Source organism: Pseudomonas sp., from assembly GCF_051660785.1.
GTDB lineage: Bacteria > Pseudomonadota > Gammaproteobacteria > Pseudomonadales > Pseudomonadaceae > Aquipseudomonas.
This window is the reverse complement of record NZ_JBOFQE010000022.1, coordinates 1-56,777: the sequence shown is the minus strand read 5'-3', so window position 1 is coordinate 56,777 and position 56,777 is coordinate 1. Positions and strand designations below refer to the sequence as shown.

Genomic DNA, 56,777 nt, shown 5'->3' with positions numbered 1-56,777 from the left:
TGACGTCTCGGCCTTCGGCGTAGAACGCGTGTTGAATCAGCCCGAGCAGTTTCCACGCGCAATCCGGCGCCAGGTTGCGTGCAGTGACCAGCGCCCGGCACGCAGGCTCGGTGTCGTAGACAAAACCGTCAGGCAACGCGCCTTCGATTTTGAACGGTTGACCGGTAGCCTCGGTGACCGCCTGCCAATGCTCAAGGATGTAGCGCCGCGTAGTCGGTTCCAGCGCCGCACCACTGCCGGTGCGCAAGCCGCCCACCACCAGATGCACGTCCACCCCTGCCGCTTGCGCCTGCTCGACCAGCGCGTTGGCGACGGGCGCAAAGCCCCAGCACCAGGAACACATCGGGTCCATCACATAGAGCAGGCGCTGTGCAGACATGATTCAAGCCTCTGAAGGAGTTTGCTTGTAGTTGTAGCCGATCGGGTGAGGCAAGTTGCGCGCCTTGGCCAGTTCGATCTGCTTCTGCCGATCAATGGCACTGCGACGGGTTTTCTCGCTCAGCGTATCCCAGCAATGCGGGCAGCTGATGCCGGCCACGTAATGCTCGGACGCGCGGTCTTCGACGCTGATCGGCGTACGACAGGCATGACATTGATCGTAGTCGCCTTCGCTGAGGTCATGGCGCACGGTCACGCGGTTGTCGAACACGAAGCAGTCGCCCTGCCACTTGGTTTCTTCCTGCGGCACCTCTTCGAGGTACTTCAGAATGCCGCCCTTGAGGTGATAAACCTCGTCGAACCCCTGGCTGAGCATGTAGCTCGACGCCTTCTCACAACGAATGCCGCCGGTGCAGAACATTGCGACTTTCTTGTGCACGGCCGGGTCGAAGTGGGCTTTGATGTAGTCGGGAAATTCGCGAAAACTGGTGGTTTTCGGGTCGATGGCGCCTTCGAAGGTGCCGATCGAGACTTCGTAATCGTTGCGGGTGTCGATCAGCAGCATTTCAGGATCGCTGATCAGCGCATTCCAGTTCTGTGGATCGACGTAGGTGCCGACCGTTTTGTTCGGGTCGACGCCTTCGACGCCGAGGGTGACGATTTCTTTCTTGAGTTTGACCTTGGTGCGGTAGAACGGCTGGTCGTCGCAGTACGACTCTTTGTGGTCGATGTCGTCCATGCGCGGGTCGTTCTTGAGCCAGGCCATCAGCCCGTCGATGCCTTCGCGGCTGCCGGACACGGTGCCATTGATGCCTTCTTCGGCGATCAGCAGCGTGCCTTTGATGCCGTTGTCGACCATTGCTTGCAGCAGCGGCTCGCGCAGGGCGACGTAATCTTCCAGGGTGACGAACTTATACAGTGCCGCCACGACAATCTGTTGTGTCATGGGTGATTCTCCAGGTGGCTACCCTCGTAAGGGGTGAACCGGATTCAAAAAAAAACGCGCCGGCTGAGCGGCGCGTTGCGGATTCTAGCAAAAAAGGTGTGGTTTTAGGACTGTCATCAATCTCAGTGGTGAGGGGATTTATCCCCGTTCGGCTGCGAAGCAGTCGCACAATCACTGAATTCAGGGCTGCTTCGCAGCCCAACGGGGATAAATCCCCTCGCCACAACAGCCCTCATCCTTCACATCAATGTTTGCTGCCGCCAGCACAGGTCGGTGAGGCCGGGGCCGCGTCGATCTGTGCCCATTCTTCGGGCGTGTAGGTATGCAGCGCCAACGCATGGAACTCGCCCATCAGCTCGCCGAGCGTGCCGTAGACTTTCTGGTGACGCTTGACGCGGTTGAGCCCTTCGAACTGCTGGCTGACCACCACGGCCTTGAAGTGGGTCTGCAACCCACGGCTGTGCATGTGGCTTTCATCCAGCACTTGCAGATGCTGCGGCTGCAACAGGCCCAGCGTCGATTCAATGCGTTGTTGCATGGTCATACCCGGCTCCGCTTAAGGCTTTTTCTTGACAGCAGGAGCAGCAGCGCCGGCTTTAGGATCCAGCTCGTTGGTCATGTCAGCCAGCAATTTGTTGACCACAGGCACCGCGCTTTCCAGCTTGGCTTGAGTCATCTGGGCCGATTGCTGAGTCAGCTGCGGCATTTTTTCCAGGACTTTCTTGCCCAGTGGCGACTGGTAGAACGCGACCAGATCTTTGAGCTCGGATTCGCTGAAGTTGGTGGTGTAGAGCTTGACCATGTCCGGCTTCAGCTTGTTCCAGCCAATGGCTTGGTCCAGCGCGGCGTTGGCTTTGGCCTGGTAAGTTTCCAGCAAGGCTTTTTTCGATTCAGGGGCTTTGGTCTGTGCGAAGCGCTGAGCGAACATTTGCTGCACTTGCATGTACACCGGAGTGCCCAATTTGTCAGCGTGCGCCAGGGTCAGGAAAGCTTCGGCACTGGCGTTGTGGCTGGCGGTATCGGCAAAAACAGGGCCGCTGGCGCAAACCAGTGCAACCGCGGTACAGATGGCACGAAGACGAGTCATCGAGTTTCCTTTTCTAGCAGGCGAGGTAAAACCCCAAGGGCGTCCATTCTGCGCCTAAAAAAGTGTGTCACTCAACCCCAAGCCTTGTCCGGCCTGAATTAGAGGGGTTGAACGGTCAAAATCCAGACTGATGGAACCACGGCCGGCGATCACGGCCTAAACTGCGCTATCGACCTACAGGAGTGTGCAAGATGAGCCGTATCGAAACCGACAGCCTTGGCCAGGTGGAAGTCCCGGATGAAGCCTACTGGGGCGCTCAGACGCAACGCTCACTGATTAACTTCGCCATTGGCAATGAACGCATGCCGCTGGCCGTGCTGCACGCACTGGCCCTGATCAAGAAAGCCGCGGCGCGGGTCAATGACCGCAACGGCGACCTGCCCGCCGACATCGCCCGCCTGATCGAACAGGCCGCCGACGAAGTGCTCGACGGCAGCCACGACGACCAGTTCCCGCTGGTGGTCTGGCAGACCGGCAGCGGCACGCAGAGCAATATGAACGTCAACGAAGTGATCGCCGGCCGCGCCAACGAGCTTGCCGGCAATCCGCGTGGCGGCAAAACCCCGGTTCACCCCAACGATCACGTGAACCGCTCCCAGAGCTCCAATGACTGCTTCCCGACCGCCATGCACATTGCCGCCGCCCAGGCGGTGCAGCAGCATTTGCTGCCGGCGATCAGTGAACTGTCTGGCGGGCTGGCCGAGTTGTCGGCGCGGCACATGAAACTGGTCAAGACCGGCCGGACCCACATGATGGACGCCACGCCGATCACCTTTGGCCAGGAACTCTCGGCGTTCATCGCGCAACTGGATTACGCCGAACGGGCGATCCGCAGCGCGCTGCCGGCGGTCTGTGAACTGGCCCAGGGCGGCACAGCCGTAGGCACCGGGCTGAACTCACCCCACGGTTTTGGTGAAGCGATCGCCGCAGAATTGGCCGCCCTTTCCGGCCTGCCATTCGTCACCGCGCCGAACAAGTTCGCCGCGCTGGCCGGCCATGAGCCGCTGACCACGTTGTCGGGCGCGCTGAAAACCCTCGCCGTGACCCTGATGAAAATCGCCAACGACCTGCGTCTGCTGGGTTCCGGGCCGCGCGCCGGTTTTGCCGAAGTGAAATTGCCGGCCAACGAACCGGGCAGCTCGATCATGCCGGGCAAGGTCAATCCGACTCAGTGCGAAGCGCTGTCGATGCTGGCGTGTCAGGTGCTGGGCAACGACGTCGCCATTGGTTTTGCGGCGAGTCAGGGCCACTTGCAGCTGAACGTGTTCAAACCGGTGATCATCCACAACCTGCTGCAATCGATCCGTCTGCTGGGCGATGGTTGCAGCAACTTCCAGCAGCATTGCATCGCCGGGCTTGAACCGGACGCGGCGAAAATGGCTGAACACCTGGAGCGCGGGTTGATGCTGGTGACGGCGCTGAACCCGCATATCGGCTACGACAAATCGGCGGAGATTGCCAAAAAGGCCTACAGCGAAGGGCTGACGTTGCGTGAGGCGGCGTTGCAGCTGGGGTATCTGACGGATGAACAGTTTGATGCCTGGGTCAGGCCGGAGAATATGCTGGAAGCCGGTGCCAAGGGCTGAATCGATAAGTGACTGTTAGTCCGCCATCGCAGGCAAGCCAGCTCCCACAGATTTTGTGTCGTTCATTAAAATTGTGACCGGTGCAAACCCTGTGGGAGCTGGCTTGCCTGCGATGAACGATGACACGGTCTAACTGGCCGCCATCCGCACCTTGCGCGCCCTGAGCCCGGCAATCAGCGAAGGGCCCAACGCCACCAACGCCGACCCCACCACCACCAGCACCGCGCCGCCATACCCCAGGCCATTGATCGTCTCGGCGTGCACATACTCCGGCCACGCCCATGCCGCCACGGCCACCGCGGCAAACGTCACCAACGGCGTAATCGCCAGCGTCGCACTCACCCGCGAAGCTTCCCAATGGGCCAGCGCTTCGGCAAATGCACCGTAGGCGATCAAGGTGTTCATGCAGCACGCCAGCAGCAACCAGCCTTGCAAGGGATTCAATTGCAGTGCCTCCAGCGGATGCACCCATGGCGTCAGCAACAGTGCGCAGAACAGGTAGATCACCATCATCACCTGTAACGAATTCCACACCGTCAGCAGTTGTTTCTGACCCAGCGCATAAAAGGTCCAGACCGTCGACGCCAGCAAGACCAGCAACACGCCTGCGGTGTAATCGGTCAACGAGGTCAACAACTCGGCCAGGCGTTGATTAAAGAAGAGCGCGAAGCCAATCAGCAGCACCAGCAGACCCATCCCCTGCCCCACACTGAACCGCTCCTTGAACACAAACAGACTGGCGATCAGCAACATGATCGGGCCCATCTGCACCACCAGTTGCGCAGTGCCCGGGCTCAGCAGGTTCAGGCCCATCAGGTACAACACGTAGTTGCCGACCAGACCGAGCACCGCCATCAGCACCAGCCAGCCGCCGCGCGGGCCGAGGACTTTGCGGCTCGGCAGGCGTTTGGTCGCCGCCAGATAGATGAACAGGCAGCCACCGGACACCGTCAGGCGAAACCAGGTCACCGTCACCGGGTCCATCACCAGCAGGACTTGTTTGAGTTTGATCGGCAGGATTCCCCACAGAACCGCGGTCAACAAGGCCAGGAACAGACCGTAAACCCAGCGACCGGATGAAATGTGCATGCGTACCCCAAAGCCAGATGGCAAGAAACACCATTCTAGGCGCAGACCCGGGCGCGACACAGGGACAGTTGGCGACCCGCCGCGAATGAAACTGTGCAGGTCGCACCATTAATCTGGCGATGTGCCGTCGATCGGTTGGTCAGGCGCCGCAAGTGGTTCATGCATAAGCTCATTGGATCCGCCAACAGGAACATCCTCAGGAGATCGCCATGTACGGCAAGCGCGCCCAGGACAACGCCCCCGCTACGCATTTTCGCTGCGACCGGGTGTGCCGTGTGAATGGGGAACTGTTTTTCAGCACCCGGGAAAACACGCTGGAGGGGCCGTTTGAAAATCCGCAGGCGGTGGAGCGGGAGATTCAGGCTTATATTGCGCGGTTGCAGGATTTGGGTGCCAAGCATTAGACCGAGGCGCAGCCATCGCCAGCAGGCTGGCTCCCACATTGGATCTGTGTAACGCATCAGATTCCTGTGGGAGCGAGCCTGCTCGCGATAGCGGTTAATCAGGCAACACAAATATTCCGGGCTTATCGCACCGCCTCAAACAACCCGGTCGCCCCCATCCCGCCACCCACGCACATGGTGACGACGCCGTACCGCACATTGCGTCGCTGCAGCTCTCGCACAATGTGCCCGACCTGACGCGAGCCGGTCATGCCGAACGGGTGGCCAATGGAAATCGAGCCGCCATTGACGTTGTACTTCTCGTTATCGATCTCCAGGCGGTTGCGGCTGTACAGGCACTGCGAAGCGAACGCTTCGTTGAGTTCCCACAGGTCAATGTCGGCCACCTGCAACCCCCTGGCCTTGAGCAATTTCGGCACCGAGAACACCGGACCGATGCCCATCTCGTCCGGTTCGCACCCGGCCACCGCGAAACCACGGAAGAACGCCTTTGGCTTGAGCCCCAATGCCAAGGCTTTTTCAAGGCTCATGACCAGCGTCATCGAAGCGCCATCGGACAGTTGCGACGAATTACCCGCCGTCACCGAACCGTCCTCGGCGAACACCGGTTTCAACCCGGCCAGGCTTTCCAGCGTAGTGTCCGGGCGGTTGCAGTCGTCGCGATCGACGATGCCGTCGAGGATCTGGATCTGACCGGTGGCCTTGTCTTCAACCCGATACTTCACCGACATCGGCACGATTTCATCATCGAACAATCCAGCGGCCTGAGCCTGAGCCGTACGTTGCTGACTTTGCAGTGCGTAAAGGTCTTGCTCCTGACGGCTGACGTTGTAACGACGTGCGACGATTTCGGCGGTCTGGCCCATGGGGAAATAGATGCCAGGTACCTGCTCTTTCAGGAGCGGGTTGATCAGGTTGTCGGTGTTGACGCTTTTCATGGTCAGGCTGATGGATTCAACACCGCCGGCAACAATGATGTCGCTGCAACCCGAAGCGATCTGGTTGGCGGCGATGGCGATGGCTTGCAAGCCCGACGAACAGAAGCGGTTGAGGGTCATGCCGGCGGTGCCAATGCCCAGACGCGACAACACCGCGACATTGCGGCCAATGTTGTAACCCTGGGCGCCTTCATTGGAGCCTGCACCGACGATGCAATCCTCAACGCTGGCCGGGTCGATGCCGGTGCGCGCAAACAAGGCATCGACACAATGCGCCGCCATGTCATCCGGACGGGTCTGGTTGAACTTGCCGCGAAAGGATTTGGCCAGGCCGGTCCGCACGCTGTCGACGATCACCACTTCACGCATGGCATACCTCATTGTTGTTGTCGGTTGAGAGTGGACCGAGCATAAGTCCACCTCATAACCGACCGCGACAATCATTCACCCCGCGTATGCGTGACCATCGGCTCACGACTTGTGTTTTTTGGCCTTCTTGTCGTGCCTGTCTGATTTCTCGAACGCTTCTTCCAGGGCATGGTTGATTGTGCGCAGGACCTTGACCCGGGCCCAGCGCTTGTCATTGGCTTCTACCAGGGTCCACGGCGAAATTTCGGTGCTGGTGCGGTCAACCATGTCGCCGACGGCCGCACGATAAGCATCCCACTTGTCCCGGTTGCGCCAGTCGTCTTCGGTGATCTTGAAACGCTTGAAGGGGATTTCCTTGCGCGCCTGGAAGCGCTCCAGTTGCGTCTGTTTGTCGATGGCCAGCCAGAACTTGACCACAATGAGACCCGACTCGGAAATCTGCTCTTCAAAATCGTTGATTTCGCTGTAGGCCCTTAACCAGTCCGCAGGCGGGCAGAAGCCTTCAATGCGCTCGACCAACACCCGACCATACCAAGAGCGATCGAACACCGTGAACTTGCCCTTGGCCGGAATGTGCCGCCAGAAGCGCCACAAATACGGCTGCGCGCGTTCCTCCTCAGTGGGCGCGGCGATTGGCACAATGCTGTACTGGCGTGGATCGAGCGCCGCAGCGACTCGACGAATCGCCCCGCCCTTGCCCGCCGCATCATTGCCTTCGAACACCGCGACCAACGCGTGTCGCCGCATGCGTTTGTCACGCATCAGGCCCGAAAATCGCGCCTGCTCGGTAATCAGCTGTTCTTCGTAATCGTCCTTGTCCAGGCGTTGGCTCAAGTCCAGGCTGTCGAGCAGGTTCAACTGATCGACATGGATCGGCAGCGGCGCAGCGTTGACCTTGACGGGATGGATCCTGGATCGCTTCAAGGCATTTTGCATACCTTCGAGCAGGATTTTGCCCACCGCCAGGCTGCGGTAATGCGCATCCACCCCTTCAATCACATGCCAGGGCGCGTAGTCGCGGCTGGTGCGGCGCAACACACGCTCGCCGTACTTGACGAATTTGTCGTAGGTCCGCGACTGTTGCCAGTCCAGCGGGCTGATGCGCCAACTGTGCAAGGGATCGTCGGCGAGTGCCTTGAGCCGCGCTTTCATTTGCTTTTTGGAAAGGTGAAACCAGAATTTGAAAATCAGCGCGCCTTCGTCGCAGAGCATTTTTTCAAAACGCTCGGACTGATTGATCGACTGATCCAGCACTGCGTCCTTGAACACCCCATGCACCCGGCCCTGAAGCATCTGGCTGTACCAGTTGCCGAAGAAAATCCCCATGCGCCCCTTGGCCGGGAGCATCCGCCAGTAGCGCCAGGCCGGTGGTCGCGCCAGCTCTTCATCGGTCTGCTGATCGAAGGTGCGGACTTCGATCAGGCGCGGGTCCATCCACTCGTTGAGCAACTTGACCGTCTCGCCCTTGCCGGCGCCTTCGATGCCGTTGATCAGGACGATTACTGGAAAGCGCTTTTGCTGCTGAAGTTCGAACTGCACTTCGAGCAACGCTTCACGCAGCGCCGGCACTTCAGCTTCGTAGGTTTCTTTGTCGATGGCGTGACCGATTTCAGCAGATTCGAACATGGACAACTCCCTTCCCGGATTGAGCAAGACTAGCGGATTGACCTCATCCGCGTGGGAGAAATCCATTTTTGCGGCTGATATGAAATCTGTGGCGAGGGAGCTTGCTCCCGCTGGACGGCAAAGCCGTCCCATCATCAGTAAACTCGAATTCTGGTGATACACAGACAACTCGTCGGCGGCTGCTTCGCACCCGAGCGGGAGCAAGCTCCCTCGCCACAAAACAGGTGATTGTCCCTGCAACACCAGCCCGACACTTGCCATGGATCAAGCACCGCCACGGCGATCAGCTAGAATGCCCGCCTTGCCGTTGCCGAGCCTGCCATGAAACCTGTATTGCCTCACGCCCAACTCGACTGGGACGACCAGGGTCGCCCGTATTCACGAGTGTTCGACGACGTCTATTTTTCGGACAAGTCAGGCCTTGAAGAAACCCGTTACGTTTTCCTCGAACAGAATGGTTTGGGTGAACGCTTCGCCGCGTTGCCGGACGGCGGTCGATTGGTCATTGGCGAAACCGGTTTCGGCACCGGACTCAACTTCCTCTGCGCCTGGCAACTGTTCGAGCAGCACGCAGTGGCCGGTGCACGACTGCATTTTGTCAGCGTCGAAAAGTACCCGCTGAGCCAGCCGGACTTGCAGCGGGCGCTGGCGTTGTGGCCGGAACTCAAGCCGTTTGCCGATCAATTGCTGGCGCACTACGTGGCGATCCATCAAGGCTTCCAGCGACTGGTTCTGGACAACGGCCGCGTCACCCTGACGCTGCTGATCGGCGACGCACTGGAGCAATTGCCACAACTGGATGCACAGATTGACGCGTGGTTTCTCGACGGTTTTGCCCCGGCAAAAAACCCCGACATGTGGACCGCCGAACTGTTTGCCGAACTGGCGCGTCTGGCCGCGCCCGGTTCGACCATCAGTACTTTCACCAGTACCGGTTGGGTACGCCGTCTGCTGAACGCGGCGGGTTTCAAGATGAAGCGCACGCCCGGGATCGGCCACAAATGGGAGATCCTGCGCGGCGTGTTTCTCGGTTGGCCGGACGACGCTCCGAAAGCCGCCGGTCCCAAACCCTGGTTTGCGCGCCCGGCTCCTTTGACCGGCGAACGTCACGCGCTGGTGATCGGCGCAGGGCTGGCCGGTTGCGCCACCGCCGCCAGTCTGGCGGCGCGAGGTTGGCATGTCAGTTTGCTGGAGCGGCATGATGCGCTTGCCCGGGAAGCTTCGGGCAATCCACAGGGCGTGCTGTACCTCAAGCTTTCGGCCCATGGCACGGCATTGTCACAGTTGATTGTCAGCGGTTTCGGCTACACCCGGCGCCTGCTGGAGCATTTGCAGCGCAGCGTCGACTGGGACAATTGCGGCGTGCTGCAACTGGCCTTCAGCGCAAAGGAAGCAGAGCGTCAGGCGCAATTGGCGCATGCGTTTCCTGAAGATTTGCTGCACACACTCGATCGGGAACACGCCGAGATTCGCGCGGGTATCGCGTTGCAATCGGGCGGACTGTTTTACCCCGAAGGCGGCTGGGTGCATCCGCCAGCCCTGTGCGCATGGCAAGCGGCGCATCCGGGTATCCAGCTCCTGACCCATCACGACGTTTTGGAACTGCGTCGTGTGGAGGGGCAATGGCAAGCGTGGGATGGCGACCGTTTGCTGGCCAACGCGCCTGTGGTGGTGCTGGCCGGTGCTGCCGACATCAAGCGTTTCGACTTCAGCAGCGATTTGCCGCTCAAACGTATTCGCGGACAGATCACTCGCCTGCCTGAGACACCTGCAAGTCATAGCCTGGGCACCGTGGTGTGCGCTGAAGGTTATGTCGCGCCTTCCCGTCTGGGTGAACACACCCTGGGCGCAAGTTTCGATTTCAACAACGACGACCTGACGCCTACCACCGCCGAGCACCTCGGCAACCTGCAACTGCTCGAAGAAATCTCGGTGGACCTGGTCACCCGGCTCGGTGCAGACGCCTTGCAACCCGATGCACTTGAAGGTCGCGCAGCGTTTCGTTGCACCAGCCCGGATTACCTGCCGATTGTCGGCCCGCTGGCTGACAGTCAGACCTTCGCCGACGCCTACGCCGTTCTGGGCAAGGATGCCCGGCAAACGCCGGACATCCCTTGCCCGTGGCTGGATGGTGTATACGTCAACAGTGGCCACGGTTCACGAGGCCTGATCACCGCGCCATTGTCAGGCGAGTTGCTGGCGGCCTGGCTCGACGATGAACCGCTGCCATTGCCCAGAGCCGTGGCCGAGGCCTGTCATCCGAACCGCTTCGCGTTGCGTCGCTTGATTCGAGGCAAGGCCTGAGGCGGTCAATCGAGCGCAAAGCAAGTCTTTGCCTCGTCAGCCTGCATGGCCTCCTCGGTCAGACGCTTCAACAGGGTCGTCTCGGCCCTCTTCAGTTCATCGGCGATGCCGTCGACCGTTTTGCGGTAGTCCACGCCAAGCGTCGCCTCGTTGTCATAGGCCGCCTCCATCCGCACGTGAAAGGGCGCAAGCAGGTCGCTGAACAGTTGGCCATGATGCTCTCGCAAAAAGTTACTCCAGAACGTGCGGCCAATGATGTAAGTCGACAGTTCAGGGGAGGCTTCTGCGGCGAGGATCTTGGTGTAGGCCCTCTCCAGGTCATCCGGTTTTACGCCGGCCAGAGATGCGTAACGCATATGCCGGGGCTGACCGATCAGGTCGAGTCTGTCGGCCAGGCCGGTTCGATAGGCCAGCTCCACTTCCGCTGGATCAAGTTTGGAATCGGCCAGGGCATGTTCCCGAGCGAGGCTGGTGAGGGAATCAAGACGGAACAGGCGTCGGCCAAGACCTAACAGCCGAGCGGCCTGATCGTGGGCATTCGCGGACAGCCGAACCACCGTATCAATGGCCACGGCCACTTCAAGGTTACTGAAAATGATGGCCGCGGAATCAGCGCAATTGGCTTTCACCGCCATCGACAGCAATTGAGCACGTAACGCCGGGCCCGTCTGAGTCGCCTCAATGACACTCCAGACCCGCCGGGTCATGTCTTCGCGCACATAGCGGCTGTCGGCCGTGCTTCCCACTTCTGCCAGCAATTCAAAGAATCCATTCGAATCAGGCTCGTTTTTCAGCGCCAGCCATGCTCGATTGCGCCTGACATAGGTGTCCTCTACCGGTTTGGGCATCCACAGGTCTCGAGCCCGTTGCTCGCTGAGCACCGCAATATTGTTGTCCAGCAACCCCATTCCGACACCCGTAGTGGCATGGTAGCGTTCCAGCTTCGCACGGCTCACCGCGGAGATGGAGTTGGAGCGCAGGTTGATCACGCGAGCGAATCTCGCAGGGACGCGAAACAGCCAGTCCGGCAACTCTTGAATCTGGTTATCTCGCAGGTCGACCATGTTCAGATAGGGCAGGCGGGAAAGCCCCACTGGCAGTTCCGTTGCATGGGTACTGCTCAGAAACAGCGATTGCAGATCAAGCATTTTGCTGACATCAATCGTGGCGCCCAGATGATTATCACTGAGTTCCAGCGTGCGCAAATTGCGCATGTCAGCCAGTTTTGGCAGTGTGTGTTCGGTCAGTTTTATCTGATTGCCCTTCAGACTCAAGTGCTCAAGGTCGGGCATGTGCGACAGAATTTCTGGCAATCGTGTGAGTTGATTGCGGTCCAGTTCCAGAGTGACAAGCCCTTTGAACGGCTTGAGGAAATACGCCAGTTCGTCCCCCGCCTGCATGTCCTTGATTGAAAGGCTGCGCACATGTTCGACGTCCTGCTCGGTCAGTGTCGGTAATGGGCCCACCGGGTTGCGCTCCAGCGTGAGCGTTGTAAAAGACTGATTTCCCGGCCAGCGCCCAGGTGATATCCGGCGCCAGCAGTTTTCGATGGCATTGGCCACCTGACGACGGTTGACCCGCATATCGCTGAGTGCCCCCGGCAGCTTTTTCATTGCCACTTCATCGTCACGCCAGGTGTGCAACACGCCGAGCAGTTTTTTCAGTTGCTGGCGCAGCTCCTTGATTCGATTCACCCGCTGCAGCGAGGTCGTACCGGCATTATCGAGAAACGTCGAAACCTGGGCATCCGTGAACAGCGGATAGAGCTTTCTGACTTTACGAATCAAGCCCCTTGCGTAAGAGCTCGCGGCGGGAGGATCCGCCAAAACGCAGGCAACAAGGTATTTCGGAGCTTCACTGCGCTCACCCCGAAGTACCCGGCCAGTACGCGCCGGATCGCCAGCGGCGGCTCTCGACAGGCGTGACCGAAGCGTCGGGACATCCAGCGCGTCGTTGCCAGTGAAACCCATGCGAGTGCGCTGGGTGGAAGGTAACGCATCCAGTATCGACTGAAGCAGCGTTTCGCTCGTCACCGTGGAAGACACATTGCCATTGGCTTGGGTGACCTGGTAGCCGGTGGACGTCTTGACAATGACCCCGCTCGACTGCGCATCAGTTGCGCCCACGCTGTCCAGCAAGGTACCAGCCACTGAACCCTGTCGCACTTCAAGTCGATAGCCGTCATCCCAGCCTTGCACTCGATCCATCAGCCCGAGCGTCAGTTTGTCGGTGTCGGCGTTGGCGAGTTGCGGGAGATACAGCCCTGTGAGCGCACGATCCTGTCTGATCACCGCCTGCGCGTCACTGACCTTCCGGGCGAGATCCATTCCGAGGACCTTGTGGTCACGCAGAAAACTGCGATCCCTGCCCGATGCGTTATCCAGCAATTCCTGACACACACGGGCGGGAAGATCCTCGGCCTGTTCGCGCAGTGTTGCCACATCACCGGTAGCAGTGCCGTCATAAGTCTTGTAAAGCCACTCACGCAAGGGTCGGCGATTGCTCTTGAGGCTGGTCGCGATCTTCTTTGCCAACAGCTGCGATTTCGATTCGGTTGCCGTGCGACCGAGGATTCCCTCCACTTCGCTCGGATAGAGGCCACTGATGACATCATCGAGCAGTTTCCCCGAATCCAGATCCGTCTGATAAACGTGCACGCTGTTGCCATCATCATCGTGTGGCGCTGTCTCGGGGAAGCGGGACACGACCACGTCATCTTCGTCGCGCACTTCAATGAAACGCTCCGACGGCCAGCCGGGCAGCCTTGGCAGTGTATGCAGTTGTTCCTGAACGAAGTCCTTGTTCGCAGTCTCGCCCCGCTCCATTGCCGCGACCAATGCACTGATGCGCCGGTCAATCCTGAAGTGCTCGGTACAATCGTTCAGCCGCTGCGGCAATTCGAGGTTGCTTTCATGGAGCTGGTGCAACTTGTCGGGCGTGATGTCGGTGATGTCGGCGATCGCTTCCAGATCACTGCCGAGATCGCCCAGGCGCGGGTCCGTTCGCCTCAACGAATAAGCACCGTCGCGCCACTCATGCGCATGCTCATGGGCATGCCGCCAGCCACCTTCCACATTTCGCTCCACGGCAGGCTGGAAGGCGTCAGAGCGCACAGGATGATTGAGGGTCCATGCCGATCCCGCGGCGTTGCGGGTGACTCGATAGGAGGCTCCTTCCATGACGATCGACGTCTGTCCGGCGTGCCGGTAAAGCCCTTGCGCATCAGGTTGCACGTCAGCTGGCAGGTTCGTGGTCTGCTTATAGGGTTCGAGGTCGGGTTTCCACAATCTGGCCTTGCCATCCGGGCGGGTGACCGCCTCGAAACCGTCGAAGAATGCCGCCTGCTCTTTCACACCTCTGCCGACAGCTCCCGCGATAAACTTGCCCCCCGCCGCAAAAGCCGCCATTTGCGCGAGGTTTTCGACAACACTCAGCAAATGCGACAACGCCTCGGCCCGCTCGCCGTGCGTCCAGTCAACCACACCTTCATACACCTCGCTGACGATGTCGACGACGGCCGACACCAGCATCAACTGGCCAATCACAGGTACGAAAAAAGCAGCTGCGTTCAATAGAAGAAGACCGCCATCCACCAATGTCTGAAGGATTTTTTCCCGTTGTTGCTCATCGACGTCTTCAGTCGGCACGGCAAGCATTCGCGCATCTTTTTGAGTGGTGCTGACAAAAGCGCTGAAGAAAAAATCGGCAAGACAAGTATCGACGGGAGCGGCAGCTAGCGTGCCCAAGGTCTTGCCCTTGTCAAACTCAGCAAAGAACCCGGTTTTTTCGTGGCCGTGCAGGTACTGCCCGGCGAAATATTTTCGGTAGCTTTTGCTTTGCAAATGAAGGGCAAGGTAAACCTTGAATTCATCCAGCGAGGCGTATTCATACAGCGGTCGTCGGGGTTCATTCGGCATGTAAACCACACACCGGGCGTTCGGATCGGTATCGATGGAGACTTTGGTAAATACCAGCGCGCCACAGATACAGGTGTCATGAATCATCAAGCCCTGCCACAACACCGGCCCGCCATCAAACACTGCGTCCCTGGTTTGGGCCGCAGGGAGGTCCTGATCGATCACACTCAACAGCATCGCGTAGACAGCGGGAGTGATTGTGTTTTTCAGGGAGGCCATGTGGAGCGCGACTCGCATGTCCAGCATCTTCAATCGACGGATGTCAGCAGCAGAGGCCCGATCATCGATCGGCGCAACGTTGGCGGGTTCGGCCGGCAACGCCAACGCATCTTCGATATGGCGCTGATAGCGGATACCGAGGTCGAGTTCACGACAGAGGGTGGCGAATTTTTCAGGGGTTGCTTCAGCACCTGATTGGGCCTGTGCGTTGATTCGTATCACCGAATCCGCTGAGATTCCCCCGCTCCGCGCCTCTGCGGCAGTAAAGTTTTCCATGGCCGCCTGCAGCAGGCTGCGCGAGGTGGTGATGACTTCAGCCGCGGAACCGAAGACCGGGAGCGCACCTGTTGACGAGTAGGTTTTTGTTGTGATGTCCAGCGTGTCTCGCTCGACGTCGAAATCGACCTTCCATTTGCTTTTGAGGAAGCCGGTCAGTTGCTCCTTGCAGAACTCGTCCAGCGGCTTGAGCTTTTCAAGCGCCCTTGTCGCCTTGCCTTGAGCAAGAAAAGACTGTTCGAACGCGGACTTCAAAGCCTGCACCACATTCAGATCTGCAGTCGCCAACCATTGCGGAATAGACGCTTGCAGGACGCCTGCCTTGTCCAGATCGCCTGTGTGCTCCAACAACGCCTCGAGTTGTTGTGCAGGCGTTATTGGCACTGTCGCAGGGGGGGCCTTGGGTGTTGAGGTCAGCATCGGCAATATCCTTATTGCGTTGAGAGGCCCTCAGTTTATGAAGCGCTGCCGGCATTTGATAATTCGAATACCGGATCGAACGGGCACTTATCCAAGCAGCTATTCCTATGCATCACATCATTAATTACCGCCATGGCAATGATCATTTCTGCATGGGCTGCCGTTCGTCCAGCAACCGCTGCTTATAACTCATCGATCTAAAACTCCCACAACCGAGGCGGGTCAGTTTCTGAGTACCCGCCGTTTTTGGCCGGGTATCGATTGACCCTCCCCAACGGAAAAACCGGTAAGGACTTTATGTGCGGATTAGCTGGCGAGTTACGCTTTGACCAACAACCTGCGGACCTCGCGGCCGTTGAACGAATCACCCATCACCTGGCCCCTCGCGGCCCGGATGCATGGGGCTTTCACAGCCAGGGGCCGATTGCTCTGGGCCACCGTCGCCTGAAAATCATGGACCTGTCGGACGGCTCGGCGCAGCCGATGGTCGACAATCAGTTGGGCTTGTCCTTGGCCTTCAACGGCGCGATCTATAACTTCCCGGAACTGCGTACCGAGCTTGAAAGCCTCGGCTATGCCTTCTATTCCGGTGGTGACACCGAAGTGCTGCTCAAGGGCTATCACGCCTGGGGCGAAGCGCTGTTGCCGAAACTCAATGGCATGTTCGCCTTCGCCATTTGGGAGCGCGACGCCAAGCGCCTGTTCATCGCCCGCGACCGTCTCGGCGTGAAGCCTTTGTACCTGTCGCGTACCGGCCAGCGCCTGCGCTTTGCCTCGGCGTTGCCGGCGTTGCTCAAGGGCGGTGATATCAACCCGATCCTCGATCCAGTGGCGCTCAATCACTACCTGAATTTCCATGCGGTGGTTCCCGCCCCGCGCACCTTGCTGGCCGGCATCGAAAAACTGCCGCCCGCGACCTGGATGCGCGTTGAAGCAGATGGCACCACCGAGCAGAAAACCTGGTGGACCCTGCCCTACGGCCCCCACGCCGACGAGATGAATCTGACACTCGAAGACTGGCGCGACCGTGTACTCGACAGCACCCGCGATGCGGTGGCGATTCGTCAACGGGCGGCGGTAGACGTCGGCGTACTGCTTTCGGGCGGTGTCGATTCGAGCATGCTCGTGGGCTTGTTGCGTGAAGTCGGCGTGGAAAACCTGTCCACCTTTTCCATCGGTTTTCAGGATGCTGGCGGCGAGCGTGGCGACGAATTTCAGTATTCGGATTTGATCGCCAGGCACTACAACACCCAGCACCACCAACTGCGCATCAATGAGAGCGAGATCATCGAGCAACTGCCGGCGGCGTTCCGCGCCATGAGCGAGCCGATGGTCAGCCATGACTGCATCGCCTTCTACTTGCTGTCACGGGAAGTGGCCAAGCATTGCAAAGTGGTGCAGAGCGGCCAGGGTGCGGACGAATTGTTCGCCGGTTATCACTGGTATCCGCAAGTCGATGGCGCCGCCGATCCCTACACGGCCTATCGCGATGCGTTCTTCGACCGCAGCTATGAGGATTACGCAGCCACCGTGCAACCGAAATGGCTGACGGCCAATGACGCTGCCGGTGACTTCGTGAAGGAACATTTCGCACAGCCCGGCGCAGACGCGGCGGTGGACAAAGCCCTGCGGCTGGACAGCACGGTCATGCTGGTGGACGACCCGGTCAAACGCGTCGACAACATGACCATGGCCTGGGGCCTGGAAGCACGTACGCCGTTTCTTGACTATCGCCTGGTGGAATTGTCAGCCCGGGTGCCAGGCAAATTCAAACTGCCGGATGGCGGCAAGCAAGTGTTGAAAGAAGCCGCGCGACTCGTGATTCCGAGTGAAGTGATCGATCGCAAGAAAGGCTACTTCCCGGTCCCGGGCCTGAAGCATTTGCAAGGCGACACATTGAACTGGGTGCGCGAACTGCTGCTCGATCCAAGTCAGGATCGCGGCCTGTTCAACCCGGCCATGCTCGACCGCCTGCTGACCGATCCGCAAGGCCAATTGACCCCGCTGCGCGGCTCCAAGCTGTGGCAATTGGCGGCTCTGAACCTGTGGCTCAGTGAACAAGGAATCTGATCGATGAAACCTCACGCCACGGCGTATAGCCAACGCTTGTTGCGCGGTCAGGCGCCCTCTTATGAACGCTTGCAGGCGCGCCTGGCCGAAGACGGCAGCGAACTGGGTGCGGCGCCGATTGCCGTGCATTGCGGCTGGGGCCGGTTGCTGATCGGCCATACCTTTCCCGATCCGGCGAGCCTGGCCCGGGAGCTGCTCAACGAACAGACCGGTGAGCGCGACATCGCCTTGTACGTTGCGGCCCCCCAGCAAGTGTTGGGGCTGGAACCGGCGCAACTGTTCCTCGATCCTTCCGACACCTTGCGTCTGTGGTTCAGCGATTACCGTCAGTCGACCCGGGTATTTCGCGGCTTTCGTATTCGCCGCGCGCAAAGCGAGACGGATTGGCAGGCGATCAATCAGCTGTACCAGGCGCGCGGCATGCTGCCGATAGATGCGAATCTGCTGACTCCGCGACATCAGGGCGGACCGGTGTATTGGCTGGCCGAAGATGAAGACAGCGGCGCAATCATCGGCAGCGTCATGGGCCTCAATCATCACAAGGCGTTCAACGATCCGGAGAACGGCAGCAGCCTGTGGTGCCTGGCGGTGGATCCGCACTGTTCGCGACCCGGCGTCGGTGAAGTGCTGGTGCGGCATTTGATCGAGCACTTCATGAGCCGTGGGCTGAGTTACCTGGACTTGTCGGTTCTGCACGACAACCGACAGGCGAAAAATCTTTACGCCAAACTGGGCTTTCGCAACCTGTCGACTTTCGCCATCAAGCGCAAGAACGGCATCAATCAGCCGCTGTTCCTGGGCCCTGGTCCCGAAGCCGAGTTCAACCCGTATGCACGGATCATTGTCGAGGAAGCCCATCGTCGCGGGATTGATGTGCACGTCGATGACGCCGACGCCGGCATGTTCACCCTCAGCCATGGCGGGCGCCGGGTGCGTTGCCGCGAATCCCTGAGCGACCTGACCAGCGCCATCAGCATGACCCTGTGCCAGGACAAAAGCCTGACCCACAAAGTGCTCAAGGCCGCCGGCTTGAATCTGCCTTCGCAGCAACTGGCCGGCAACGCCGATGACAATCTGGCGTTTCTCGACGAGCACGAGCGGGTGGTGGTCAAGCCACTGGATGGCGAACAGGGTCAAGGCGTCGCGGTGGATTTGCGGACCATCGAAGAGGTCCAGCAAGCCATCGAAGCCGCCCGCCAGTTCGACAGCCGTGTGCTGCTGGAAAGCTTTCACGAAGGTCTCGACCTGCGCATTGTGGTGATCGGTTTCGAGGTGGTCGCCGCGGCCATTCGCCGGCCCGCCGAAGTGGTGGGTGATGGTCAGCATTCCATCGGCGCGCTGATCGAAGCGCAGAGCCGGCGCCGGCAAGCCGCCACCAGCGGTGAAAGCAAAATCCCGCTGGACCATGAGACCGAACGCACGCTGCAGGCGGCGGGTTACGACTACAACAGCATTCTGCCGGCCGGCGAGCGTCTGTTTGTACGGCGTACGGCTAATCTGCATACCGGCGGCGTTCTGGAGGATGTCACGGCGATTTTGCATCCGACCCTGGTCGATGCCGCCGTTCGGGCTGCGCGGGCGCTGGATATTCCCATGGTCGGGCTCGACCTGATGGTGCCTGCCGCCGATCAACCGGAGTACGTGTTTATCGAAGCCAACGAACGTGCCGGGTTGGCCAACCATGAACCGCAGCCGACGGCGGAGCGTTTTGTGGATTTGTTGTTTCCGCATAGTCAGCCGGCTGTTTCCTAGTCATGTGTCGTCTGGGCTGACACCCTCGCTAGCAGGCAGGCTCCCACATTTGACCGCGTTCCAACTGTGGGAGCTAGCCTGCTAGCGATGGCGGCCTGACAGGCAACAAAAATTCTTCCTCATCGAAACCATCGATGCGCTCAACTCATCAGGAGTTTCCATGACCAGCAAAATCCCCGAACCAGATCTCAACTACCTGCAAAAAGTCCTGCTGGAAATGCTCGCCATTCCCAGCCCGACCGGCTTCACCGACACCATCGTGCGCTACGTCGCCGAACGCCTCGAAGAGCTGGGCATTCCCTTTGAAATGACCCGGCGCGGCACCATTCGCGCCACGCTCAAGGGCAAGAAAAACAGCCCGGACCGTGCGGTCTCCGCTCACCTCGACACCATCGGCGCAGCGGTTCGCGCGGTGAAAGACAACGGACGCCTGACCCTCGCCCCGGTCGGTTGCTGGTCCAGCCGTTTTGCCGAGGGCAGCCGCGTCAGCCTGTTCACCGACAACGGTGTGATTCGCGGCAGCGTATTGCCGCTGATGGCTTCCGGGCACGCGTTCAACACCGCCGTGGATGAAATGCCGATCAGCTGGGATCACGTCGAATTGCGTCTGGACGCCTACTGCGCCACCCGCGCCGACTGCGACTCCCTGGGGATCAGCGTGGGCGATTTCGTCGCCTTCGACCCTTTGCCGGAGTTCACTGAAAGCGGTCACATCAGCGCCCGTCACCTTGACGACAAGGCCGGCGTTGCAGCGCTGCTGGCGGCGATGAAAGCGATCGTCGACAGCGGTGAAGAGTTGATGATCGATTGTCATCCGCTGTTCACCATTACCGAGGAAATCGGCAGCGGCGCAGCGGCAGCCTTACCCTGGGACGTCAGCGAATTCGTCGGCATCGACATCGCCCCGGTTGCGCCGGGCCAGCATTCCAGCGAACACGCGGTGAGCGTGGCCATGCAGGATTCCGGCGGGCCTTACGACTATCACCTGTCGCGGCATCTGCTGCGACTGGCGAGCGAAAACGAGTTGCCGGTGCGCCGTGACCTGTTTCGTTATTACTTCAGCGATGCGCATTCGGCGGTCACCGCCGGGCACGACATCCGCACCGCCCTGCTCGCCTTCGGCTGCGACGCCACTCATGGCTACGAACGTACGCACATCGACAGCCTGGCTGCGCTGAGTCGGTTGCTCGGTGCCTACATTCTTAGTCCACCGGTATTTGCCAGTGATGCGCAGCCTGCCAAGGGCTCGCTGGACCGGTTCAGTCACCAGATCGAGCATGACACGCAGATGGAAAGCGATACGCGGGTGCCGTCGGTGGATAGCCTGGTTGGGCAACGTTCTGAAAGCTGAGTTTTGTATAGAGATTTTTGGTGACTGAAAGATTGCCATCGCGAGCAGGCACTCCATCAGGCCTGGACTAGCCGCGATCCTTCATTCGCCGTAGCATCGCGACATTGTTTAGCCGAGGTGCCTATGCTGATTCCCTACGACCAACTTGAAGTCGACACCCTTACCCGCCTGATCGAGGATTTCGTGACCCGCGACGGCACGGACAATGGAGATGACACGCCGCTGGAAACCCGTGTATTGCGTGTTCGCCAGGCATTGACCAAGGGGCAGGCGCTGATTGTTTTCGATCCGGACAGCGAGCAATGCCAGTTGATGCTCAAGCACGATGTGCCCAAGCACCTGTTCGACTGAGGGCTCAGCGACCTTTGATCTTGGCCAGTTTGACCTGGATGCGATCATAGACTTCGGCCCGATGCACATTGACGTTTTGTGGCGCCTCGACGCCGAAGCGCACACTGCCTCCGTTGACGGCGATGATGCGCACTGAAATGTTGTCACCGATGGAAATCATCTCGCCTACAACGCGACTGAGTACAAGCATGGCATTCATCCTTCAGGGTTACCGGCCCCTGAAGATGCCCGTCGCACAGCAGGTCTTCAATGCGATGACGGCAATTCAGTCTTGCCCTACAGCGCAGGACGATCCCCCCTTACGGAAACGTCTGACAAACCATTGAATACCGTTTCAGGAAGCGGAGAAACGCGGGCCGAACAGAATGACGCTGGCCCCGATCACACACAGTGCCACGCCCAGCCAGTCCGAACCCAGGGGACGAATCCGCTCGACCACCACCAGCCAGCCGATGGAAGCGACGATATAAATGCCACCGTAGGCGGCATAGGCGCGACCGGCGTAAGTCGCCTCGACACGGGTCAGCAACAGCGCGAACAACGTCAGGCTGAGCAACGCCGGAACCACCCACCAGATGCTTTTACCCTGGCGCAGCCACATCCAGAACGCGAAGCAGCCGGCGATTTCGAACAGCGCCGCGAGGAAAAACCACAGGTAATTGAGCATGCAGGCGTCTCGTGAGGATGACCGGTTGCGGCCACCCTAACGACGGTGTTGCGCACGGGCAAGTTCAGCCTGCGTTTTGTTTGGCCTTGGCGCGCATTTTGTCGGCCATGGTGGTCATTTCGTTGTAGAGCAGTTGCGGGTTTTTCTGCTTGAGCGCCCAGGCCATGCGACCCTGTTCGTGGGGCAGAATCATGAATTCACCGGCGGCGACGTGCTCATAGATGTAATCGGCAATGTCGGTTGCGGTAATCGGCGAGCTTTCCAGCAACTTGCCGACCTGGGCTTTCATGGCCGGGGTCGGGCCGCGGAAGGAGTCCAGCAAGTTGGTCTGGAAGAACGATGGGCAAACCACGTGCACGCCCACTTCCTGCTGCGCCAGTTCGACCAGCAGGCTTTCGGACAAGGCCACCACGCCGGCCTTGGCCACGTTGTAGTTGCTCATGGCCGGGCCTTGCATCAGGGCGGCCATCGACGCGATGTTGATGATCTTGCCTTTGCTTTTTTCCAGCAGCGGCAGGAAGGCCTTGCAGCCCTTGACCACGCCCATCAGGTTGATTGCGATCTGCCAGTCCCAGTCTTCCAGGGACAGTTCACTGAAGAACCCGCCCGAGGCCACGCCGGCGTTATTGACGATGACATCGATGCCGCCAAGCTTCTCTTCGCACGCTTGGGCGAACGCCGTCAGTTGACTGTAATCACGTACATCGCAACGCTGAACAAAACCGTCACCGCCCGCCTCACGAACCAGTTTCAAGGTTTCCTGCAAACCGGGCTCGCTGACATCCGACAAGGCCAGTTGCCAGCCTTCACGCGCCCAGCGCAGCGCGATTTCGCGACCCAGGCCCGAGCCCGCACCAGTGATCATCATGCGATTTTGCATAGCAAACAGCCTTGTTGTTCCGGGGAAGATGCGCTGAGTGTAGCGAAGGACATTGCGAGACCCACGCTCCATCAGATTGCTGAATGGCCCGAGCAAACCGTGGGAGCGTCGGGATCAACTAAAGCTGGAGAAAACGAAATAAGGCTTTCTTCGAAAAACATTAAAAAAACTTGGAATTTTCTGACACTCGCGAGAGTCGGATTTTGTAAGCAGCTCGGGTTTATTGCATTCCAGCTGACAGTTAAAAGCTAGGTCATTCCAGAACACTTCCAACAAGGAAATAGACATGGGCACAATTCTTATCGTAATTCTGATTCTCCTGCTGGTAGGTGGTTTGCCGGTCTTTCCACACTCAAGAAGTTGGGGTTATGGCCCGTCGGGTATCATCGGCGTGGTGTTGGTGGTGCTGTTGATTCTGCTGTTACTTGGCAAGATATAAAGATTTAACAGGCAAAAAAAAGAGGCCCTTGAAGGGCCTCTTTTTTATTGCGCCAAAACTTTAGTCCGGCTTGCCGTCAACCACACCGGCGGTGTTGTCGATCAGGCTCTTGGTGGCCGTCTGAATGAACGACTCGAGTTTCTGCTTGAGAGCCGCTTCGTCAGCCGACGCCGGGATCACTTCACCTTTCGGATTGGCGCCCAGTTCGTACTGATACAGCTTGGGCGGCATTTCTTTCGGCAACACCAGCACGCGATCCGCGGTCAGCAACGCCACGGTCTGATCGCTGCCCGAAGGCTTGATCACGCCAAAGCCCTTGTCGCCTTCCGGCAGGTTCAGCAAGTCACGACCCCAGCACTGGTGAATCACGTCGCCACCGATACGGCCCATGATGGTCGGCACGATGTCGATCTGAGTGCCCACGGTGTGGTCAACCTGACCGAACTTGTCCTGCACGCCCGGCCCGATCAGCAGCATCGGGACGTTGAACCGGCCCAGGTCCATTTCGGTAATCTGTTGCTCGTTGCCGAAACCATGGTCGCCGACCACCACGAACAGGGTTTCCTTGAAGTAAGGCTCTTTACGCGCCTTCTCGAAGAACTGACCCAACGCCCAGTCAGAGTAGCGCATGGCGGTCAAATGTTCGTTGAGGCTGCCACGGTCGGTCACGCGCTCGACCGGCAAAGGCGTCGGCAAGGCGTACGGCGTGTGGTTGGACAGGGTTTGCAGCAAGGCATAGAACGGTTTTTTGTCCTTGCCATCGCGGGCTTTCAACTCTTCCAGGCCACGGTTGAACATGTCCTGATCGGACACGCCCCAGGTCGGGTCGGAGAACACCGGATTAACGAAGTCGTTGCGGCCGATGAAGTTGGTCATGCCCTGGTTGCTGAAGAAGCCCGACTGGTTATCCCAGGCGAAGTCACCGTTGTAGACGTATACATCGTCGTAGTCACGGGCGCTGAGCAACTGCGGCAGACCGGACAGTTTGTGGCTGCCTTCCGGAGTCTGCATCAGGTATTCGAAGCCTGGCAGGTTCGGGAAGCAGGCCATGGTGGCGAACATACCCTGGTGGGTGTGGGTACCGTTGGAGAAGAAGCGGTCGAACAACAGGCCTTCTTTCGACAGCTTGTCGAAGTACGGCGTGACGTTACCCGGACGACCCAGCGCGCCCACCGAATGACCGGCGAAGCTTTCCATCAGGATCACGACGACGTTCTTGATCGGCAGGGTCTTGTCGGCGGCCGGAGAATAGTTGCGGCGCACGGCAGCGGTTTCGCCATCTACCAGCTTGTCGCTTGGGGTCAGCAACATATCGCGGACGGTCTGCTGAGCCAATGGCTGATCCAGTGTGGCTTTCCAGATGTTGTCGCGTTCTTCGGACATCCGGCTCTTGGCCGCTGCGATCAGCGACAGTGTGCCGTTCAGGCCCAGCTGGTTGGCGAAGTTCGAGTCGGTGGTGTAGACGTCCCCCCAACGCAGCGGCGGCCCCTGACGCAGGGTGCCACGAGCGGCAACCACACAGACCAGCAGGCAGACCACGAACACCATGCCTCGCGCATACCACGGGGCGATCTGGCGCGTGCCGATGCTGCCGCCGCTGAACGGACCGCGTGGACGGGTCGCACGGTCGGCTCCCTTGAATGCGAGGGTCAGGATCAACGTGCCGAACGCCCAGGCCAGCAGGTAGCGAACCACCGGGAAACCGTACCAGAGCATGCTCATCACGGTTTTCGGGTCTTCCTTCACGTACTGGAAGACCAGGCCGTTGAGGCGCTGGTGGAATTCGCGGTAGAAGTCCATCTCCATCAGGCCGAGAAACAGCGCGATGCTCGAGGCGATGGTCAGCCAGAAGCGGAAGAACCCGCGAGCGGCCATGGCCCGGGCGCTGAACAGTGCCAGTATCAGCGGAATGCAGAGGTACACCACCAGGCGCAGGTCGAAACGCAGGCCATTGGCGAACGCCTCGAAAAAGGTCGAGGCCGGTGAATCCTGGATCATTTCGCGGTTGTAGACCAGCAGCGCGACGCGCAGCAGGCTGAACATGACCATCATGACCAAGGCGCACAGCAGCGTGTAGGCCAGATGCGATTTGACGGTCGGTTGCAGCAGGCGACTAGAAGCTCGCTGCTGACTCAGGGCGTCCGGGTTTGCCATGTCGTTTTAGGACCCATTGGAAGTTGAAGTTTCAAAAGTAAAGCGGCGCCCTGCCCTCTGTTGGCCAGTTCTCGGCCCCGGGGCTTGCGCGGTGCGCAAATGTTGCACGATCAACCGCAGCATTGCCATTGATTACTGTTCGGCATGCTGGAGCGGGCGAATTGTCTTGGAGGCATTGTGAAAATTTCGTGCAACGTATATCTGGAAACAAAATAATGGCAAAAACAAACGCCCCGAAAGGTCGGGGCGTTTGATAAAACAGCGCGCGATTACTTCTCCGCGCGTTCCTTCAAGGCCTTGAGCGTGTTGAACGGCGCATCGACCACGAACTTGTTGGCAACCATCGAAGGGATGCTGCCGCCTGGCTCGGTGTGCACCTGGTAGGTCACTTCGATCTGGTCACCCTTGGGAACGAACTTCCAGAAACCGTCGACCTTGGTGACCCGCACAAAGCCTTTTTCTTCGGGCATGTACTTCGGCACGCCTTCGAGCTTGCGGGTCAGGCTGCCATCGGCGCCTTCGGTGGTGGTGATATGCAGCACCGAATCACGCGGGGTGACCGGCCATGGGGTATTGAACTGAGTGTACGTCCAGCTCTGATCGCCTTCGTGCTTGAGCAGCTTTTGGGTTTTGCATTCGTGAATCCAGGCGCAGGCGCCTGACACGTCTTCCTGCAGCGCGCGCAGTTTGGCCATGGTGGTCTTCATCAAGGTAACGCCCTGGTAGGCCTTGTAATCAGAGCCGGCCACTTCACTCAGGGACACCTTGATGCCGTCTTCATTCTTGGCAACTTTCCAGTCCTCGGCCTGTGCAGCCGTGGTGGCCAGCACAACCGTCAAACCACACAGCACAGCCATACGATGCAGCGAACCCATAGTCTTATTCCTTATTGTTGAAGTTCCGTTCGTAGAACACATCACGCAGCCGTCATTTGCTCCCACCAGCCCAATAGCTTAATCGCTTCGTCACTGCTGCTTCCGCAGACTTCGACGTCGGCTTCAAATGCCGAACACACGGCGGGACGTTTCGGATCGCCGAAAATGTTGCACAGGTTATCGACAGACAGTTGTACGCAACGTTCTCCCGCAGCTTTGCCATTGGGCATGCCGGGAATCGGTGAACTGATGGAAGGGGCAATGCAACAGGCGCCACAGCCTTCACGGCATTTCATGACGACAAGCTCCTCGCGACGGGCGATGTGTTAATGGACGGGGCACAGAGTAACCGCTAAAACAGTTGTTTAAAATTCCCCGGACCGAGGTTTTTGCGCTCAAACGGATGTGACTGACCAGTCTCCGACAAAGTGTCTGGCCAGCAGATCACAGATGGGAAGGAATTACCGCTTGAACTCGAATTCCAGCGCCGCGCCTTCGACTTCACGGCGTTCTTCATTTCGCAGTTGCAACTGCATTTCGTTGCTGATCAGCCTTCCGTTGAGCTGAAACGGAGCGCTTTTGTCACCGAACATTTGTGGCAACACAGCGTCGCGCTTGGGCAATGGGACCGTACCGAGCGGTTTTAGCTCCTCAGCCATTTCCTGGGGCAGGCTCAAATCCAGGTCGACCGAAGGAAGTCTGGTTTTCACGACCTCACTGGCGGGTTTGGACTTGGAGGCAACAGGCGGTCGTTTTTTCACCACTGCCGCTTTCTTTTTTACCGGTGTGGTGTTCTTTTTGACCGCAGCGGTTTTCTTGACGGGCGCTGGTTTTTTCGCGGTTTCGCTGCTGGCTGCCGGTTTTTCCTGAGACGAAGCCGCCATGACGCCTTGGGCATGAACGGTCATCAAGAGACAGATCGAAAGGCAGACGACAGGAAAAATCGGTTTCATGGACCCAACGACGCTAACGGCAGAGGGCCATATGCTCGCCTGTTGTACGCAACATAACAAGCACGTGTACGAAACGACCCGCCGTTCTGTCAGAAACCGCCGGCCATCTCCTGACAGAGCTGCGTTGCCAACATCCCCAGCGTCATCAATGCGCGCTCGGCTTCACGGTTCCAGGGCGTGCCGCAGTTCAGGCGGATGCAGTGATTGAACTGCTCGGTGTTACTGAAAATCAGCCCTGGCGCGATACTGATGCCCTGCTGCAACGCACGTACGTGCAACTCCTGAGTGTTGACCCTTCCCGGCAGACTGACCCACAGAATGAAGCCGCCCGTAGGCCGGGTCATCTGCGTGCCTTCCGGGAAATACTGCTGCACGGCCAACTGGAAGGCGCTGAGGTTCTTGCGGTATTCCTGACGGATGTAGCGCAAATGACGGTCGTAACCGCCGTTCTCCAGGTAAGCGGCGATGCCCATTTGCGTGACGCTGCACGCCGAATGCGTGCTGAACGTCTGCAAACGCTGAATTTCCTGCTGATATTTGCCGGCGATCATCCAGCCAATCCGCACGCCCGGGGACAAGGTTTTGGAGAAGCTCGAGCAATAAATCACTCGATCCAGCCGGTCGTAGGCTTTAAGCGATTTGGTCCGGCCCTGTTCGAACATCAATTCGCCGTAGATATCGTCTTCAACAATCTGGATATCGAAATCCGAGGCCAGGCGCAGCAGTTGTTTCTGCCGCTCTTCGGGCATGGTGCCGCCCAGTGGATTACTCAGACGAGTGGTCAGTACCAGCGCCTTGATCGACCACTGGTTGGCCGCCAATTGCAGGGCTTCGAGGCTCATGCCGGTCGCCGGGTCGCTCGGGATCTCGATGACTTTGAGGCCCAGCAGGTCGGCCAGTTGCAACAAACCATAATAAGTCGGTGACTCGGCGGCGATCAGGTCGCCCGGGCGGGTCAACACACGAAGCGACATCTGCAACGCATCGACGCAACCGTGGGTGATCACCACTTCGGATGGATCAACCACCACGCCGGCATCACGCATGCGGATCGCCACTTGTCGGCGCAACGGCTCAAAACCGGGGCTGAACATGTAGCTGAAGGCACGCGGACTGTGGAAACGAGTGACCTTGGCCAATTGCTGATGCAGGGCGCGCACCGGCAGATAGTCAACGCTTGGCACCGCCGCGCCCAAGGGGAAAACGCCCTCGCGACGGGATTCGACCAGCACTTGCTGAATAATGCTGCTGCGAGTGACCAAGCCGGGCCGTTCGACCCGGGCGATGTCCGGCGTCGGCGCCGTCAGGGCCGGGGTCTGGTGCACGTAGTAGCCCGACTGCGGCCGGGCGCGGATCAGCCCTTGATCCTCGAGATTGGCGTAGGCCTGCAAAACGGTCGCGTGGCTGACGTTGAGCTGCGAGCTCATCTTGCGCACCGAGGGCACACGTTCTCCCGGTTGATAGACACCACGGCGGATGTCTTCGGCCAGTTGCTGAGCAATACGTTGGTAGAGCAAGAGATTGGTCATGACGCAGCACTCGATATCACGGGCATTTTATTCTTGTGTGAAACAATACCGGAACAGTTTAGAAGTGTACTGGGACAGTTGCCACAATAGTCGACCGTACAGTGCAGTGTCAGCAAAAACTGTACTGTTTTGAGAGGCAATTGGCAGGCATAAAAAAACCCGGCACTGTCAGGCAGGCCGGGTTGTAGCAGCTGTCGAGTGAAACGAGGCTGCGATATTACAGTTCCACCTGAGTCATGAGCGCAAGAAGAACGCAGCCTCGTTTCACTCGACAGCTGCTACAGGACCTCAAGAGCTTCCGAAACGCAGCCCTTAGCGGGCGGCGCCGAGCTGGCCTTTTTCGTCGGAGAACACAATTTCCACCCGACGGTTCTGCGCGCGACCGCGTTCGGAAGCGTTCACGTCTACCGGGTATTCATCGCCGTAGCCTTCGACCTTGATGCGTTTGTCGTCAATGCCCAGGTCCATCAATACATCCGCCACCGATTGCGCGCGGTCACGGGACAGCTTGAGGTTGTCCTGCTTGCCACCGGTGCTATCGGTATAGCCCTCGATGCGGACCACGCGCTTGGGATTGAGCTGCAGGAACTGCACGATCTTCAGCACCACGCGGTTCGCCGAACTCTTCAGCTCTGCTTCGCCGGTGTCGAACAGCACATCGCCCAGGGTCATCACCAGACCACGGTCGGTCTGCGTGGTGGCCAGTGCAAGGATCTGTTCTTCAAGCCATTTGCCCTGCTGCTGCACGCTGAGCAACTTGGACTCGCGCAGGGCCAGCTGCAGGCGCTGACGTTCCAGTTCGAGCTTCGCGGCGCGTTCTTCGTTGAGCACCTGATTAGTGTGTTCACGGGCGATTTCGCTGTAGCGCTGGCTCAGGTAGGCGTAATGCACCACGTCCGAGCCGCTGCCCCAATAGGTGGAAAGACGGTCAGCGCGGGCAAGCGATTCACCGGCACGAATCACGTCCTTTGGCGCGATTCGCAGCACGTTGGAATCTTCCTTGACCTTCTGAAAGTCGGTTCCGGCCTGCTGCAAAACGGCCTCGCTGTGTTGGCCGGCGCAACCGTAAAGGCTCGCGCAACCCGCCAGGATCAAACCACCGAGTGCTTTGGACTTGAGGCTCATTGGGCATCTCCCAGTTGCTTGCGCAGACGAGTGATGCGGGTATTGAGCACGTTCAACTGCTCCTCACTCTTGAGCGTCAGCACTTTGGCTTCTGCCAGGCGTGCGTCCAGTTCGGCTTGTTCGGCACGCATGCGCGCATGCCTGTAGGACTGATCCGTCATGTCGCCCTGGGCACGGGAAAACTTGTCTTCGGCCAGTTTCATTTCCGGCACGTCGTCGGCGGTGGCACCCACGGCTTTGGCTTGCACGAGGGCCTGCTCGGTCAAGCGTATCTGTTCATTCGGCGCCGGATCGGCTGCACAACCCGCCAGAGCCAGAACGGCCAGGGCAGCGAAAAGAGGTCGAATACTCACTAAAAATTCCTACTGTTTTGGGGCACTGACGGGCTGTTGCTGCGGTTGTTGCTGCTGCGCTTTCCAACGCTCAATATTGCGTTGTAGCGCGATCTCCGTCAGTCCGGACGCGGGCAATTCTGTCATCTTTTTGGCCAGCTGTCCGCGCAACCACGGATCGTTGCAGGCGGAGTTATGGGATAACGCGAGGAAAAGGCCAGGTTTGTCGACTGGTTGGGGTCGAGCGACCAGGTCGTTGGCCATACTCAGGGTTTGCGCGGCGGCCATGCCTGAGTAGCGTCCGGCGAGGACAAATTCCACCTCGCCCAGCAGCAATTTCTGCAAGGCCTGGGTCAGGTTCGGCGTACGCACGAGGGTCAATTGCTGCTCGGCGAAAGTGCCGAATGCCTGGGTCATTCGAGACTTTTCCGACACGGCACCGGGATGGCCGTGAAGGTCTTTCGCTTCGTTGTAGAGCAATGCCGAGTCTTTTCGAGTCCAGACCAGATAGTCGTTTTCCAGCAGCGGCGGATGGATGTAATCCAGGGTGTCCAGCTCGTTGACCGTCAACGGCGCATCGGCCAGCATGTCCATGCGCCCGCTGCGCACTTCGTCCAGGGCCTGGGCGCGCTTGCCGGCGTAAAGCAATTCGACCTTGATGCCCAACTCCCCTGCCACGTGTTGCAACAGGTCAGCACTCGCCCCGATCAAATGCTTGGGGTTTTGCGGGTCTTGCCACAGGTACGGCGGCGCGTCGGGACTGCCGGTCACCACCAGGCGTTCGCACTTGCTGGCGGCCACGGCCAACGCCGGCAGCACCGTCAGCCCGAGCAATAATGACCAGCCACATACGCGGCGCAAATCCATGGCGACACTCTCCCATCCAAATCCGGAACAAAAAAAAGCCCGACCAAAAGGTCGGGCTCTTTATAAGTCAAGCGACTGGATTAGACCAGCTTCTCGAACTCGGGGATGGCTTCGAACAGGTCTGCCACCAGGCCGTAATCGGCCACCTGGAAGATCGGCGCTTCTTCGTCCTTGTTGATCGCAACGATCACTTTGGAGTCTTTCATGCCGGCCAGGTGCTGGATCGCGCCGGAGATACCGACGGCGATGTACAGCTGTGGAGCAACGATCTTGCCGGTCTGACCGACCTGCATGTCGTTAGGTACAAAACCTGCGTCGACCGCGGCGCGGGAAGCACCGACGGCAGCGCCCAGCTTGTCGGCCAGGGCGTACAGGTGTTTGAAGTTGTCGCCGTTCTGCATGCCGCGGCCGCCGGAAACGACGATCTTGGCAGCGGTCAGTTCCGGACGATCGGACTTGGCCAGTTCTTCGCCAACGAAGCTAGAAGTGCCAGCGTCGTGAGCAGCAGCAACGGCTTCAACAGCAGCGGAACCACCTTCAGCGGCAACCGGGTCGAAACCAGTGGCACGCACGGTGATCACTTTGACTGCAGCGTTCGATTGAACGGTTGCAATGGCGTTACCGGCGTAGATCGGGCGCTTGAAGGTATCAGCGCTTTCGACCGAGATGATCTCGGAGATCTGATCAACGTCCAGCTGTGCGGCAACGCGCGGCAGGATGTTTTTGCCGTTGGAAGTGGCGGCAGCCAGGATGTGGCTGTAGCCCTTGCCCAATTCGGCCACCAGCGGCGCGACGTTTTCCGGCAGTTGGTGAGCGTAGGCGGCGTTGTCGGCCACCAGCACTTTCGCCACGCCAGCGATTTTCGCAGCGGCTTCAGCCACGGCGCCAACGCCCTGGCCTGCGACCAGAACGTGGATGTCACCGCCGATTTTGGCAGCGGCAGCCACAGTGTTCAGGGTGGCCGGAGCCACTACCTTGTTGTCGTGTTCAGCGATTACCAAGATAGTCATGATTAGATTACCTTCGCTTCGTTTTTCAGTTTCTCGACCAGTTCAGCCACCGACTTGACCTTGATACCCGCGCTGCGTGCAGCAGGCGCTTCGACTTTTACGGTCTTGTTGGTGGAGGCGGTGGAAACGCCCAAAGCGTCCGGAGTCAGCACTTCGAGAGGCTTCTTCTTGGCTTTCATGATGTTTGGCAGGGACGCGTAGCGCGGCTCGTTCAAACGCAGGTCGGTGGTGACGATGGCCGGCAGTTTCAGGGAAACTGTCTGCGCGCCGCCGTCGATTTCGCGGGTCACAGCAACGCTGTCGCCGCTGATTTCGACTTTCGAAGCGAAGGTGCCCTGACCGTAGCCGCTCAGTGCAGCGAGCATCTGGCCAGTCTGGTTGTTGTCGCTGTCGATGGCTTGTTTGCCAAGGATCACCAGCTGCGGCTGTTCCTTGTCGACAACAGCCTTGAGCAGCTTGGCAACGGCCAGGGAAGTCAGATCTTCGGCAGATTCGACGAGGATGGCGCGGTCAGCACCCAGAGCCAGCGCGGTGCGCAGTTGCTCTTGAGCGGTGGTCGGGCCGATGGAGACGACGACGATTTCAGTCGCAACGCCTTTCTCTTTCAGGCGTACGGCTTCTTCCACTGCGATTTCGCAGAACGGGTTCATCGACATCTTGACGTTGGCGAGGTCGACGCCGGAATTGTCCGCCTTGACGCGAACCTTGACGTTGTAATCCACAACGCGTTTGACAGCTACAAGAACCTTCATGGATTCCTCGTTACTCTCCGGTGAAAAGAAAGTCGCCTAGGCGAACCTGGCGGTTTGATGCTCATCGGCGCAAGGGCACCTCTAAAAACGCCGGCATTCGTGTCAGGTGACCATCGCTCAGGATGTTGATGACCGTTCGTCAGTGGTGACCAACAAGTCATTCAATATCGCGGCGTGTAAACTGCGTGTCTAACCTGCGCAGCGCATCACCTGGTACTGCCATCGCCCTGTCTTTAGAGGTGCTCTTGAAACCTGCAGTCAGCCTACGGCGAGCGCAAAACCGACCGTATCTTGACCGGAACGCCTATTCCGGTCAATACGGCAAAATAGCCGTTCATAAGCCGCGTGACTTTGATTTCTCTGGCTTTGAGCCAATTCAAACAAACGTTTGTATTGGACGCTAGGAGTGGTGTAGATATAATGCGCCACCCAGAGAGAAAGGTGGTCTATCGATTGTCCTGTTCCGCGCGTTGCGAAGGAATTCATGGATGCGACACCAAACCTCCAATTAGAAAAAAAACTGTTGAGCCTTGAGTAGGAGATAACCTGTGGAACGCGAATACATGGAATTCGACGTGGTCATCGTCGGTGCCGGCCCCGCGGGTCTTTCCGCCGCCTGCCGCTTGAAGCAGAAGGCTGCTGAAGCCGGTAAGGAAATCAGCGTCTGCGTGGTCGAAAAAGGCTCCGAAGTCGGCGCACACATTCTGTCCGGCGCGATCTTCGAACCCCGCGCCCTGAACGAATTATTCCCGGACTGGAAAGAACTCGGCGCCCCGCTGAACACGCCGGTGACCCGCGATGACATCTTCGTCCTCAAGAATGCCGACAGCGCGCAAAAAATTCCTGACTTCTTTGTGCCCAAGACCATGCACAACGATGGCAACTACATCATCTCCCTGGGCAACCTGTGCCGCTGGCTGGCCCAGCAGGCCGAGAACCTGGGCGTAGAAATCTACCCGGGCTTCGCCGCTCAGGAAGCGCTGTTCGACGAGAATAGCGTGGTTCGCGGGATCATCACCGGGGACCTGGGCGTTGACCGCGAAGGTCACCCTAAAGAAGGCCTGTACACCCCGGGCATGGAACTGCGCGGCAAGTACACGCTGTTCGCCGAAGGTTGCCGCGGCCACATCGGCAAGCAACTGATCAAGCGCTTCAACCTCGACAGCGAAGCCGACGCCCAGCACTACGGCATCGGCCTGAAAGAAATCTGGGAAGTTGATCCCGCCAAGCACCAGCCAGGCCTGGTCGTCCACACCGCCGGTTGGCCGATGGACATCATGGGCACCGAGAACACTGGCGGCTCGTTCCTTTATCACCTGGAAAACAATCAGGTAGTCGTCGGTCTGATTGTCGATCTTTCCTACAGCAACACCTACCTGTCGCCCTTCGACGAGTTCCAGCGCCTCAAGCATCACCCGGTGCTCAAGCAGTACCTGGAAGGCGGCAAGCGCATCAGCTACGGTGCCCGCGCCATCTGCAAAGGCGGCCTGAACTCGCTGCCGAAAATGGTCTTCAAGGGCGGCGCGCTGATCGGTTGCGACCTCGGTACCCTGAACTTCGCCAAGATCAAAGGCAGCCACACCGCGATGAAGTCCGGCATGCTCGCCGCTGAATCCGTGGCCGAGGCGCTGTTCGCCGAGAAGGACGGCACTGAAGAGCTGACCACTTACGTCGACGCGTTCAAGAAGAGCTGGCTCTACGACGAACTGTTCGCCAGCCGCAACTTCGGCCCGGCGATCCACAAGTTCGGCGCGATCGTCGGCGGCGGTTTCAACTGGCTCGACCAGAACATCTTCGGCGGCAAACTGCCGTTCACCTTGCACGACAACAAGCCGGACTACGCGTGCCTCAAGCTCGCGGCCGACTGCAAGAAGATCGACTACCCGAAACCGGACGGCAAGATCAGCTTCGACAAACTCAGCTCGGTGTTCATCTCGGGTACCAACCACGAAGAAGAACAGCCGTGCCACCTGAAGCTGACCGATCCGAGCATTCCGATCGCCAAGAACCTGCCGATGTACGATGAACCTGCCCAGCGTTACTGCCCGGCCGGCGTGTACGAAGTGGTGACCAAGGAAGACGGCGAGAAGCGCTTCCAGATCAACGCCCAGAACTGCGTTCACTGCAAGACCTGCGACATCAAGGACCCTGCACAGAACATCACCTGGGTAGCACCGGAAGGTGCTGGCGGCCCGACTTACCCGAACATGTAAGTTGAATCGCTGAACAAAAAGGCTCCCGAAATGGGGGCCTTTTTGTTGCACAGGTATAAGCCCAACCCAAAACCCAGTGGGAGCGAGCCTGCTCGCGATAGCGGCGGGTCAGTCAACACGTATACTGGATGATGAACCGCAATCGCGAGCAGGCTCGCTCCCACAAGGGGATTTGCGGTGAATCAGGCAGCGCGCTCATCCCCAGGATTACGCTCGAAATAGCGCTTGTACTCACGACTGAACTGCGACGTGCTCTGATACCCGACCCGATGCGCCACCTGCGCCACGCCCAACCCCTCGGCGAGCAATAACTGCTGCGCCTTCAGCAAGCGCAACCGCTTCAAATACTGCACCGGCGACAACAACGTGCTGCGCTTGAAATGCTCATGGAACGTCGATGCACTCATGTTCGCGCAACTGGCCAACGTCTCGACATTCAAGGGGTCGGTGTAATGCGCATGCAAATGGCTGAGCGAGGCTGCGATCCGCGCGAACTGCCCTTGCTGCTCCACCAGTGCACGCAACACATCGGCTTGCGGACCGCGTAAGGCGACGAACAACAACTCACGCAAACGCGCCTGCCCCATGATCCGGCATTCCAGCGGATCGTGCAGGCAGCGCAACAGTCGTTCCACGCAACCCCGCATGTCATTGTCGAGCACCGCCGAGGTCATCGACTCCGGCGTCTGCGCAGCAATATTGCGCCCCGGCGCCAAACCCATCGCCAACACCAACTCACCGAGCAACACCCGATCAATGGCAATGGAAACGCCGAGCATCGGCCCGTCTGGTGCCGAAAACGTTTCGCACTCAAACGGCACCGGCAATGCCTGAATCAGATAATGGCCGGCGCCGTACTCCAGTGTGCGCGGCCCCAGATACGCCAGTTTGCTGCCTTGGGCAATGATGACCAGGCTTGGCTCATAGATCTGCGGACCACGGGCCACATCGCAACTGGCTCGCAAAACCTGAACGCCCGGCAATGCCGTAGCGGCGAATCCATCGCGAGTGGTCAGCGGCTCAATCAGCGAAACCAGATTGGCATTGGCATCGAGATGACGCGTTAACAACATAAGAAAAACTTCTGGAAAAAGGGGATGAAAGCATCATCGCAGGTCTGATCGCGCATTTGATCAAACGAAAGCTGTTGCCGGAGGAATAGGCATGACACCCGGAGGAATCGCCATGGCCGATGGCGGACACGGCGCCCAAAATGCGCCGCCTCACTTGTCATTGCTTCTGCGAGGTTCACCATGTACACCGCCATCGGATACGCCGCCCAATCGGCCACCACTCCCCTCGCCCCCGTGAAATTCGAACGCCGCAGCCCAAGGGCCGACGACGTTGCGATCGATATTCTCTACTGCGGTGTCTGCCATTCCGACATTCACCAGGCCCGCAACGAGTGGGGCATTGCCGTTTACCCGTTGATGCCCGGCCACGAGATCGTAGGTAAAGTGACCGGCGTCGGTGCGAATGTTACCCGGCACAAGGTCGGCGATCTGGTTGGTGTCGGTTGCATGGTCGATTCCTGCCGCAGCTGCGAAGCCTGCCAGGCCAACCTCGAGCAATACTGCCTCGAAGGTCCGACCATGACGTATGCCACCCCGGACCGGGTCGATGGCAGCAACACCATGGGCGGCTACTCCGACAGCATCGTGGTCAGCGAGCACTTCGTCGTGCGCATCCCGGAAAAACTCGACCTGTCCAGTGCCGCGCCAATTCTTTGCGCCGGCATCACCACCTACTCGCCGCTCAAGCACTACGGCGTGAAGGCCGGCGACAAGGTCGGGATTCTCGGCATGGGCGGACTCGGCCACATGGGCATCAAATTCGCCAAGGCGATGGGCGCCGAAGTCACGCTGTTCACCCGTTCGGCAAGCAAGGCTGAAGAAGGTCGTCGTCAGGGCGCGGACCACGTGATCGTGTCCACCGATGCCGATCAGATGAAGGCGGCGGCGGGCTATTTCGATTTCCTGCTGGACACCATTCCGGTGCAGCACGATCTCAACCCCTACCTCGATACCCTGCGTTTCGACGGCGTGCACATTCTGGTGGGCTTGATTGAACCGGTCGATCCTCCGGTCCACGCCGGCAAACTGGTGATGAGCCGTCGCGTATTGGCCGGTTCACTGATCGGCGGCATTGCCGAAACCCAGGAGGTGCTGGATTTCTGCGCCGAGCACAACATCACGTGCGACATCGAAATGCTCGACATCCGCCAGATCAACGAGGCTTACGCCCGCATGATTGCCGGTGATGTGAAGTACCGCTTCGTGATCGATATGGCGACGCTCAAGGTTTAAACCTTAAGTCCAAGCTCCGCCGACAGCCGGGCTGTGACCCCTTTGATCAGGGGGATCAGCTCGGCCATCTTTTCCAACGGCATGTACGGCACCGTGCTGGCGATGCTGATGCCGGCAACGATGCGCTTGCTGGCATCACGGATCGGCGCCGCGACACAACGGATCGACGGTTCATTGTCTTCCAGGTCGAAAGCGTAACCGCCCGCCACGTATTCAATCATGCGCTGCTGAAACTGCTCCCAGGACTGCTCCGGGTGCAGCGGCCAGAACTGATTTTTCCCACCTGCCGGCAGGCTGACTTCGTACAGCCGTTGCCATTCTTCCTGCGTGTCATCGAGCATCAACGCCTTGCCGATCCCGGTGCGCGCCAACGGCATGCGGTGGCCGACCCGCGAACGCATTTCCGGGCCATTGCGCCCCGGATTCTTGTGCAGGTACAGCACCTCGTCGCCTTCACGAATCGCCAGGTGAATGGTGTCGCCGGTCAACGCCGACAACTCATCCAGATACGGCCCGGCTAATGTAACCAGCGGCAATTCTTCGCGCGCCTGGAAACCCAGCTCGATCAGCTTCGGACCCAACAGATAACCGACTTGCGGCACCACCCGCAGGTAACGCTCGTCCACCAGACAACTGGCCAGACGATGGGTGGTGCTGCGCGTCGTGCCGATCAGCCGGGCGATTTCCTTGAGATCGCGGGCGCCACTGGCCACGGCCTGAACCACACCCAGACCACGAAGCAGTGTCTGGGTGCCGGTCGGTGCGGCGTCCTTGGCGATTTTTGGGGCGTCTTCCTGCATATCCAGCCTTTACCGTTGAGCCAGTGAACGGGCGGCATTATGGTCGCCCGATGGCTGCCACTACAACTTGATACGCTCGACCTTGCCGACCAGCAAGATGTAGGAAAGCGCGCCAATCAATGCCAGGACCGAGATGTAAGTGATCGCCGGGGCAAACGAATCACCGGTGGCGAGGAAACCGATGACGATCGGCGTGGTAATCGCCGACAGGTTGCCGATGAAGTTGAACACCCCGCCGGTCAACCCGAGCAACCGCGCCGGCGCCAGCGTCGACACCAGCGACCAGGTGATCGAAGCCAGACCGTTACCGAAGAACGCCAATGCGAGGAAGGCAATCACCAACGGCGTGGATTCGACGAAGTTGGCGCCGATGATCGAGGTGGAAATCAGCAAGCCGCCAATGATCGGCAGTTTGCGGGCGAAGCCCACGGTGTAGCCGCGACGGATCAGGAAGTCGGAGAAGAACCCGGAACACAGCACGCCGATAAAAGCCGCGAGAAACGGCAGCGACGCCAACAGGCCGGACTTGATGAAGTCCATGCCGCGGTATTTCACCAGGTAGGTCGGGAACCACGTCAGAAAAAACCACAACGTCGAGTTGAGGCAGAACTGGCCGAGGTAGATGCCCCACAACTTGCGTTTGGTCAGAACGATGCCGAGGTCGGTCCAACTGAATTTGGCTTTTACCTTGGCTTGTTCGGCCTGGATATCCACCAGCCCGCCGCCTTCGCGGATCAGCTCGATTTCGGCGTCGTTGGCACCCTTGAAATCCCGTGGCTCGCGGTATACCGCGTACCAGATCACCGCCCAGAGAATGCCGACCGCACCGGTGCTGACGAACACCATGTGCCAGCCAAATTCATGCTGTAGCCAGGCGAGTACCGGCGTCAGGAATGCCAGCCCCACGAACTGTCCGGAAGTGTAGAAACCGATGGCTGTGGCGCGTTCGCGCTCCGGGAACCAGGTGGTGACCACCCGGCTGTTGATCGGATACGCCGGCGCTTCCAGGGCACCGACCGCCATGCGCAAGACGAACAGCGCGATGAAGCTGGCGGCGAAACCGAGCATCACCGTGGCGACCGACCACAGCAGCAAGGCAACGCTGTAGAGGATGCGCGGTGGCACTCGATCAACCAGCCAACCGCCGGGGATCTGCATGGCGGCGTAGGTCCAGCCGAAGGCCGAGAAAATCAGACCGACGTGGATCGGGTCGATGCCCAGTTCGCTGGTCAGCGCCGGGGCGGCGATGGAGAGGTTGCTGCGGTCGAGGTAGTTGATGACCACGGTGATAAACAGCAGCACCATGATGAAAAAACGCTTGCGGCTGGGCGCCACCAACGACGCCTGCCCGGTGAGGGTTTGCGGTTGCATGGGGAATGCCTCTTCTTGTGTTTATTGAGGTCGATGTGAAATCGGGGGGTGCCGCAAATCCCCCTGTCCATGGAGATCAAACTGTGGGAGCCAGCCTGCTGGCGATAGCGGTGTGTCCGTCACCATCAATGCTGGATGTGCCGAACCAATCGCCAGCAGGCTGGCTCCCACAGGAGTTTTGTGTGGGGTCAGGGAGAACTCACCACTCGGCAAAACTGCCATCGGCATGGCGCCAGATCGGGTTGCGCCAGCGGTGGCCGACGGCGGCGCGCTCGATCACATATTCCTCGTTGATCTCGATCCCCAGGCCCGGGCCGTTGGGGATTTTCACGAAGCCTTTGTCGTAGTCGAACACCCGCGGATCTTTCACGTAATCCAGCAGGTCGTTGCTCTCGTTGTAGTGAATGCCCAGGCTCTGCTCCTGGATGAACGCGTTGTAGCAGACCGCATCCAGTTGCAGGCACGCCGCAAGGGCAATCGGGCCTAACGGGCAATGCAACGCCAACGCGACGTCGTAGGCTTCAGCCATGTTGGCGATCTTGCGGGTTTCGGTGATGCCACCGGCGTGTGACGCGTCCGGCTGGATGATGTCGACGTAGCCTTCGCTGAGCACACGCTTGAAATCCCAGCGCGAGAACAAGCGCTCGCCGAGGGCAATCGGGGTGCTGGTCAGCGGCGCCAGTTCCTTCAGCGCTTCGTAGTTTTCGCTGAGCACGGGCTCTTCGATGAACATCAGTTTGTACGGGTCGAGTTCCTTCATCAGCACCTTGGCCATGGGTTTGTGCACCCGGCCATGGAAGTCGACGCCGATGCCGACGTTCGGGCCCACCGCGTCACGCACGGCGGCAACGTTGGCCAGGGCCAGGTCGACTTTCTCGAAGGAGTCGAGGAATTGCAGCTCTTCGGTGCCGTTCATTTTCACTGCAGTGAAACCACGTTCGACCGCTTCTTTCGCTGCGCGAGCGGTGTCCGCCGGCCGGTCTCCTCCAATCCACGAATACACCCGAATCTTGTCGCGCACCTGGCCACCGAGCAAGTCGCTGACCGACACACCCAAAGCCTTGCCCTTGATGTCCCACAACGCCTGATCGATACCGGCCAGCGCACTCATGTGAATCGCGCCGCCCCGGTAGAAGCCGCCGCGGTAGAGCACGGTCCAGATGTCTTCGATGTTGCGTGGGTCTTTGCCGATCAGGTAGTCGGACAATTCTTCAACGGCCGCCGCCACGGTGTGCGCGCGACCTTCGACCACGGGCTCGCCCCAACCGGTCACGCCTTCGTCGGTTTCAACCTTGAGGAAACACCAGCGCGGCGGAACAATGAAGGTAGTGAGTTTGGTGATTTTCATCTGTTGTCTCTCTTGTTAGATGCAGCGCGCTCGGCGCCAAAAAAGTCTTAACGCAGAGCGTTCCATGCAGCGACATAGGCCTTGGCGTTCACGGCCACTTCTTCAGGTGTCATGCCCGGTTTGAACAACCCGGAACCGAGACCGAAGCCTTTGACACCGGCGTCGATAAACACCTGCATGTTGTCCGGTGTTATCCCACCGACCGGCGCCAGAATCGTTCCTGCGGGCAGCACCGCGAGCCAGGCTTTCACAACGGCGGGCCCCATCTGTTCGGCCGGAAACATCTTCAGCACATCCGCACCTTCGGCCAGAGCGGCAAAGGCTTCGGTCGGCGTCGCCACACCCGGCGACAGGTACAAGCCGGCCGCCTTCGCCGCACGCAACACCTTGGCATCGCTGTGCGGCATGACGATCACCTGGCCGCCCGCCGCTTTCACTTGTTCGACCTGCTCCGGCGTCAGCACCGTGCCGGCGCCGATCAGGCAATCGGCAGGCAAAGTACTGCGCAGGATGCGGATGCTTTCATACGGCTCGGGGGAATTGAGCGGCACTTCAATGACGCGAAATCCGGCGGCGTAAAGGACTTCGCCAATGGCGGCCGCTTCTTGCGGGCGCAGGCCACGCAGGATCGCGATCAGACCGTTTTGCGCCAGTGCTTGCTTGAGCATGTCAGACCTCCAGTCAGGTTTAACGGGGTAGGTGCGCGGCGATCAGTCCGGCGGCGACCGCCAACTGCCACAACCCGCGTTCGGTGGCGTGTTCGGCCAGGGTCACGCGGGCAAATCCGCAGGCGTCGAGGGCCCGGCTGTAGCGGGCACAGAGTTGAGAATTGCCGATCAGGATGATCGACGGCAGATGAACGCTGTTGCGTCGGCGCCGTTGAACGTTGGCCAGTGCTGACAGCTCATGGCCGATCAGCAGGCCGGACAAGTAGTCCGGTTGCGCGGTCGCGCTGAGTTCGCCCGTCAACCCAAGGCTGCGGGCACTGAACACTGTCGACAACGGCCCGATCTCGCCCTCCGCCGACAGCGCCACTTGCACACCCCGATCGAACGCCTGGCCATCGAAGGACGCGCCCTTTTGCTGGGTGCGCCCCAGAATGCTGTGTTCGCTGAGCACGGCGAAGATCTCGCCGGTCATGAAGGTATCGAAATGCACGATGCAACCGGCGGCCACTTCCACCCATTTCGAATGACTGCCCGGCAGGCCGATCAACAGATCACGGCCCTGCTCGATCGGCATATTTTGCAGGACACCGAGCACTTGGGTTTCTTCTCCGCGCATCACGTTCGGCAAGCGCGAACGCTGAATCACGCCCGGCACGATGTGCACATCGACACCGCGAAGACTGCGAATGGTTTGTAGGGAAGTTCCGAGATTGGCGACGTTGGCCGGCGTGTCGCAGTAAGCCGCTTCGCGCCAGCCCTGGGCGCTGCCGACCATGCCACAGGCAATCACCGGCAACTCCGGCTGCGCGTCGAGCCAGTCACCGCACGCCTCGTCGAAGGCCAGTTCAAAACCGTCGACGCATGCCTGACCGTTGATGATTCGCGGCGTCCGGGGCAACTGCATGATCCCGGACGACAGCGAACGCTGTTCCAGCACCTGGCCACCCGCGGCGAGTTTGTAAGCACGTAATGAGGTCGTCCCCCAATCGAGCGCGATCAATTGCGCCAGCATCGCTTCACCTGTTCTGTTTATTGGCAGTGAGTGAGCTGGACTATAAACCCGGACGCGGCAAAATCTCAATATATAAATATCATTCCCATATATTGGGACTTAATCAAAAAAATATCGCAGCTTTCCACGGCCCCTGCAAATCGAGGCAGGAGCCGTTGGAGGCTGCGATAGTTAGCAAGCCCTGAAGCGATTAGCTGCCCTCGGCAAACTCCCGCAACACCGCCCCATCCATCCGATACCGGACCCACTCTTCCTGTGGCTGGGCACCCAGCGACTTATAAAACTCGATCGCCGGTTTGTTCCAGTCGAGCACGCTCCACTCGAAGCGTCCGCAGTCATTGGCGCAGGCGATTTTGGCGAGGTGGCGCAGCAGGGTTTTACCGGCGCCGCCACCGCGCTGCTGGGGGGTGATGTAGAGGTCTTCGAGGTACAGGCAGTTGCTGCCGAGCCAGGTGGAATAGCTGAAGAAGAACACCGCGAAGCCGATCGGCAGGCCGTCGCGCAGGCAGATCAGGCCGTGGGCGGTGGCGCCTTCGCTGAACAGGCTGCGTTCGATGTCGGCGACGCTGGCGATGACTTCGTGGCGGGCACGTTCGTAGTCGGCCAGTTCGGTGATGAACCCGAGGATTTGCGGTGCATCGCTGGGGGTCGCCGGGCGGATCTCGATCGTCATGGACGGGCCTCTGTCGAAAGTTGAAAACGCCATACTAAGTCGGCGCGTGGTTTGTGGCGAGGGAGCTTGCTCCCGCGGGTTGCGCAGCACCCTAAAAACACGCGGCGCGATCTCACAGGCAGACAGAGTCGATCTGTCACAGGGACTGCTTCGCAGTCCAACGGGAGCAAGCTCCCTCGCCACCAAAGCTACAGGGCAATCATGTACAGGCATTACTCCGCCCGCCACTAACCCTGGCATCGATAACCTCGGACCTAATATCCGCGTCTCGCATGATAGATAGGTGAGGCTCACGTCTATCGAGTCAAGGAACCGCGTCATGTCTACCACAACGCCCCACGTCTCAAGCAGGTTGTTCGGCCTGTTTTGCCTCGCCAGTTATTTGCTGTCGTTGTCCTACGGCTCGACGTTTCTGTTGTCGCTGTTGATCAGCTCCCGGGGCGGCAACGAACACGATGCCGGCAGTGTGATTTCGGCGGCGATGCTCAGTACGTTTGCGGCGGTGATTGTCTCCGGGCACCTGTCCGATTTGCTCGGCGCGGCGCGTTCTATTGCGCTGTTTGGCGTGTTGCTGGTGGCCGCCAGCCTTGGCTTCGCGCTGACGCCAGGGTTCGGCAATCTGTTGCTGTTTTTCGGACTGCTGCTGGGGCTGGGTTGGGGGGTGTTCTACACCTTGGGGCCGATTATCGTTGCGAGTCTGGTAACGCCGGCGCAACGCGCAAAGTACTTTGCGTTGCTGTCGGGCAGCATGATGACCGGGATCGGCAGCGGTCCGTTGTTGGGTCGCGCCGCCAGTGCGCTGGGATATCCGTTGACCGCCGCGTTTTACCTCGCGGCGCTGGCCAGTCTGATCGGTGTGTTGCTGTTTTGGCGGCTGGATTCACAGCTGAAAAAAGCGCCCTCGCCTGCCGCCACCGTCGCACGCATTTCCTGGCGCGCCACCGCTCAGGTGCTGTCCTCCAAAGCGCTGTTCCCGATCATCATGGTCGGCCTCGGCGGGTGCGTATTCGGTGGCCTGTCGAGCTTTCAAACCAGTTACGCGGCATCTCGTTCACTGGATTACTCACTGTTCTTTTTCGGCTTCATGGGCGCGGCGATCAGCGGCCGAATGTTGATTGCCGGCTTCGTGGTCAAGCGCGATCCGTTGCGCGCATCCTGCCTGCTATCGGGGCTGATGATGGGCTCGATTGTGCTGTTCGGTTTTGTCGTCGACAGCGGGTTCAGCTACGTGCTGGCGGCGATGATGCTCGGGGTCGGTTACGGGCTGACGTATTCGGTGATCAATGGCCTGGCGGCGAACGAAGCGCCTCACGGCACCACCTCGCAATCGTTGCTGCTGTTCAGCCTGTCGTACTTCATCGGCGTGTTCGGTTTTCCGTTGCTGGCCGGGAAGATCATTGTCGAACACGGGATGACGACACTTCTGCTCACAGTTCTCATCGTGGCGTTGTTGAACTGGCTGATCACCGTGGGCCGCTTGATCTTGCGTCGGGTCTTCAGCGCCCGATCGTTGCAGCAGGTCTAGACCGTTCGTCGTTCATCAGGCACCAATCGAAATCGGAGGCTGACCAACATCAGGTAAGGACTCTAATTGAATGGAGACGACACCATGATCACGTCCCGCTTGACTGCCCTCGCTCTTGCCACACTGTTGTCCTCTGCCGCGTTCGCGGCGACCACCGCCACCGGTACCGGCCCGACCAACCCGGTCGAAGGTCCGAAATCCCCGACCACCCAAGGCTCGCCCGGCATGAATACCAATGGCTCGGGCGTCGAGAGCGTGCCTGCGTCCACGGGCACCGACCCACGGATTCAAGGCAACGATGCGGGCCGTCAAGGCGGAATGAACGTGCCGGACACCCAGACACCCGATAACGCCGGCGCCGGCATCGGCTCGAAAACCACTACCGGTGGCTCGGGTTCTGAAGGCGGCGCCAGCCAATAATTCGCCCACGCGATCTATCCACATCCATGAAGAGGTAACCATGAACGTCGATAAAAACCTTGAGAAAGAAGTCCTGACCCGTCTGCTTCACGCCCACCCAGGTGGCTTGGGCAAGGAGGTCCTGGACAATTACCGGGGGGAAAAAGTCGTGGCCAGCGCCCTCGCCACGCTGCAGGATCGCGGGCTGATTCAGCATGGGCATGTGACCTGTAACGAAGCCGGCGAACACTCGCTGCAACTGCCGATCAAACTCAGCGCGGCTGGGGTTGAGGCGGCGCGAAAGCTGGACGTTTAACACGATGAACCAGGTCGCAGTCGTGCGCGGCTGCGGCCGTTTGACTGACGTTACAAGCAGCAGGCGTTGATCGAGGCGCTGCGCAAGCCTGGCTAAGAATCAGAATGAATGCTGGATCTTATGGCCCCTTCGCGGGCAAGCCCGCTCCCACAGTGATCAAGGGCATTCACTTATTCGTGTACACCCCAAAACCCTGTGGGAGCGGGCTTGCCCGCGATGGCGTCAGGTCAGGCGCGGAAAGTCTTGCGGATTAACGCATCAACTTCAGCAGTTCCAGGCGATGTCGCCGGCCCCCACCGAGTGACCGCCAGCGCCGCCGCCGCATTCGCCCGCCGCGCCGCTTCACCTGCAGGCAACCCGTGCGCCAACCCGGCCAGAAACACTCCGGCATGGGCATCCCCAGCACCATTGCTGTCCACCGCTTTAACCTTGAAACCGGGCACGTGCTGTCGGTCGCCACGCTGGCTGATCCAGCACCCTTGCGGGCCATCACGAACCACCATCAACACATCGGCCGGCAGATGATCGGTCAGTCTGTCCAGCGCCTCGGCAATGTCTGACGCCTCGGTAAAACGTAGCGCCTCGACACTGTTGCTGGTCCACAGATCAATGCGCGGCAGCAGCGCCTGCATCAATGGCTGATCCGGCGAATCCACCAACGGGCCCGGATCGAACACTACGTTGACTGCCTTCGGCAGACCCGACACCCAGTCCACCAACGCCTGCGCCTTGCCGGCGTGCAGCAAGCTGTAGCCGCTGACGTAAACGTAGTCGCCCGCCTCGGCTGGCACGCTCGTCAGGTCCTCGGCAGACAATTCGCCCTCGGCGCCAATGTAGGAAATGAAACTGCGCTCGGCCGACGCGTCGGTCACCGCAACGCACAATCCCGTATCCCGCTCGGCCTTGTGTGCGATGCCAATCCGGATGCCTTCGGCCTTCAGCGCTTCACGGGCCAGATCACCGAAACGACCCGTGCCATGACGACCGAGGTAAACCACCCGCAGCCCGTTACGCGCAGCGGCGGCCATCACGTTAAACCCTCCGCCGGCTTCGAAACTGGCGGACTGGGCCAGCACGTCGCCGCCCGGTTGAGGCAATTTATCCACGGCCATGACCAGGTCGATGATGACCTGGCCGGTGTGCAGCAATCTAGGCATGAGCGTTCTCGGTTAACGCAGCGCGACGATCCCTCGCCCCACCGAGTACACAATAAATCCCGCCAGCCACCAGGAACGTGACGATCCAGCCGAGGCCGTTATGGCCCAGCCACGAGTCCGACAGGAAACCGCGGAACCAGACGTTTTGTTCGGTGGTGCCAATGGTGGTGAAGCTGAAGCCCAGCACGATCGCCAGCGCCCACGCACCAAAGGCGCGCCACTCGATGCCGCCGTTGTACCAGTAGGCGCTGCTCGGGCTGACGTCCAGCAAGTCTTTGGGGCTGTAGTAATGACGATGAATCAGGTCGACGACGAAGATCCCGACCCACGCCGTAATCGGCACCGCCAGCAGCGAAATGAAGGTAATGAACGGGCCGTAGAAACTGTCGGCGATCAGCATGAAGTAGATCGAACCGGCGAAGATCGCGACGATGTCGACCACCACGGCGTAGACGCGTTTGACCTTCAGGCCGAGGGTCAGCGTGGTCAAACCGGCGGAGTACACCGACAGGTTGTTCGACAGCAGCAACCCGCCGAACGCGGTGATCAGGTACGGCACGGCCATCCAGGTCGGCAGCATGTCGCGGATCGCGATGATCGGGTCAGTGGCCGACGCCAGGTCGTTGTTGCCCACTGACAGTAAGCCGCCGAGGGTGATCAGCAACACCAGCGGGATCCCCGCACCGAAGGCAGCCGACGCCACCAGGCGCACGGCTTTGACGCTGCGGTGCTGATAGCGCGACATGTCGGCGCCGGCGTTGGCCCAACCGATCCCGGTGCCGGCGGCCATGGTGCCGACGCCGATGATCATCGCGCTCAACGGCGCGGGCGTGGCGTTGAACACCGCGCTCCAGTCGATGGTGGCGCAAAGGAAGCCGCCGACCAGAATGTTCAGCGCGCCGAACACGTAAGTCGCCCACTTCTGGATCACCAGCAACGTGGCGTGACCGAGGCCGGAGACCGACAAGGTCAGCAGAACGAAAATCGCGATGAAGATCAGGGTCAGGACAGGCGCGCTTTTCGCTTCCACCGGCGAACCGAACAGGATCGAGCACAGCGACAGCAGCACGAAGGCGGCGGTGGTGGTGTTGACGGTTTCCCAGCCCAGCCGCGACATCAGCGAGACCAGGGTCGGGCCGATGTTGCCGCGCACACCGAAGATGGCGCGCGACAGGGTCAGGCTTGGCGCCCGCCCTCGGCGGCCGGCGATGGAGATGATGCCGACCACCGCGAAGGAACCGGCGGCGCCGAGGATCGCGACGATGATCGCTTGCCAGATCGCCAGCCCGCGAAACGCCACCAGCGTGGCGCCCAGCGGCAGGCCGAGGATGGAAATGTTGGCCGCGAACCAGACCCAGAACAGTTGCAGCGGATGACCGTTGCACTCCGCTTCCGGCACCGGCTCGATACCGCGGGTTTCCAGTTGCCCGGCGCTTTGCCCGGCGTTTGATGAACTCATGAAAAATGCTCCTGTTGCCTTTGTTGTGGTTGTGGGCAATGACGGAAGACGAAAACAACAGCCCGGCTATCCTGGCCAAGTCCGTGCGATCCATTGCGGGGTTTTCAAAATTAAATAGGTGGCGCGCCCATCGCGAGCAGGCTCGCTCCCACAGGGATAGTGCAAACCTCACGGTACACGCCGTACCTGTGGGAGCGAGCCTGCTCGCGATGGCGTCAGTCAGGTCAACGCAAAGCCAAAAGGCCTTTTACCAAAGGCTCCAACTCGAGATCATTGACGGTTTTGACCTGTTCGATCATCGCCACCGGCCAACTCCCAAGCCCCAGACAGGCCCCAAGCATCGCGCCAAGAATCGCCGCGATGGTGTCGGTGTCACCCCCCAGGCTCGCGGCCATGCACACCGCTTCGAAGGCGTTCATTTCGCCGACGGCGACTTGTTGCGCCAGGGCAAACGAGACCACCACCGACTCCTGGGAAGCCACCGACGTGCCGATCACGTCGTACATTAAGTCCGCCAGCAACGCTTTGTCGCTGTCGACGCTGATGGTCCGCGCCCAACTGATGCGCGAGGCTATCCGTCCGCCCGCCACCCAGTGGCCATGGCCTTCAGCTTGCTGGGCGATTTGCTGACCTAGGTTCAACGCCTCGCCCAGGTCCATGCCGTTGATGCCGGCCGAAACCACCGCCGCCACCGCCGCCGCGCTGGAAATCCCCAGCGTGGTGTTGTGGGTGACCTGGCAGGCTTGCACCACGGCGCTGATGAACCGTTCAGGGTTGGCGACATCCGCCGCGATGCCCACCGGAGTGATGCGCATCGCCGCGCCATTGGTGGTGCCGTAGCGACCGGCCTCTTCGGGAGATTGGCCGGCGAGGATCATTTCGATCGCGCGTTTGGTCGAAGGCCCGAGTAAATCCTGCGAGCCCTTGGCCTGCATCTCGGCTTCCCATTCGATCAGCCGTTGAGCGAGCACGGCCGGTTCGATCCGGCCCTCACCCTCAACCAATAACTGACCGACCAGAATCGCCTGTTCGGTGTCGTCGGTGATCGAGCCCTTGGGCATGTTGGCGGCAATCGGTTGATCGGGGCCGGCGTCTTGCAGATCGGTGATCGCACCGAACCGAGCCTTGATCTCGGCACGGCTCAGGGATTGCGTCGGCATGCCCAACGCATCGCCCAGGGCCAGTCCGTAGAACGCGCCGAGCGCACGGTCGAGCGCGGTCATTTTGATTCTCCGAATTGCAGGTGCAGGCGAAAGTGCACCGGGTCGAGCAGGCTTTCGACCTGTTCCATGAAGCGGTTCTGGCGGTCGTACGTGGTGCGCAAGGCTTTCAGGAAAACGGTGCCGACCGGGCGCCCGAGCAGCTCGGCGTCTTCGGTGCTCAGAGGTTCTGCGCCGATCCATTGATCGCCGCGTTCGCCGATGTAGCCATAGGCGGCCAGGGTGATGGTCAGGGAATTGTCGATCAGGCCGACACGTGGCAGGCTTTCCAGGCCTCCGGTGGCGGGCATCAATGAGCGTTCGAGGGAAACCAGCTTGCCGTCGTTGGAACGGCGGCGCCGGTCGAGGGTGATGAACTGGTCGGTGCCGAAGCGTGACAGCAGGTCCGGCCGGGTGACGGCCTCGAGCCGCAGCACTTCGGTGTTGATCAGCGCCCCGCTGTCGGCCAGCGCCTGCGCCCAGCCGCTGCGTTGATCGAGCAGCACACCGTCGAAGGTGACGATGGAGCCCACGCCGCTTTGGGTCGCGATGTAGTTGCGTCGTTTCAACTCGGCAAGGGCCTCGCGCAGCGTGCCGCGGCTGACTTTGAATTCTTGAGCCAACTGATGCTCGCCCGGCAATAGAAAGCCGTCCTCCATGAGGCCGCTTTCGATGCGCCGGATGAGTTCGTCGACCACCCGTTGTTTCTTGTCAAATCGTACCTGTCTAATCATGTACAAAGTGATAACCGAAACGGGCGGGGGCGAGCAAGGGATATTTTGGGGAAGTGACGGGAGGTGGATGTTCGGAGGTGTGGTGTCAGGTGAATCCACCCCTCACCCCAACCCTCCCGAAACGTCGGACCGCCCCAAGGGGTAGAGGGGGCTGACCGAGGAGTTTGGAGGATTTACTGCGACCTGAAACAGCAAGTCGAACTCAGGTTTTGAAAGGCTTGAAGATCTGCTCCCTTTCCCCCTCTCCCCTATGGGGCGGTCCGACGTTTCGGGAGGGCTGGGGTGAGGGGTGGATCTTGATCTCAGCGTTGTTTGAGGCGGTCAATCACAACAGCCAGCAGCAAAATCGAACCGCGAATCACGTACTGGTAGAAGGTGTCGATATTCTTCAGGTTCATCGCATTCTCGATAATCGCCAGAATCAACACCCCGGCAATCACATGCCGAATCATGCCGATCCCGCCGCTCAGCGACACCCCGCCCAGCACACAAGCCGAAATCACCGTCAACTCAAAACCCTGGCCAATCATCGGCTGGCCGGAGGTCATGCGCGACGCCAGAATCACCCCGGCCAACGCACCGATCACGCCGTGCACGGCAAAGATAATGATCTTGGTCCGGTCAACGTTCACCCCGGCCAGCAACGCCGCTTCCTGGTTGCCGCCGATGGCCATGGTGTTGCGCCCATAAGTCGTGTAATTCAGCAGCCAGCCGAAAAACAGGAAACACACGATGGTGATCAGGATCGGCACCGGCACGCCAAACAACTGCCCGTTACCGAAGACGAAGAACGATTCCTGCGACACGCCGACCGCTTTGCCATTGGCAAAAATGTAAGCCAGGCCACGAACAATCTGCATGGTCGCCAGCGTGGTGATCAACGCGTTGACCCGAAGCTTGGCGATCACAATGCCGTTGATCAGGCCGACAATCAGCCCCATCACCAGCGCCGCGCTGACGCCGAGAAACACGCTGTCGGTGTCGCGCATCACCACCGCCGCCACCACGCCGGCACAGGCAATCACCGACCCCACCGACAAGTCGAAATGCCCGGAAGCCAGGCAATAGAGCATGGTGCACGCAGCAATCCCGGTCGTCGAAATCGCCAGGCCCAGACCGCGCATGTTCAGCGGCGACAGGAAGTTGTCGATCAGCAGCGTGCAGGCCACGAAGATCCCGACGGCCGCCAGCAGCATCACCCAGTCATCGAGAAAGCGCCGCAGGTCCAGAGGTTTGCGCTGGGTCGGCAGAGCGTTGTTTTGGATTGTCATAGTCACCTCTCAGTTCGCCACGCCGTCAGCGCGTTGGCGCGGCAAAGCCAGTTGCAGCAGGTTGGATTCATTGGCCTCTGCGCGAGACAACTCGCCGCGCATCGCGCCTTCGCAGAGCACCAGGATGCGGTCGGAAATACCCATCACTTCCATCAGATCGCTGGACACCACGATCACCGCAATGCCGCTGGCGGCCAGGTTGTGGATGATCTGGTAGATCTCGGCTTTCGCCCCGATATCGATGCCGCGAGTGGGCTCGTCCAGCAGCAGGACTTTCATCGGCATCGACAGCCAGCGGCCAAGAATGGCCTTCTGCTGATTGCCACCAGACAGGTACATGATTTTCTGCTCGGCACTGGGCGTCTTCACTTTCAGCGCCTTGATCTGCTTGTCGGCGTTGCCCTTCTCCCACAGGCCGCGCAACAGGCAACCGAACGTGGAATGAGCCCCGCGCGCGCTGATGTTGATGTTCTCGGCGACGCTGGCGAGCGGAATGATGCCCTCCTTCTTGCGATCTTCAGGGCACAGCAGAATGCCCGCAGCGATCGCATCGCGGGGGGATCGCAGTTTGACCTCATGACCACGCAGTTCCAGGCGTCCGGCGGTATTGCGTGTCAGCCCGCTGAGCATCCGGAACAACTCGGTACGCCCCGCGCCAACCAGGCCGAACAGCCCGAGAATCTCGCCCTTGTGTACCTCGAAACTCACCGGCTCACGCAAACCCGGCCCGAGCAAACCATCGACCTTGAGCGCCACTGCGCCACGCTGGCGATTGCGGTAATCGTAGATGTCCTGAATGTCGCGACCGACCATGCACGTCACCAACTGGTCGTGGGTCAGCTCGCTCATGTCCTCGAACGTGCGCACGTAGCGGCCGTCCTTGAACACCGTCACCGCGTTGCAGATGCGGAACACTTCTTCCATGCGGTGGGACACGTAAAGCACCACTTTGCCTTCGTCGCGCAGGCGTCCGATGATCGCCATCAAGCGATCGATCTCCCGCGCCGACAGACTGCTGGTGGGTTCGTCGAAGGCAATCACATGGGCGCCACGGGACAACGCCTTGGCAATCTCCACCAGCTGTCGCTGGCCGAGGGACAGGCGCCCTACTTTCTCTTGCGGATCGATTTCATCGGCCAGGCCTTTGAGGCAGGCCAGTGCTTGCTGTCGCAGCGCGCCACGATTGATCAGGCCGAAACTGGCCGGCAGATGACCGAGGAACAGGTTCTCCGCCACGGTCATTTCCGGGACCAGGTGCAGCTCTTGGTGGATCACCGCCACCCGGCTGGCGATGCTGTCGGCGGTGGACTTGAAGGCCATCGTCTGTTCGCCGATTTGCAGGTCGCCGCTGCTCGGCGTGTAGGCACCACCGAGGATTTTCAACAGGGTCGACTTGCCGGCGCCGTTCTCGCCCATCAAGGCGTGAACCTGCCCCGGATGAGCGACGAAGCTGATGCTGTCCAGCGCCTTCACCCCGGGAAAGGTCTTGCCGATCCCGTTGAAGCGCAAGCTGCCGCCGACGCTGTGCTCATGTGTCTGTAATTGCGCGTGCATAAAACCACCTCATCACACAGATCAGGCAGCCCCGTCGCCAGGGCCGCCGATGAAATCAACCAGCCCTCAGTTCCACAGGCCGATCTTTTCCAGTTCCTGCTTGAAGTTTTCGCGAGTGATCAGTGTCACGTCGTCCATCGCGGTGTATTTCGGTGGCTCTTTGCCGGTGGTGACCCAATCGAACATCATGCTGGCGGTGTTGTAGCCCTCGATGTGCGGGCTTGGCAGCATCGAACCGTAGAAACCGCTGTTGGCTTTCTTCAACTCACCAATGGCGTCGGTGCCGTTAATGCCGATGCCGATCACGTTGGCCGCGGCAAAACCGGCGCTTTCGGTGGCGCGCACGCCGCCCAGCACAGTGTTGTCGTTCATGCCGCCGATGATCAGGTTTTTCGCGCCGCTCGGCAGCTTCACCAGGGCCGAGTTGGTAGCGTCCATGCTGCCCGGTACGTCGAGGGTTTTCTGTGCGGTGAAGAGGATGTGATCTTTAGGAAAGCCCGCATCTTCCAGCGCCTTGGCCGAACCGTCGGTGCGCTTCTTGCCAGTGTCGAGTTCATTGAAGGTGTTGATCACCGCGTAAGTTTCTTTCCAGTCCCAGCCGCGTTTTTTCGCTTCGGTGGCCATGGCGTTGCCTTGTTTCTGGCCGACTTCAAACGCGGCCATGCCGAGGTACGGAACGTCTTCCATGAACTTGCCGCTGGCATCGACGAAACGGTCATCGACAGCGATCACTTTCAAACCATTCGCCTTGGCTTTGGCGACGATGGCTGGGCCGAGGCCGACGTCCGGCGGGCAGATCACGAAGCCCTTGGCGCCATTGGCCGCGAGGCTGTCGATGGCCGAGAGGGTTTTCTCACCGTCAGGCACGGCGATCTTGATCACAGTGAAGCCCTTCTCTTTCCCGGCCTTTTCGGCGAAGGCCCATTCGGTCTGGAACCAGGGCTCTTCCGCCTGCTTGACCAGGAAGCCGATTTTCACTTCCTCGGCCGCCAGCAGCGTGCTGCTCAGGCTGACCGCAGTGACCGCCAAAGCGGCACAGCACAGGGAACGGATCCCACGACGACGATTCATAAGCTGACTCCTTGTTATTTTTTTTGAGCGTTATTTTGTAAACGGTGCAGCAAATAGTCATATCGTATGATGATTGGATTTCAGACGGAGTTCCGCGTCTGAAAGCCGTTTTGCTTAGTCGTGATACATGACTGAGCGACCACCATCGATGGTGATGCACGAGGCATTGATGAACGGCGCTTCATCACTGGCCAGGAATACGGCAGTCATTGCCACTTCCATCGGCTGCCCGATACGGCGCGGTGGATGCAGGTCGAAGGCCCGCTGACGTTCGGCGTGGGGGTCGGCAAAACCGTTCCAGTAATCGACGTTCAGTTGGGTCTCGATGTAGCCCGGCGCAATCGCATTCACGCGAATGCCCTTCGGCGCGTACTCGATGCCCAGCGCGCGGGTCAGGCCAAGCAAGCCGTGCTTGGCCACCGGGTACGGGAAGCATCCCGGAATAATGTGAGTGGAATGGGTCGAGGCAATGTTGATGATGCTGCCGATGCCCTGCTCGATCATTTGCGGCAGCACGGCCTTGCAACCGTACCAGGCGCCGTCGAGGTCGATGGCGAAGCAGCGATGCCAGTCTTCTTCGGTCATTTCCAGTGGATCACGGAACACATTGACCCCGGCGCAGTTGACGAGTACGTCGATCCGGCCGTGAAGCTCGACCGCCAACCTGGCCATCGCGTGCAAGTCATGTTGCCGGGAGACATCAGCCTTGGTCGCCTGAACATCAAAACCTTGGGCTCGCCAATGGGCCGCGACTTTCTCGACTTTCTCGACCTGAATATCACTGATGATCAGCTTGGCCTGCTGCGACGCGAAGGTGGCAACGATGGCCTCGCCGATGCCCTGCGCAGCGCCGGTCAGCAGCACCACCTTGTCTTTCAGACGCTCACCTTTGGGAGGTTCGGGCACTGCCGGCAAGGAAAGAGGTTCAGCCATGGATCAAGCCCCCTTTTCCAGACACGACAAAAACCGGGCATCTTTCAATGGCCGGTCAAAAGTCTCTTTGGAAAATCGCTGCATCACTTCACCTGTTTTGTTTTTTTAAGTGTGAGTGCGTGTAACTGATGGCCGACTATAAACCCGACCATCAAATAATCTCAATATATAATTTTACATCCCATATTTTGGGATTTATCCAGCAAAGCGAGTACAAGGTTTTCCCGGCACATCGACACGAATCGACAGCAGCGCACCGTCCAGCGGATGGTTCAACGGACTTGCGGCGCTGGTGATGTACAGGGTTTTCAAATCTTCGCCACCAAACACGCAACTGGTAGGACGGCTGACCGGCAGTTCGATCACCCGGTCGACGTAACCGTCGGGCGTCAGTCTGATCAGGCAGCTGCCATCCCAGCGGGCGTTCCAGATGAAACCTTCGGCATCCATCGCCGAGCCATCCGGACCGCCGCGTTCATGGGGGCCGAACCAGACGTACGCGGTGTCCAGGTTGCCGTCGGTGTGGACGAAATAGCGGTACAAGGTTTTATCCATGCTGTCGGCGAAAAACAGCGTGGTCTCATCCTCGCTCCACAGCAACGTGTTGGGAATGCCCAGCCCGCGCAGCAACGGCGTGACGCGGGCATCGCGGTCGATGCGAAACAGGCCACCGGAACGGCGCACGATGGGCAGGTCTTCGCCGTTTTCGCCAATGTTGTTTTGCATGGTGCCGAGCCAGAGCCGCCCCTGCGCATCGCAGCGGGCTTCGTTGGCGCGATTGCCGGGTTGCGGGTCAGCGACGCAAAGCAAGGTCAGGCGCGGTTCGAGTCCTGGGGAATCAAGGTCCAGTCGATAGACGCCGCTGCTCAAGGTCACCAGCGCATCACCGCGTTCGCAGGGGATGAACGCGGAAACGTGTTCCGGCATTTCCCAGATTTGCACATTGGCGCCGATCAGCCGCAGGGCTTGCTTGCCGGCAATGTCGACCCAGTACAGCGCCTGAGTCGGCACATCCCAGAACGGGCCTTCACCGAGTTGCGCACGGTGCCCGGTAACCGCATTCCACGTCATGAAGCCTCCTGCGTTCTGCTTTATGTGGGAGCGAGCCTGCTCGCGATAGCGATGTGTCAGGCACCTTGTCGCTGAATGCTAAACCGCTTTCGCGGGCAAGCCCGCTCCCACAGGGAATTTGTGTGATCAGCTGGCTTTTTTGTCGGCCATGACTTTCGGGTAAAACCGTTTGATCGCCAGGTCAGCGTTATCAATCAGGGTCATGCAGGCCCAGACACCGCGCGCGGCATCCCGGGCGGCGATGGCGTCGGCCATGTCTTTGTGAATCGGTAGCGTGCGGCGCAGTTCGTGAGGGTCGGCGGCGGACACTTCGAACGACACTGCCAGCAGCGCGCCGAGGGCCGGGACCATTTGTTCGATGAATTGATTGTGGCTGGCGGCGAGTATGCATTCGTGGAAGATCTGGTCGGCGTGGTTGTAATCGATGCCACTGTCCACCGCTCGTTCCAGCGCGTTGTAGGCTAGCAGGATCGCTTGAACCTGTTCGCCGGTAGCGCGCTCGCACGCCCAGCGCACCGCCATCGGTTCGATGGTGCGGCGCAGATCGAGCAAGTCGTCGACGAAGTTTTCCGGCAAGCCACTGCGCGACAGCCAGCCCACGACTTGTGGATCGAAAAGATTCCAGCGCCGCACCGGCAACACCCGCGTGCCAACCTTCGGCCCGACTTCGAGCATGCCTTTGGCAACCAGGGTTTTGATGGCTTCGCGAATAACCGTGCGACTGACACCGAGTTGCTCACCCAGGTCGGCTTCCACCTTGATGGTCTCACCGGGCTTGACCTGGCCTGCGGCTATCCAGCAACCCAGCCAATCGACGGTCGACGCATGAAAACTGCTGGACATGGGCACCTCGATGCAGGAACGGCATAAAGCCTTTCACGATGGGGCTCCACGCTAATCATCATACGATTGGGTGTCAAATTGATTTTTCGGGTCCGCACCCGAAACCAATGTGGGAGCGAGCCTGCTCGCGATAGCGGTTTAGCATCCGACATTGATGTCGCCTGATACACCGCTATCGCGAGCAGGCT

General features: G+C 59.7%; 51 protein-coding genes (1 of these 51 running past the window's edge). 13 read left to right on the top strand and 38 right to left on the bottom strand.

Going from position 1 to position 56,777, the window contains the following annotated elements:
* From ACRC4F_RS06085 to ACRC4F_RS06070, 4 genes are all read right to left on the bottom strand, one after another.
* On the bottom strand, nt 1-343 hold the 5' portion of the coding sequence (locus ACRC4F_RS06085) for a DsbA family protein (protein ID WP_438658532.1). Its footprint begins 260 nt before the window's first position; only the first 343 of its 603 coding nucleotides appear in the window; it begins with the start codon at nt 341-343; the stop codon falls past the left edge of the window.
* Between the two features lie 39 nt (nt 344-382).
* The gene (gene trhO / locus ACRC4F_RS06080) at nt 383-1,324 is read right to left on the bottom strand and encodes an oxygen-dependent tRNA uridine(34) hydroxylase TrhO (protein ID WP_438658528.1); all 942 of its coding nucleotides are present in this window, start codon (nt 1,322-1,324) and stop codon (nt 383-385) included.
* Nucleotides 1,325-1,568: 244 nt separating this feature from the next.
* Entirely contained in the window at nt 1,569-1,868 is a 300-nt protein-coding gene (locus tag ACRC4F_RS06075) for a BolA family protein (protein WP_008151216.1), read from the bottom strand.
* 12 nt (nt 1,869-1,880) lie between these two features.
* Nucleotides 1,881-2,411: a DUF2059 domain-containing protein gene (locus ACRC4F_RS06070; protein ID WP_438658527.1), complete on the bottom strand. Its 531-nt coding sequence runs from the start codon at nt 2,409-2,411 to the stop codon at nt 1,881-1,883.
* A 191-nt stretch (nt 2,412-2,602) separates the two neighbouring features.
* Between ACRC4F_RS06070 and ACRC4F_RS06065 the strand changes: the two genes are divergently transcribed.
* Nucleotides 2,603-3,997, top strand: coding sequence for a class II fumarate hydratase (locus tag ACRC4F_RS06065; protein WP_438658526.1), 1,395 nt, complete (start codon nt 2,603-2,605; stop codon nt 3,995-3,997).
* A gap of 129 nt (nt 3,998-4,126) precedes the next feature.
* Here the strand turns inward: ACRC4F_RS06065 and ACRC4F_RS06060 are convergent, their stop codons facing one another.
* The gene (locus ACRC4F_RS06060) at nt 4,127-5,086 is read right to left on the bottom strand and encodes a DMT family transporter (protein ID WP_438658525.1); all 960 of its coding nucleotides are present in this window, start codon (nt 5,084-5,086) and stop codon (nt 4,127-4,129) included.
* A gap of 209 nt (nt 5,087-5,295) precedes the next feature.
* On the opposite strand from ACRC4F_RS06060, the gene ACRC4F_RS06055 reads away from it, so the two are divergent.
* On the top strand, nt 5,296-5,490 hold the full coding sequence (locus tag ACRC4F_RS06055) for a DUF6316 family protein (RefSeq protein ID WP_438658524.1): 195 nt from the start codon (nt 5,296-5,298) through the stop codon (nt 5,488-5,490).
* Nucleotides 5,491-5,612: 122 nt separating this feature from the next.
* Here the strand turns inward: ACRC4F_RS06055 and ACRC4F_RS06050 are convergent, their stop codons facing one another.
* Together ACRC4F_RS06050 and pap are read right to left on the bottom strand one after the other, a co-directional pair.
* Nucleotides 5,613-6,797: a thiolase family protein gene (locus ACRC4F_RS06050; RefSeq protein WP_438658523.1), complete on the bottom strand. Its 1,185-nt coding sequence runs from the start codon at nt 6,795-6,797 to the stop codon at nt 5,613-5,615.
* Nucleotides 6,798-6,899: 102 nt separating this feature from the next.
* On the bottom strand, nt 6,900-8,423 hold the full coding sequence (gene pap, locus ACRC4F_RS06045) for a polyphosphate:AMP phosphotransferase (RefSeq protein ID WP_438658522.1): 1,524 nt from the start codon (nt 8,421-8,423) through the stop codon (nt 6,900-6,902).
* Between the two features lie 321 nt (nt 8,424-8,744).
* Between pap and mnmC the strand changes: the two genes are divergently transcribed.
* On the top strand, nt 8,745-10,727 hold the full coding sequence (gene mnmC, locus ACRC4F_RS06040; protein WP_438658521.1) for a bifunctional tRNA (5-methylaminomethyl-2-thiouridine)(34)-methyltransferase MnmD/FAD-dependent 5-carboxymethylaminomethyl-2-thiouridine(34) oxidoreductase MnmC: 1,983 nt from the start codon (nt 8,745-8,747) through the stop codon (nt 10,725-10,727).
* Nucleotides 10,728-10,732: 5 nt separating this feature from the next.
* Here mnmC and ACRC4F_RS06035 read toward each other — a convergent pair whose 3' ends face one another.
* A complete protein-coding gene (locus ACRC4F_RS06035) occupies nt 10,733-15,559 on the bottom strand; it encodes an NEL-type E3 ubiquitin ligase domain-containing protein (protein ID WP_438658520.1) in 4,827 nt (1,608 codons plus the stop codon).
* Between the two features lie 297 nt (nt 15,560-15,856).
* Here ACRC4F_RS06035 and ACRC4F_RS06030 point away from each other — a divergent pair, with 297 nt between their 5' ends.
* From ACRC4F_RS06030 to ACRC4F_RS06015, 4 genes are all read left to right on the top strand, one after another.
* Nucleotides 15,857-17,629 carry an N-acetylglutaminylglutamine amidotransferase gene (locus tag ACRC4F_RS06030; RefSeq protein WP_438658519.1) on the top strand — a complete coding sequence of 591 codons (1,773 nt, stop codon included), beginning with the start codon at nt 15,857-15,859 and terminating at the stop codon, nt 17,627-17,629.
* Between the two features lie 3 nt (nt 17,630-17,632).
* A complete protein-coding gene (gene ngg / locus ACRC4F_RS06025) occupies nt 17,633-19,381 on the top strand; it encodes an N-acetylglutaminylglutamine synthetase (RefSeq protein ID WP_438658518.1) in 1,749 nt (582 codons plus the stop codon).
* A gap of 160 nt (nt 19,382-19,541) precedes the next feature.
* Nucleotides 19,542-20,732 (top strand): osmoprotectant NAGGN system M42 family peptidase, encoded by a 1,191-nt coding sequence (locus ACRC4F_RS06020; protein ID WP_438658517.1) that lies wholly within the window; start codon nt 19,542-19,544, stop codon nt 20,730-20,732.
* Nucleotides 20,733-20,855: 123 nt separating this feature from the next.
* Nucleotides 20,856-21,083 carry a YheU family protein gene (locus ACRC4F_RS06015; protein ID WP_010461751.1) on the top strand — a complete coding sequence of 76 codons (228 nt, stop codon included), beginning with the start codon at nt 20,856-20,858 and terminating at the stop codon, nt 21,081-21,083.
* Between the two features lie 4 nt (nt 21,084-21,087).
* Here ACRC4F_RS06015 and csrA read toward each other — a convergent pair whose 3' ends face one another.
* The 3 genes from csrA to ACRC4F_RS06000 form a co-directional block, all read right to left on the bottom strand.
* Nucleotides 21,088-21,273: a carbon storage regulator CsrA gene (gene csrA, locus ACRC4F_RS06010; protein ID WP_438658516.1), complete on the bottom strand. Its 186-nt coding sequence runs from the start codon at nt 21,271-21,273 to the stop codon at nt 21,088-21,090.
* A 144-nt stretch (nt 21,274-21,417) separates the two neighbouring features.
* Nucleotides 21,418-21,750, bottom strand: a complete 333-nt coding sequence (locus ACRC4F_RS06005; protein WP_438658515.1) for a YnfA family protein — start codon at nt 21,748-21,750, stop codon at nt 21,418-21,420.
* A gap of 64 nt (nt 21,751-21,814) precedes the next feature.
* Nucleotides 21,815-22,630, bottom strand: coding sequence for an SDR family oxidoreductase (locus ACRC4F_RS06000; RefSeq protein ID WP_438658514.1), 816 nt, complete (start codon nt 22,628-22,630; stop codon nt 21,815-21,817).
* Nucleotides 22,631-22,910: 280 nt separating this feature from the next.
* Here ACRC4F_RS06000 and ACRC4F_RS05995 point away from each other — a divergent pair, with 280 nt between their 5' ends.
* The gene (locus ACRC4F_RS05995; RefSeq protein WP_169858239.1) at nt 22,911-23,069 is read left to right on the top strand and encodes a DUF3309 family protein; all 159 of its coding nucleotides are present in this window, start codon (nt 22,911-22,913) and stop codon (nt 23,067-23,069) included.
* A 60-nt stretch (nt 23,070-23,129) separates the two neighbouring features.
* Here ACRC4F_RS05995 and ACRC4F_RS05990 read toward each other — a convergent pair whose 3' ends face one another.
* The 10 genes from ACRC4F_RS05990 to ACRC4F_RS05945 form a co-directional block, all read right to left on the bottom strand.
* Nucleotides 23,130-25,223 (bottom strand): LTA synthase family protein, encoded by a 2,094-nt coding sequence (locus ACRC4F_RS05990; protein WP_438658513.1) that lies wholly within the window; start codon nt 25,221-25,223, stop codon nt 23,130-23,132.
* Nucleotides 25,224-25,492: 269 nt separating this feature from the next.
* Nucleotides 25,493-26,098 (bottom strand): START domain-containing protein, encoded by a 606-nt coding sequence (locus ACRC4F_RS05985; RefSeq protein ID WP_438658512.1) that lies wholly within the window; start codon nt 26,096-26,098, stop codon nt 25,493-25,495.
* A gap of 41 nt (nt 26,099-26,139) precedes the next feature.
* A complete protein-coding gene (locus tag ACRC4F_RS05980) occupies nt 26,140-26,394 on the bottom strand; it encodes a YkgJ family cysteine cluster protein (protein ID WP_438658511.1) in 255 nt (84 codons plus the stop codon).
* A gap of 165 nt (nt 26,395-26,559) precedes the next feature.
* Entirely contained in the window at nt 26,560-27,051 is a 492-nt protein-coding gene (locus ACRC4F_RS05975) for a translation initiation factor 2 (RefSeq protein WP_438658510.1), read from the bottom strand.
* Nucleotides 27,052-27,140: 89 nt separating this feature from the next.
* Complete coding sequence (locus ACRC4F_RS05970) at nt 27,141-28,580, bottom strand: PLP-dependent aminotransferase family protein (RefSeq protein ID WP_028620632.1); 1,440 nt, start codon at nt 28,578-28,580, stop codon at nt 27,141-27,143.
* A 312-nt stretch (nt 28,581-28,892) separates the two neighbouring features.
* Nucleotides 28,893-29,705, bottom strand: coding sequence for an OmpA family protein (locus ACRC4F_RS05965; RefSeq protein ID WP_438658509.1), 813 nt, complete (start codon nt 29,703-29,705; stop codon nt 28,893-28,895).
* On the bottom strand, nt 29,702-30,058 hold the full coding sequence (locus ACRC4F_RS05960; protein WP_438658508.1) for a DUF4398 domain-containing protein: 357 nt from the start codon (nt 30,056-30,058) through the stop codon (nt 29,702-29,704). Before ACRC4F_RS05960 ends, ACRC4F_RS05965 begins: the two co-directional genes overlap by 4 nt.
* Nucleotides 30,059-30,067: 9 nt before the next feature.
* Nucleotides 30,068-30,904 carry a substrate-binding periplasmic protein gene (locus tag ACRC4F_RS05955; RefSeq protein WP_438658507.1) on the bottom strand — a complete coding sequence of 279 codons (837 nt, stop codon included), beginning with the start codon at nt 30,902-30,904 and terminating at the stop codon, nt 30,068-30,070.
* Nucleotides 30,905-30,984: 80 nt separating this feature from the next.
* Nucleotides 30,985-31,914 carry an electron transfer flavoprotein subunit alpha/FixB family protein gene (locus ACRC4F_RS05950; RefSeq protein ID WP_054593323.1) on the bottom strand — a complete coding sequence of 310 codons (930 nt, stop codon included), beginning with the start codon at nt 31,912-31,914 and terminating at the stop codon, nt 30,985-30,987.
* A 2-nt stretch (nt 31,915-31,916) separates the two neighbouring features.
* On the bottom strand, nt 31,917-32,666 hold the full coding sequence (locus tag ACRC4F_RS05945) for an electron transfer flavoprotein subunit beta/FixA family protein (RefSeq protein ID WP_075947384.1): 750 nt from the start codon (nt 32,664-32,666) through the stop codon (nt 31,917-31,919).
* Between the two features lie 548 nt (nt 32,667-33,214).
* Here ACRC4F_RS05945 and ACRC4F_RS05940 point away from each other — a divergent pair.
* Nucleotides 33,215-34,879 carry an electron transfer flavoprotein-ubiquinone oxidoreductase gene (locus ACRC4F_RS05940; protein ID WP_438658506.1) on the top strand — a complete coding sequence of 555 codons (1,665 nt, stop codon included), beginning with the start codon at nt 33,215-33,217 and terminating at the stop codon, nt 34,877-34,879.
* A gap of 182 nt (nt 34,880-35,061) precedes the next feature.
* Here the strand turns inward: ACRC4F_RS05940 and ACRC4F_RS05935 are convergent, their stop codons facing one another.
* Complete coding sequence (locus ACRC4F_RS05935) at nt 35,062-35,952, bottom strand: AraC family transcriptional regulator (RefSeq protein WP_438658505.1); 891 nt, start codon at nt 35,950-35,952, stop codon at nt 35,062-35,064.
* Nucleotides 35,953-36,132: 180 nt separating this feature from the next.
* On the opposite strand from ACRC4F_RS05935, the gene ACRC4F_RS05930 reads away from it, so the two are divergent.
* On the top strand, nt 36,133-37,185 hold the full coding sequence (locus ACRC4F_RS05930) for an NAD(P)-dependent alcohol dehydrogenase (RefSeq protein WP_438658504.1): 1,053 nt from the start codon (nt 36,133-36,135) through the stop codon (nt 37,183-37,185).
* Here ACRC4F_RS05930 and ACRC4F_RS05925 read toward each other — a convergent pair.
* The 6 genes from ACRC4F_RS05925 to ACRC4F_RS05900 all read right to left on the bottom strand — a co-directional run bounded on the left by ACRC4F_RS05925 (nt 37,182) and on the right by ACRC4F_RS05900 (nt 43,057).
* The gene (locus ACRC4F_RS05925) at nt 37,182-37,985 is read right to left on the bottom strand and encodes an IclR family transcriptional regulator (RefSeq protein ID WP_131061329.1); all 804 of its coding nucleotides are present in this window, start codon (nt 37,983-37,985) and stop codon (nt 37,182-37,184) included. The genes ACRC4F_RS05930 and ACRC4F_RS05925 overlap by 4 nt on opposite strands.
* Nucleotides 37,986-38,045: 60 nt before the next feature.
* Nucleotides 38,046-39,356 carry an MFS transporter gene (locus ACRC4F_RS05920; protein ID WP_438658503.1) on the bottom strand — a complete coding sequence of 437 codons (1,311 nt, stop codon included), beginning with the start codon at nt 39,354-39,356 and terminating at the stop codon, nt 38,046-38,048.
* A 199-nt stretch (nt 39,357-39,555) separates the two neighbouring features.
* Nucleotides 39,556-40,704, bottom strand: coding sequence for a galactonate dehydratase (dgoD, locus tag ACRC4F_RS05915; RefSeq protein WP_008152275.1), 1,149 nt, complete (start codon nt 40,702-40,704; stop codon nt 39,556-39,558).
* Between the two features lie 47 nt (nt 40,705-40,751).
* The gene (locus tag ACRC4F_RS05910) at nt 40,752-41,372 is read right to left on the bottom strand and encodes a 2-dehydro-3-deoxy-6-phosphogalactonate aldolase (RefSeq protein WP_438658502.1); all 621 of its coding nucleotides are present in this window, start codon (nt 41,370-41,372) and stop codon (nt 40,752-40,754) included.
* Nucleotides 41,373-41,391: 19 nt separating this feature from the next.
* Nucleotides 41,392-42,384 carry a 2-dehydro-3-deoxygalactonokinase gene (locus ACRC4F_RS05905; RefSeq protein WP_438658501.1) on the bottom strand — a complete coding sequence of 331 codons (993 nt, stop codon included), beginning with the start codon at nt 42,382-42,384 and terminating at the stop codon, nt 41,392-41,394.
* A 190-nt stretch (nt 42,385-42,574) separates the two neighbouring features.
* The gene (locus tag ACRC4F_RS05900; protein ID WP_438658500.1) at nt 42,575-43,057 is read right to left on the bottom strand and encodes a GNAT family N-acetyltransferase; all 483 of its coding nucleotides are present in this window, start codon (nt 43,055-43,057) and stop codon (nt 42,575-42,577) included.
* 319 nt (nt 43,058-43,376) lie between these two features.
* On the opposite strand from ACRC4F_RS05900, the gene ACRC4F_RS05895 reads away from it, so the two are divergent.
* From ACRC4F_RS05895 to ACRC4F_RS05885, 3 genes are all read left to right on the top strand, one after another.
* Entirely contained in the window at nt 43,377-44,582 is a 1,206-nt protein-coding gene (locus ACRC4F_RS05895) for an MFS transporter (protein ID WP_438658499.1), read from the top strand.
* A gap of 84 nt (nt 44,583-44,666) precedes the next feature.
* Nucleotides 44,667-45,002, top strand: coding sequence for a hypothetical protein (locus ACRC4F_RS05890; RefSeq protein ID WP_438658498.1), 336 nt, complete (start codon nt 44,667-44,669; stop codon nt 45,000-45,002).
* Nucleotides 45,003-45,042: 40 nt separating this feature from the next.
* Nucleotides 45,043-45,297 carry a hypothetical protein gene (locus ACRC4F_RS05885; protein ID WP_094468480.1) on the top strand — a complete coding sequence of 85 codons (255 nt, stop codon included), beginning with the start codon at nt 45,043-45,045 and terminating at the stop codon, nt 45,295-45,297.
* A gap of 227 nt (nt 45,298-45,524) precedes the next feature.
* On the opposite strand, the gene ACRC4F_RS05880 is transcribed toward ACRC4F_RS05885, so the two are convergent.
* From ACRC4F_RS05880 to ACRC4F_RS05835, 10 genes are all read right to left on the bottom strand, one after another.
* Entirely contained in the window at nt 45,525-46,454 is a 930-nt protein-coding gene (locus ACRC4F_RS05880; protein WP_438658497.1) for a PfkB family carbohydrate kinase, read from the bottom strand.
* Nucleotides 46,447-47,913: a purine-cytosine permease family protein gene (locus ACRC4F_RS05875; RefSeq protein WP_438658496.1), complete on the bottom strand. Its 1,467-nt coding sequence runs from the start codon at nt 47,911-47,913 to the stop codon at nt 46,447-46,449. Before ACRC4F_RS05875 ends, ACRC4F_RS05880 begins: the two co-directional genes overlap by 8 nt.
* Before the next feature lie 224 nt (nt 47,914-48,137).
* Nucleotides 48,138-49,136, bottom strand: coding sequence for an ADP-ribosylglycohydrolase family protein (locus tag ACRC4F_RS05870; protein ID WP_438658495.1), 999 nt, complete (start codon nt 49,134-49,136; stop codon nt 48,138-48,140).
* Nucleotides 49,133-49,846: a GntR family transcriptional regulator gene (locus tag ACRC4F_RS05865; protein WP_438658494.1), complete on the bottom strand. Its 714-nt coding sequence runs from the start codon at nt 49,844-49,846 to the stop codon at nt 49,133-49,135. Before ACRC4F_RS05865 ends, ACRC4F_RS05870 begins: the two co-directional genes overlap by 4 nt.
* Before the next feature lie 302 nt (nt 49,847-50,148).
* A complete protein-coding gene (araH, locus tag ACRC4F_RS05860; RefSeq protein WP_438658493.1) occupies nt 50,149-51,117 on the bottom strand; it encodes an L-arabinose ABC transporter permease AraH in 969 nt (322 codons plus the stop codon).
* A gap of 9 nt (nt 51,118-51,126) precedes the next feature.
* Nucleotides 51,127-52,671 (bottom strand): L-arabinose ABC transporter ATP-binding protein AraG, encoded by a 1,545-nt coding sequence (gene araG / locus ACRC4F_RS05855; protein WP_438658492.1) that lies wholly within the window; start codon nt 52,669-52,671, stop codon nt 51,127-51,129.
* Between the two features lie 66 nt (nt 52,672-52,737).
* Nucleotides 52,738-53,742: a substrate-binding domain-containing protein gene (locus ACRC4F_RS05850; RefSeq protein WP_438658491.1), complete on the bottom strand. Its 1,005-nt coding sequence runs from the start codon at nt 53,740-53,742 to the stop codon at nt 52,738-52,740.
* A 114-nt stretch (nt 53,743-53,856) separates the two neighbouring features.
* Complete coding sequence (locus ACRC4F_RS05845; RefSeq protein ID WP_438658490.1) at nt 53,857-54,675, bottom strand: SDR family oxidoreductase; 819 nt, start codon at nt 54,673-54,675, stop codon at nt 53,857-53,859.
* 195 nt (nt 54,676-54,870) lie between these two features.
* A complete protein-coding gene (locus tag ACRC4F_RS05840) occupies nt 54,871-55,746 on the bottom strand; it encodes an SMP-30/gluconolactonase/LRE family protein (protein ID WP_438658489.1) in 876 nt (291 codons plus the stop codon).
* Nucleotides 55,747-55,872: 126 nt separating this feature from the next.
* Nucleotides 55,873-56,589 carry a FadR/GntR family transcriptional regulator gene (locus ACRC4F_RS05835; RefSeq protein WP_438658488.1) on the bottom strand — a complete coding sequence of 239 codons (717 nt, stop codon included), beginning with the start codon at nt 56,587-56,589 and terminating at the stop codon, nt 55,873-55,875.
* Between the last annotated feature and the right edge of the window lie 188 nt (nt 56,590-56,777).

What these genes read in the sequence shown, in the direction of transcription:
- ACRC4F_RS05985 (WP_438658512.1), bottom strand. Translation starts at nt 26,098, where the DNA reads ATGGGTTCGCTGCATCGTATGGCTGTGCTGTGTGGTTTGACGGTTGTG.
- dgoD (WP_008152275.1), bottom strand. Translation starts at nt 40,704, where the DNA reads ATGAAAATCACCAAACTCACTACCTTCATTGTTCCGCCGCGCTGGTGT.
- araG (WP_438658492.1), bottom strand. Translation starts at nt 52,671, where the DNA reads ATGCACGCGCAATTACAGACACATGAGCACAGCGTCGGCGGCAGCTTG.
- ACRC4F_RS05975 (WP_438658510.1), bottom strand. Translation starts at nt 27,051, where the DNA reads ATGAAACCGATTTTTCCTGTCGTCTGCCTTTCGATCTGTCTCTTGATG.
- ACRC4F_RS05965 (WP_438658509.1), bottom strand. Translation starts at nt 29,705, where the DNA reads ATGAGCCTCAAGTCCAAAGCACTCGGTGGTTTGATCCTGGCGGGTTGC.
- ACRC4F_RS05875 (WP_438658496.1), bottom strand. Translation starts at nt 47,913, where the DNA reads ATGAGTTCATCAAACGCCGGGCAAAGCGCCGGGCAACTGGAAACCCGC.
- ACRC4F_RS05935 (WP_438658505.1), bottom strand. Translation starts at nt 35,952, where the DNA reads ATGTTGTTAACGCGTCATCTCGATGCCAATGCCAATCTGGTTTCGCTG.
- ACRC4F_RS05945 (WP_075947384.1), bottom strand. Translation starts at nt 32,666, where the DNA reads ATGAAGGTTCTTGTAGCTGTCAAACGCGTTGTGGATTACAACGTCAAG.
- ACRC4F_RS05980 (WP_438658511.1), bottom strand. Translation starts at nt 26,394, where the DNA reads ATGAAATGCCGTGAAGGCTGTGGCGCCTGTTGCATTGCCCCTTCCATC.
- ACRC4F_RS05840 (WP_438658489.1), bottom strand. Translation starts at nt 55,746, where the DNA reads ATGACGTGGAATGCGGTTACCGGGCACCGTGCGCAACTCGGTGAAGGC.
- ACRC4F_RS05835 (WP_438658488.1), bottom strand. Translation starts at nt 56,589, where the DNA reads ATGTCCAGCAGTTTTCATGCGTCGACCGTCGATTGGCTGGGTTGCTGG.
- ACRC4F_RS05850 (WP_438658491.1), bottom strand. Translation starts at nt 53,742, where the DNA reads ATGAATCGTCGTCGTGGGATCCGTTCCCTGTGCTGTGCCGCTTTGGCG.
- ACRC4F_RS05845 (WP_438658490.1), bottom strand. Translation starts at nt 54,675, where the DNA reads ATGGCTGAACCTCTTTCCTTGCCGGCAGTGCCCGAACCTCCCAAAGGT.
- ACRC4F_RS05880 (WP_438658497.1), bottom strand. Translation starts at nt 46,454, where the DNA reads ATGCCTAGATTGCTGCACACCGGCCAGGTCATCATCGACCTGGTCATG.
- ACRC4F_RS05930 (WP_438658504.1), top strand. Translation starts at nt 36,133, where the DNA reads ATGTACACCGCCATCGGATACGCCGCCCAATCGGCCACCACTCCCCTC.
- ACRC4F_RS06020 (WP_438658517.1), top strand. Translation starts at nt 19,542, where the DNA reads ATGACCAGCAAAATCCCCGAACCAGATCTCAACTACCTGCAAAAAGTC.
- ACRC4F_RS05910 (WP_438658502.1), bottom strand. Translation starts at nt 41,372, where the DNA reads ATGCTCAAGCAAGCACTGGCGCAAAACGGTCTGATCGCGATCCTGCGT.
- araH (WP_438658493.1), bottom strand. Translation starts at nt 51,117, where the DNA reads ATGACAATCCAAAACAACGCTCTGCCGACCCAGCGCAAACCTCTGGAC.
- ACRC4F_RS05970 (WP_028620632.1), bottom strand. Translation starts at nt 28,580, where the DNA reads ATGACCAATCTCTTGCTCTACCAACGTATTGCTCAGCAACTGGCCGAA.
- ACRC4F_RS06000 (WP_438658514.1), bottom strand. Translation starts at nt 22,630, where the DNA reads ATGCAAAATCGCATGATGATCACTGGTGCGGGCTCGGGCCTGGGTCGC.
- trhO (WP_438658528.1), bottom strand. Translation starts at nt 1,324, where the DNA reads ATGACACAACAGATTGTCGTGGCGGCACTGTATAAGTTCGTCACCCTG.
- ACRC4F_RS05870 (WP_438658495.1), bottom strand. Translation starts at nt 49,136, where the DNA reads ATGACCGCGCTCGACCGTGCGCTCGGCGCGTTCTACGGACTGGCCCTG.
- ACRC4F_RS05950 (WP_054593323.1), bottom strand. Translation starts at nt 31,914, where the DNA reads ATGACTATCTTGGTAATCGCTGAACACGACAACAAGGTAGTGGCTCCG.
- ACRC4F_RS05955 (WP_438658507.1), bottom strand. Translation starts at nt 30,904, where the DNA reads ATGGATTTGCGCCGCGTATGTGGCTGGTCATTATTGCTCGGGCTGACG.
- ACRC4F_RS06005 (WP_438658515.1), bottom strand. Translation starts at nt 21,750, where the DNA reads ATGCTCAATTACCTGTGGTTTTTCCTCGCGGCGCTGTTCGAAATCGCC.
- ACRC4F_RS06055 (WP_438658524.1), top strand. Translation starts at nt 5,296, where the DNA reads ATGTACGGCAAGCGCGCCCAGGACAACGCCCCCGCTACGCATTTTCGC.
- ACRC4F_RS05990 (WP_438658513.1), bottom strand. Translation starts at nt 25,223, where the DNA reads ATGGCAAACCCGGACGCCCTGAGTCAGCAGCGAGCTTCTAGTCGCCTG.
- pap (WP_438658522.1), bottom strand. Translation starts at nt 8,423, where the DNA reads ATGTTCGAATCTGCTGAAATCGGTCACGCCATCGACAAAGAAACCTAC.
- ACRC4F_RS06065 (WP_438658526.1), top strand. Translation starts at nt 2,603, where the DNA reads ATGAGCCGTATCGAAACCGACAGCCTTGGCCAGGTGGAAGTCCCGGAT.
- ACRC4F_RS05900 (WP_438658500.1), bottom strand. Translation starts at nt 43,057, where the DNA reads ATGACGATCGAGATCCGCCCGGCGACCCCCAGCGATGCACCGCAAATC.
- ACRC4F_RS05905 (WP_438658501.1), bottom strand. Translation starts at nt 42,384, where the DNA reads ATGCTGGCGCAATTGATCGCGCTCGATTGGGGGACGACCTCATTACGT.
- ACRC4F_RS05885 (WP_094468480.1), top strand. Translation starts at nt 45,043, where the DNA reads ATGAACGTCGATAAAAACCTTGAGAAAGAAGTCCTGACCCGTCTGCTT.
- ngg (WP_438658518.1), top strand. Translation starts at nt 17,633, where the DNA reads ATGAAACCTCACGCCACGGCGTATAGCCAACGCTTGTTGCGCGGTCAG.
- ACRC4F_RS05890 (WP_438658498.1), top strand. Translation starts at nt 44,667, where the DNA reads ATGATCACGTCCCGCTTGACTGCCCTCGCTCTTGCCACACTGTTGTCC.
- ACRC4F_RS05865 (WP_438658494.1), bottom strand. Translation starts at nt 49,846, where the DNA reads ATGATTAGACAGGTACGATTTGACAAGAAACAACGGGTGGTCGACGAA.
- ACRC4F_RS05895 (WP_438658499.1), top strand. Translation starts at nt 43,377, where the DNA reads ATGTCTACCACAACGCCCCACGTCTCAAGCAGGTTGTTCGGCCTGTTT.
- ACRC4F_RS06035 (WP_438658520.1), bottom strand. Translation starts at nt 15,559, where the DNA reads ATGCTGACCTCAACACCCAAGGCCCCCCCTGCGACAGTGCCAATAACG.
- ACRC4F_RS05920 (WP_438658503.1), bottom strand. Translation starts at nt 39,356, where the DNA reads ATGCAACCGCAAACCCTCACCGGGCAGGCGTCGTTGGTGGCGCCCAGC.
- mnmC (WP_438658521.1), top strand. Translation starts at nt 8,745, where the DNA reads ATGAAACCTGTATTGCCTCACGCCCAACTCGACTGGGACGACCAGGGT.
- ACRC4F_RS06030 (WP_438658519.1), top strand. Translation starts at nt 15,857, where the DNA reads ATGTGCGGATTAGCTGGCGAGTTACGCTTTGACCAACAACCTGCGGAC.
- ACRC4F_RS06070 (WP_438658527.1), bottom strand. Translation starts at nt 2,411, where the DNA reads ATGACTCGTCTTCGTGCCATCTGTACCGCGGTTGCACTGGTTTGCGCC.
- ACRC4F_RS05925 (WP_131061329.1), bottom strand. Translation starts at nt 37,985, where the DNA reads ATGCAGGAAGACGCCCCAAAAATCGCCAAGGACGCCGCACCGACCGGC.
- ACRC4F_RS06075 (WP_008151216.1), bottom strand. Translation starts at nt 1,868, where the DNA reads ATGACCATGCAACAACGCATTGAATCGACGCTGGGCCTGTTGCAGCCG.
- csrA (WP_438658516.1), bottom strand. Translation starts at nt 21,273, where the DNA reads ATGCTTGTACTCAGTCGCGTTGTAGGCGAGATGATTTCCATCGGTGAC.
- ACRC4F_RS06050 (WP_438658523.1), bottom strand. Translation starts at nt 6,797, where the DNA reads ATGCGTGAAGTGGTGATCGTCGACAGCGTGCGGACCGGCCTGGCCAAA.
- ACRC4F_RS06060 (WP_438658525.1), bottom strand. Translation starts at nt 5,086, where the DNA reads ATGCACATTTCATCCGGTCGCTGGGTTTACGGTCTGTTCCTGGCCTTG.
- ACRC4F_RS06015 (WP_010461751.1), top strand. Translation starts at nt 20,856, where the DNA reads ATGCTGATTCCCTACGACCAACTTGAAGTCGACACCCTTACCCGCCTG.